Source organism: Cohnella massiliensis (assembly GCF_900169535.1).
In the GTDB taxonomy this organism is placed as follows: Bacteria; Bacillota; Bacilli; order Paenibacillales; family Paenibacillaceae; genus Cohnella; species Cohnella algarum.
In genome coordinates this window covers 690,456-737,063 of sequence record NZ_LT821259.1, presented here as the reverse complement: position 1 = coordinate 737,063, position 46,608 = coordinate 690,456, and the positions used below count along the sequence as shown (strand labels likewise).

Sequence of the window (46,608 nt, the reverse complement as noted above, 5' to 3'; positions counted from 1 at the left end):
GTAAGCGTCAAACTCTCCCCACCTTCGTTCCTTGCAATAACCGTGAGATAATCCTCCTCATAGTCCAATTGGGGGAGGATTTTTTATGGCCAGAGAAGACGTACAGAAGAAATGGGAAGAACGAATTGCCGCTTTCCGTTCCAGTGGAGAAAAAGCAGCAAGATGGTGCAAAGCCAATCAGGTGGATCGTCGCGGGCTCTATACATGGATGAAGAGACTAAGCGGTTCATCCCCTGCTGCTGTCAAGTCAGCCACCTTCGTCAAAGCTCATATTACTCCCGAGCCGGAAGCCACACCTTCGGCTTGCCTTCGCATCCGAATCGGCGCAGCCGTCATCGAGGTTGACGCCGGGTTCAATCCCGCTTTGCTCCGCGACGTGGTGCAGGCTTTGGAGGTCATATGCTGAGCGAATTAACCAGCCGTCAGGTATTTCTGGCTTGTGGCAGCACGGATTTACGTAAATCCATCGACGGATTGGCTGCTCTTGTCCAAGAGGGGCTCGGACTGAATCCATTCTCTCCATGCTTGTTCGTCTTTTGCAACCGCGAGCGGAACAAGTTAAAGATCTTGTATTGGGAGCACAACGGTTTCTGGCTGTTCTACCGCCGGCTCGAGCGCGGCACGTTCCAGTGGCCCAGGGATCACAGCGATCCGGTCACGGTCACGACCCGCGAGCTCCGCTGGCTGCTGGACGGACTTTCGCTCAGCCAGCGGCAGGCTCACCCGAAAGTGACCGCCGCTACGGTCATTTAGCAATCTATTCCTTACTTAATTCGACATATGTTATGGCAGGCGTTGCCCCCATCCGTGCCGAAGTATACCATATGGAAAATCGAGCGGAATCGCCTCAGATCGAAGAGCTTCGGCAACAAAATGCGAAGCTGGAACAACAAAATATCGAGCTATCGGCCAAGCTCAAGTGGTACGAGGAACAGTTCCGTCTGGCGCAGCAAAAGCGCTTCGGCACTTCCAGCGAGAAGACGAATCCGGACCAGATGGAGCTGAATCTGTTCAACGAAGCCGAAGTGCTGGCCACACCAGCCGGACAAGAGCCACCTACAGAGAAGATCACGTACGAGCGCCGCAAACAGACGGGCAAGCGTGAAGACGACTTCTCCGACCTGCCGGTAGAGACCGTCGTGTACAAACTCGAGGAAGGCGAACGGTCCTGTGCTTGCTGCGGCGGCTCGCTGCATGAGATGACGACTGAGATGCGCAGCGAGATCGCGCTGGTGCCCCCGCAGGTCAAGGTCATGCGGCATATTCGTCAAGTCTATGCTTGCCGCCACTGCGAGCGTCATGAGATCCAGACACCCATCGTCACGGCGCCCATGCCGAGGCCCGTCTATCCCGGAAGCTTGGCTTCGCCGTCCAGCATGGCCTACGTCATGACGCAGAAATATGTGGATGGCTTGCCCCTGTACCGGCAAGAGCAGCAGTTCGCGCGTCTTGGCTATACGTTGTCTCGCCAGACGATGGCGAACTGGATGATGTATGGTGCGGAGCAATGGCTGTCTCCGCTGTTTGCTGCCATGAAGGCGTATCTGCTGCGGCAAGAAGTGCTGCATGCCGACGAGACGACGCTTCAGGTGCTGCGCGAAGAAGGCAAGTCCGCGGAAGCGACGTCCTACCTGTGGCTATATCGGACCGGACGTGATGTGCCGCCGGCAATACTCTACGAATACCAACGGACGCGGGGCGGCGAACATCCGCGCAACTTCCTGTCCGGATTCAAAGGCTATTTGCATGTGGATGGGTACCCTGGGTACCACAAGGTGGCAGACGTGAAGCTCGTCGGTTGTTGGGCACATGCCCGGCGCAAGTACGACGAGGCGCTGAAGGCAGGGCCGCCGGAGATGAGGAAGCTGGGAACCGTTGCAGGACAGGGCCTGGCTTACTGTAACCAGCTGTATGCGATTGAACGGGACCTTGCCGAAGTCTCCGCTGAAGAGCGACAGGCGAAGAGGCAGGAGCAAAGCCTGCCGGTGCTTAACGCCTATCATGGATGGCTGAAGGAGCAACGGTCCAAAACCTTGCCGAAGAGCCTGTCCGGTCAAGCGATCGCCTACAGCTTGAATCAGTGGGATAAGCTTACTGCGTTCCTGTCAGATGGGCGGCTGGAGCTCGACAACAATCGGAGCGAGCGGTCGATCAAACCGTTCGTGATCGGGCGCAAAAACTGGCTGTTCGCCAACACGCCTCGCGGCGCGAAGGCTAGCGCGGTAATCTACAGCGTGATCGAATCGGCCAAGGAGAATGGTCTGCACCCGTTCAACTACTTAAAGTACCTCTTCGAGCAGTTGCCGCAAATCTCTGGACCGCTCGATGCCGACGCGCTCGAACCCTTCATGCCATGGTCGCACGAGCTACCGGCTGAGTGCCGATTAAGTAAAAAGTAACTACAGATTAGTCGAACTGAGCTCCCGCCGCTAGGTGGGGGCTATTTGACGCTTACCGGACGCGCTCGACCCCTTCATGCCATGGTCGCACGAGCTCCCGGCTGAGTGCCGATTAAGTAAAAAGTAACTACAGATTAGTCGAACTGAGCTCCCGCCGCTAGGTGGGGGCTATTTGACGCTTACCTTGCGCGCAATCCGCCCGCGCCAGGCTGCATATAGCGCACCAGGTGCGCTTCTTGCGCGCAATCCGCCCGCGCCAGGCTTCATGTAGCGCACTGGGTGCGCTTCTTGCGCGCAATCCGCCCGCGCCAGGCTGCATGTAGCGCACCGGGTGCGCTTCTTGCGCGCAATCCGCCCGCGCCAGGCTGCATGTAGCGCACCAGGTGCGCTTCTTGCGCGCAATCCGCCTGCGCCAGGCTACATGTAGCGCACCGGGGGCGCTTCTTGCGCGCAATCCGCCCGCGCCAGGCTGCCGCTTCTTGCGCGCAATCCGCCTGCGCCAGGCTACATGTAGCGCACCGGGGGCGCTTCTTGCGCGCAATCCGCCCGCGCCAAAGCGCCCCGAGAAGCCTCTTCTCGGGGCATTCCAACGAACCGATCCGATCGAAAGGCTCGAACCGTCCCTTATGTCGGCTACCGCAGCACGATGGACGTGCGGCTGTGTCCTTCTTTCGTCTTTTTGACCTCCAAAATGGCCGGAAACGCCATCTTCAGCTCCTGAACATGCGAAATGACGCCGATCATCCGGCCGGACCGCTGCAGATCGACGAGCGCGGCGATCGCCTTGTGCAGCGATTCCTCGTCGAGCGAGCCGAAGCCCTCGTCGATAAACATCATTTCGATCGAAACGCCGCCCTGATGGGCCTGGATGACGTCGGCCATTCCGAGCGCCAGCGCAAGCGAGGCGTTGAACTTTTCGCCGCCGGACAGCGATTTGACGTCGCGGTTTTGCCCGGTGTACGCGTCGTAAACGTCAAGCCCCAACCCGCTTTGCTTGCCGCGCGCTTCCAGCCGGTCGCTGCGCTGCAGAACGAACTGGCCGTCGGACAAATGGTGCAGCCTGAGATTGGCCGCCACGAGAATCTGCTCCAAATATTCGATCAAAATGTACCGCTCGAACGAAAGCTTGAGCGAATTGTCGCCCTTCAGCATCTGGTACAAATCCAGAATCCGCTCCAGCTCGGATTCCGTCGCGGCGTAACGCCCGTTCGCCGCTTCGATCGCGCCACGCAGCCTCGCCGCCGTTTCCGCGTGCCGCTGCGCGGACTGCTGCTCCGCCAGCACGAGCTCCAGCTCCCGCTGCATCGCACCGAGCACTTCCTGCAGCGCTTCCGCATCCGCGCGCTCCCTGCCCTCAAGCTCCCGCTCCAGCTCTCCCAACTGGGCCGATACCGCCGCCAGCTCCGCCCGGAACGCCTCGGTCGACGCCCGCAGCGACTCGCGATCCTCCCGGCTCATCTTCGCCCTCGCATACTGCTCCGGCGTCGCAAACCCTTCGCGCTGCCGCTCCTCGGCAAACCGCTCCGCCGCCTGGCGGCCTGCGGCCGTCGCCTCCTCGAGCCGCTTCCCAAGCTGCGCGGCGTTCGCCTTCTCCTCGGCCGCCCGGAGCTGCGCCGCGGTCAACCCATCCTGCGCCGCCTTCCACTCCGCCTCGAGCTCGCGCACGCTCTCCCGCTGCTGCCGCAGCCGCGCCTCGAACCGCTCCGGCGAGCGCAGCTCCTCCGGAATCCGCTCCAGCTCGAGCTCCAGCACGGACTGCTTGGCGGTCCGCTCCACCGTAAGCGCCTGCGCGCGCGCCGCCGCGGCGTCCTTCTCCGCTTGGGCGGCCGCCAAGCGGTCGTCCAGCTTCGCCGCGCTCTCGCGCAGCGCCGACAGCTTCGCGCCTTGCTCCTGCAGGCGCTCGATTTCCGCTTTGAGCGCAAGCCCCTCCCGCTCAGTGTCGGCCAACTGGCGGGCGAACCCCGACGGAACGATGCCGAACTCCTCGATGGACGGCATCCGCTCTCCCCAGCCGTCGCGGGCCGCCGCCGCTTGCGCCTTGGCCGTGCCAAGCTCCTGCTCTACGGCGCGAAGCGTTTCCTTCGCCTGCCGAAGCTCTTCGCGGGTCGGCATCGAGGCTGGCGCCGCCGCCTTCGCCGGATGCTCCGGGCTGCCGCATACCGGGCAAGGCTCCCCGTCGTGCAGGTGCGCCGCCAGCAGTCCGGCCTGCCCTTCCAGCCACAGCGTCTCCAGCCGCTTGACCCGCTCGCCGCACTCCGCGGCGGCCCGCTCCCGGTCCGCTTCCGCCTTGCGCGCGGCCTCGATCCGCTCGGCCAGATCCGCAAGCTCCTTCAGCAGCTTGAACTTCTGGCGGGTGCGGTCCCGCTCTTCCAGCTTCCCCGGCAGCGCGTCCAGCCCCGCCTCGAGCGACCGGATCTCGCCCGCGAGCGCCGCCTTCTCCTGCCGCATGTCCGCCAATTGGCGGTCGACCGTTTCGACGGCGGCTTTCACGCGGTTTTCCTCCGCGGCCAGCCGCGCGACCTCCCGGCGGCGGCCCTCCAGCGTCCGGACGGCCGGCTCCAGCGTTTCCAGCCGCTGCAGCGCTTGCTGCGCCTCGGCTCGAACCGTCTCCCGGGCCTGCTCCCGCGCGTGCCGCTCCGAGGCGGCAACGAGCGCCTGCTCCACGCGGGCCAGCTCGGCCGTTTGCCGCTCCAGCGCCGCCTGCCTCGCGGCGATTTCGCGTTCCGCCCGCTCCGCCTGCTCCTCGTACGCGGCGATCCGCCCGGCTTTTTCCGCCTCCGCCAGCTTTCGTTCCCTCTCCTCCATGACCGGCTTGTCGAGGTTCAACTGCGCGAATCGCGCGCGCCTGGCTTCAAGCTCCGCCAGCTTCTCGTTCAGCGCCATCGCCTCGCGCACCCGCTTCTCCTGCTCCGCCCGCTCCGCTTGCAGCTTATCTTTCCGCAGCCGGATGCTTTCCGCCAGCTCCGCATAATGCAGCCGCTCGGCTTCCAGCCCTTCCGTCACCTGGATCGGGCTGTACGCCTCTTGCCGCAAGGCGGCGCCCAGCGCCCCTTCCTCGCGGACCGGGAGCACGTCCCGCACCTGGGCCATCGCGTATTCGAGCCGCTCCTTGGCCGAGCGCAGCTCCTCCTTCAAATCCCGCTGCTTCCGGTAAAACCGCTCCTCGACTTTCTGATAGAGTCCCGTCCGGAAAATCCGCCGCATAATGTCTTCCTTGTTGTCCGTATCCGAAGTCAGCAGCTTGCGGAACTCGCCCTGCGGCAGCATGACGATCTGGCTGAACTGGTCTTTCGTCAAGCCGATGAGCGATTCCAGCCGGGCGTTCACCTCGGATAGCGTAAAGCGGTCCAGCAGCGGGACTTCCGTCCCCGAAGTCGTCTCGAACAGCTCCGCGCGGCCGGGGGTTTCGCTCTTGTTGCCCGCCTTGCGAAACGGCATCTGGCGGAACACGCGGTACGTGCGGCTGCCGATGCCGAACGCGAAATCGACGGACGTGAACGTATTGTCGTCGGCAAAATGGCTGCGCAAAAGCCGGATTTCCGAACGGTCCTCCCCGCTCGCGCACCCGTACAGCGCAAAGCAGACCGCATCGAAAATCGTCGTTTTCCCGGCGCCGGTATTGCCCGAAATGACGAACAGGCGGCGGTCCTCCAGCAGGCTGAAATCGATCGTTTCCGCATCGCGGTACGGACCGAAGGCCGTCAACGTAAGCCGGATCGGCTTCATGCGGATTCCCCCTCTTCCTCGCGGGCGACCTCGAGCAGCGTTTCGGCGAACAGCCGTTTTTTGTCCTCTGCGAGCGGCATCCCTTTCACTTCCCGGTAAAAAGCCGCGAACAGCTCGACCGGATCGGACTTGCTCCGCGCGGGTCCGGCGCCGGCGGCGCTTCCTTCGTCGGCGGAATCGGCGGCCGCCGGCGCCGGCCGCCGGCGCTCGACATGCAGCGCGTTCGGGTAGACGGTTCTTACTTTTTCCATCGGGTACAGGACCGGATTTTCGTTCAGCAGCGTTGCGAATATGTAATCGTCCGAAGGCTCGTGCCGCATCAAGTCCTCGATCGCGGCGCTTACGCTGCGCATGTTGCGGAGCGGCGCGAGCTTTCTTTTTTCCACGGTTACGGCCCCTTGCCCATCCAGCTCGACGATATAAAAGCCTTTGTTGTGCCGTTCCTCGGAGATCGAATATTTGAGCGGCGACCCGGCGTAGCGAATCGTTTCGTTGGCGACGTAGTGCGCTTCGTGCAGGTGGCCGAGGGCCGTATAATGGAAGCTTTTAAAATGCTCCGACCGGACGTACTCCGTCCCCCCGATCGCCAGCGGCCGTTCCGACTCGCTCGTATTCGGCCTCGCCTCCCCGCCGGGCGTGACGAACGCGTGTCCGACGAGCACGTGCCGCGCCTTCGGGTCCATTTTCGCCTCGATCCCGGCCACCACCGCTCGCATCGCGTCGTCGCAGGAGCGCACGCTTTCGTCGCCCCACCGCTGCCGCACGACGGACGGATCGGCAAACGGCACGAGATGAAAATGCACCTCTCCGTCCGCGTCGCGCAGGACGACCGGCTTCTGCTCCGGCCTCAGCTGCCCGGCCAAATGCAGCCCCCTCTCCTCCATAATCCGGGTGCCGAAGTTCAGCCGGTCCGGGCTGTCGTGATTGCCCGCGATCGCGAGCACCGGCGTTTCAAGCTCCAACACCAGCGTCCGCAGCAGCTCGTCCAGCAGCTCGACCGCCTCCGTCGGCGGGACCGCCCGGTCGTACAGGTCGCCCGCAATGACGACCGCGTCCGGCCGCTCGCTTCGCACCGTCTCGACCATCTGCCGCAGCGCGTGCCGCTGGTCCTCCGTCATATAAACGCCCTGCACCAGCTTGCCTAAATGCCAGTCGGCCGTGTGGATGAATTTCATATTGGAATGCGCACCCTCTTTCCCGTTCTATTCTCTTCTTTTAAAAGTTTATAGAAACGGCGGGGTTTGTTCAATGGAAAAGAAAGCGATCGGTTCGATTGCCCGACGCGATGCCTAGAGCGAAGCCGAGTCCCCCTTTCGCCCGGAGTCGCTCCATTCCCGGGGCATGTCGGACGTTTCGATTCTCCGGATGCCCTCCGTTGCCAGCAAGGTGTCGAAAGCTTCCCTTATTTTTTTCGGATCGGCTTTATGGAATTGGATTTTCAGGACATGTACCGTCTCCGAGGCGTTTTTGCCGGATTCCGTTTCGAATGCCATGCTCCGGATGTTCAAGCCCCGGCCTTCCAAAATGTCCGTAATTTTCGCGATCAACCCCGGGACGCCGACGACCTTGATTTTGATCTGGTCGTTCGTCCGTTTGCCGAGCATTCGGTTCTCCACTTTATCGAGCAAATACAAGCTGACGATAACGAGAACGGTCGCCAGAACCGCGCCGTAATAAAAGCCTGCTCCGGCGCATAGCCCAATGGCCGCCACGACCCACAGCGAAGCCGCTGTCGTTAGGCCGGATATGCTCAAGCCCGTTCGGATGATCGCCCCGGCGCCGAGAAAGCCGACTCCCGACACGACCTGTGCCGCCAGCCGGGCCGGGTCCATGCGAACGTTGTACGCATTCGCGAATTCGCCAAACCCGTAAATCGACAAAAGCATGATCGCGGCCGAGCCCACGCAGACCAAAATGTGGGTGCGAAAACCGGCGGCGTGATTTTTCCATTCCCGTTCAATGCCGACGAGCCCGCCAAGCACGAGTGCCGCGAACAATCGAAGCGTCAGGTCGAGATAGGAAAGTTCCCAAATATCCGTTTCGATCAGTCGCAAATCCGCTTCCCCCTTATCGGTTTGTCGTTGAACCCTTCGATACGAAAACATATACCCGGTCAACTTCCGCTTCAATCGGAAACGCCGTATCACGCTCCGGGATTTGCGCCCCTTCGCCGTCGCCGGACCGAAGCTTGCCGTTTGTCGGATCCGGGTTTACAATCGAATCAATTAGCCATTGCGAAGGAGCCGCAAATGAAAATTCCCGTCACCGTCCGGCAAATGGCCGTGCTGGAATGCTTTTCTTCGGAAAGCCGCGTCCGCATCATCGAGCTTTTGAACAGGAAGCCGATGAACGTCAAGGAATTGGCGGAAGCGCTGGGCGTCTCGTCCGCGATCGTTACGAAGCACGTCCAGAAGTTGGAGGAAGCCGGCATCATCCGCACCGAAAGCCTGTCCGGCGCAAGAGGCCGGCAGAAGGTGTGCCATCTCCGGCTCGATTCGATTACCCTGCTGCTGAAAACGCCGGAAGAAGGCAGCTCGAACCGCTACGCCGCGTCGATCCCGGTCGGCCACTATACCGCGTACGAAGCCAAGCCGACGTGCGGGCTGGCTTCAAGGACGAAAATCATCGGCATGCTGGACGACCCCCGCTATTTTTCCGATCCCGAGCATGTCGAGGCCGCGCATCTGTGGCTGGGCAGCGGATTCGTCGAATACCGCGTTCCGAACTATTTGCTGTCCGGCCAGCGGGCTTTGGGCGTCACCGTCACGCTGGAGCTGTGTTCCGAAGCGCCGGGCTATAACGTAAATTGGCCTTCGGACATCTACTTTTACTTGAACGACGTTCCGCTCGGCTTCTGGACGTGCCCGGGCGATTTCGGCGGCGCGCCGGGCGCGCATACGCCCGCCTGGTGGAAGTACGGCACGACGCACGGCCTGTTGAAGTCGATCCGGCTGCGGCACGACGGCTGCTTCATCGACGGCGTCCGCATGTCGCCGGTCACTCTCGGCGAGGTGCCGATCGTCTACGGCGAAGAGCTTCGCTTCCGCATCGCCGCGCCGGAATCGGCAAGGCATGCCGGCGGCCTGAGCCTGTTCGGCAAGGGCTTCGGCAATTATGACCGGGACATCGAAGTGACGGTCGAATACGAGTGATCGTCCGGGACGCAATGAGGCTCAGTCGGCCCCCGCGTCCCGCGCTCTCTTTTCTCCTTCGGGCAATTGAGGCGGATAACGGCCTTCCGGGGCCGTTAATTTTGTTTTTGGCCTGACTTTGAGAAAGGACCGCCTCTTGTAGATAACTGACGCTGCCGACCTTCTTACGTGTTGGTATGTTGGTCTGTATTCTGTCTATTTAGTTAATTAATGTATTATGATATTCGTTTAGTCCTTGCGTTGTCCGTGCTTACATCGCCATCTCAACTACTGTCACTCGTCTGGACATCGCTCTGTTGCCCGCAGTGTAGGGCATTCACCGGTAGTTCACCCGCTAAGATCCTTGGCCACCTTCGGTGTTTTATAGGGACCGTTCGCTATCCTCCCTCGTTATTCCGCCTTCTGCTATTCCTCCCTTCGTTATTCCGCCCTCCGCCATACGCCATTCCCTCTGCCAACCTCCCGCCATTCACGAATACGCTTGACTCGTCGCAGCATTCCCGGAAGCGGACCCGAATCATATGCCCGGGAGATTGGTTCCTGAGTGAAAGGGATACCGGAAACAGGCTCATTTCAACGGAACAAGATCGCATCATTTGGTTAACCATTATGTTAATTTTAAATTATAATGTTTCGAGAAAATAGCTTGACATCACCTTATTTATAGGTTTATAAAATAATTGTAATTGTTAATTCGTTCCCTATTTAATTAATTTTTAAAATAACTAAAATGGAGGTTTTCCCATGTCCGCCGACATCGGCACGCCGCGCCCTGAGCACCCGAGACCGCAATTCGTGAGGGAACGATGGCTTAATTTGAATGGGGAATGGCAGTTCGAATTCGACTTTTCCCGAAGCGGCAAGGAGCGGGGGCTGCAAGCTTCCGACGCAACGCTTAAGCAAAAAATCGTCGTCCCTTTCTGCCCCGAAAGCAAACTTTCCGGCATCGGCCATACCGATTTCATTCCCGCGGTGTGGTATAAGCGCAGCTTTACGCTGCCGGGCGGCTGGGAAGGCGGAGAGGTTCTGCTGCATTTCGGAGCGGTGGACTACGAAGCCGAAGTGTGGATCAACGACGTGCCGGTCGGCAAGCATCGCGGCGGCTACGGCTCCTTTTCCTTCCCGATCGGCCGCGCGCTCGTTCCGGGCGAAAACGTGGTGACCGTCTATGCGGAGGACGACGTCCGTTCGGGCTTGCAGCCTCGGGGAAAACAAAGCGGGACATACCATTCGCGGGGCTGCGACTATACCCGGACGACGGGCATTTGGCAAACCGTTTGGCTTGAACATGTGCCGGAAACGCACCTCGTTTCGTTCTGTCTCGTTCCCGATCCCGAAAACGCCCGGCTCCACATAACGGCAAAAGTGGCCGGACTCTCGGGCGATGTCGCGCTCCGCTGTTCCGCCGAACTCGACGGCAAACCGGCCGGCTCGGAGACCGCGCGGGTCGGCTCCTCTTCCGCGAGCCTGTCGATTCCGCTGACGGAAACGCGCTTGTGGCAGCCGGGAGCCCCCGCTCTCTACGATCTGAAGCTGGAGCTGCTGAAGGACGGCCAGACGGTCGACCGGGCCGACTCGTATTTCGGGCTGCGCTCCGTCCGGCTCGACGGGATGAAATTCCGCATCAACGGAAAATCCGTTTTCCAGCGGCTTGTGCTCGACCAAGGCTTCTACCCCGACGGCATTTATACCGCGCCGAACGACGAGGCGTTGAAACGCGATATCGAGCTGTCGATGGAGCTCGGGTTTAACGGAGCCCGCCTGCATGAAAAAATATTCGAGCCCCGATTCCTGTATTGGGCCGACAAGCTCGGCTATCTCGTGTGGGGAGAGCATGCGAATTGGGGGTTGGATATTTCGACCGGCGAAGGCTTGATCCGGTTTCTTCCCGAATGGCTGGAAAACGTCGAACGCGATTTCAACCATCCGAGCCTGATCGGCTGGTGCCCGTTTAACGAAACCTGGGATTCGTCCCGCGGCACCCGGCAAAACGACGAGGTGCTCCGCATCGTCTACGAAGCGACGAAAGCCGTCGACCCGACGCGACCGGTCATCGACACGAGCGGGAACTATCACGTTGCGACGGATATTTTCGACGTGCACGATTACGATCAAAACCCGGAGTCGTTCCGCGCCCGGCATCAGCCCTTGGCCGAAGGCGGAGAGCCGTGGGTTTCCTTTCCCGAAAGGCAATCGTACGGAGGGCAGCCCTATTTCGTCAGCGAGTACGGCGGCATTTGGTGGAATCCGGGGCAAACCGACAGCAACGGCTGGGGCTACGGGGACCGGCCGCAAAGCGAAGCGGAGTTTCTCGCCCGGTACGCGGGCCTCACGAATGCGTTGCTGGACAACCCGAACATCTTCGGGTTCTGCTATACGCAGCTGTACGATATCGAGCAGGAAGTGAACGGGCTGTATACGTACGACCGGACGCCGAAGTTCGACCCGGCGGCGATCCGCGCCGTCAACGTCCGCAAGGCGGCCATCGAGGATTAGGCAAAAAAACGGCCGAAAGCGGCCGTTTTCCGTCAGGCATATTTCGAGACAGCCGGTATCCGCAGCGCGGTACCGGCCGTTCTCTTTTTTATTGCTTCGACTTCAGCAGCTTGGCCAGCATATGAGCCGCTTCCGCGCGCGTAGCCGTGTCCTGCGGCGCGAAATACGCGCCCGGCCGTCCCGCGATCGCCTTGCCGGAAATGATGCCGGCCCGGCTCATCGCTTGGGCCGCTTCCGAGGCAACCGCGGCGATCGCATCCGCGTCCGCGAAGTCGGCCGCTGCCCCGTTGTCCGGAAGCGTCCAGTTCATGTAACCCGCAAACCGGACAAGCATGGCCGCAAGCTGCTCGCGCGTCACGCCCGCCTTCGGATCGAAGCGCCCGTCGCCGAAGCCGCTCGCGATGCCGTTTTGCGAAGCCCAGGCAACCGCGCCCGCGAAATAGTCGCCGGCCTTCACGTCCGTAAACGAAGCTCCCGCCGTTTGCTCCGTATCCGCTCCCGCCAAACGCGCGAGCAGCATGGCGACGTCCGCGCGGGTCAGCCCGCCGGCCGGATCGAACCGGCCGTTCCCGATGCCGCCGATGATGTCGCGAGCGGCCAAGTACGTCACGGAATCTTTCGCGAAGCTTGCGCCGATGTCGGAGAACTCAAGCCTGTTGTAGCCGACCGCATAACGGGAAAGGTGCTCCGTTTGGAATACGAGGCGTCCGGAAGATGCGTCGTACATGCCGTCGCGCACGATCGAAACCGCGCCGTCTTCCGAAAGGTAAAGCGCGACGATCGCGTTCGGATCTTCGCCTGCACCCGGGGCATACGGCAAGCCTACGCCGATCGTGCCGCCGCCCAGGTTCGACAGCGTCCGGCCTCCGACGGTCAACGTCAAGTCGACGACGGAGCGGTTGCCGATCAGCGTTTCCGCGATTTGCCGTCCTGCCGGCGTCAGTTCGCCGAACGACGAGCCCGACGCGACCGTCCTGATCGTCACGACAAGGTCGTCGTCGCCCGCTTCCGCAGCTGCGGCCGCAAACGCGTCCCGGTCCAGCGAAATCGTGCCGAGGTCCGTTTCGAAGACGACCGTGCCGGCGGAGCTGCCCGTTATCGCCGTCAGCGCCGCGGCGGGCACGGTCAGCTCGATTTGCCGAGCCGTTTCCCCGGCCCGCACCCGGATGACAAGCTCCCCGCCCTCGGCGGATTCCAGCGCTTTAATCGCCGCCTCGACCGTCTCTTCCGAAAGAGCTGCCGTCGCCTTGCCTGCCGCATCGGTCTCGACGTTCACGACCGCCACGACTTTGCCGTCTTCAACGGACGGCGTCTCCGTTCCCGGTTGTTCCGTACCGTTGCCCGTTCCCGTGCCCGGAACCGGAACCGGGGCCGGATTGACGGCGTCGGCCGGCGCTACCGTCACCGTCGCCTCCGCCAAGCCGTAGCCGTCGCCGCTGAACGCGGAGATGACGGCGGTTCCGGCAGCGACCGGCGCGACGTTTCCGTTCGCATCGACCGTAGCCACGCCCGGATCGGACGAGCTCCAGGTTACGGCCGCCGCGTCGCCGCCTTCGACCGTCGCCTTAAGCGTTCCCGCCGCTCCGCCGACTTTAAGCGACAAAGCGCTTTGATCCAGCGTCACCTTGGCTGTTTCCACCTGATACACCGCCACGGTGCCGCCGACTTCGTTGGCGACGAGCAGCAGCGGCCGCCCCGTCGGGCTGTCCGCCGCCGGGATGAACTCCAGTCCCTCGGGGCCCGAGTCGGTCAAATTGTCTTCCATCGCGAACTCGCGGGTGTTGAAATAATTGATGAACACCGGTGCCGCCGGATCGGTGACATCGTAGGTCATGACGCCGCCGATTCGCTCCAGGCCGACGAAGGCGAGCGCCCGCTTGCCGACTTTTCCGACCGTGACGTATTCCGGCTCCGGCCCTTTTTTCTCGCTTCGGCTGTCCAATGATGTATTGCTGTTGCTGGCGTTAAAATAATCCGGCAGCCGCTCGGCCGTAATTTTTTCGAAATCGTTGCCGCTGTCGTACACCTGCTCCATCGTCTCCGCGTCCCATATCGAGAAGGAACGGCCGCCGAACAAATAAATGCCGTCCGTGCCTTCGTCGGTTTTCGCTTCGACATCGTCATAATCCGACTTGCCGGCCAGGAACAATGCCGCCGCCGACTCCGGATCGAGCGCGGCCTTCAAATCGCCGACGTCGCTGGCGTTTTCCTTGCCCGGCCATTCCGTCGCGTCGCCTTCGTTCGCCGTGAACAGATACGTTTTCCCGCCGGTCGTGTATTCGGAAATGCCATCCGGCATGTAGACGCCGTAGAACGGAACGTTTTCCAGCTTGATTTCCCCGTCCTTGACCAGGTCTAGCGCATTGCGGGGATCGTTCAGATCCTTGTAGCCTAGCCCTTTGACATACAGCACTTTGGCGCTCGCGATATCGATCGCGGCGATCGCGTTGTTTTCCTGCAGGCTGACGAACGCCGTTTTTTGATCCTCGGAAAGCTCGATGTACTCGGGCTCGAGATCGAATACCGCGTCTTCCTTGCTGCCTTTGCCCATAATGAAGTTCGTTTCCGGATCGGCGGCTCCGCGAATGTGGACGAGATCGTCGATGACCGACGGATCGTCGAATTTGACGCGAACCGTTTCCTTCGCGACCGTGTCGACGATCGTCACGCTGCCTTCCGGATCGCCCGCCTCCGTGCGGGGCTCCCCTTCGTCCGCCGTCAAAATGTACCTGCCGTCGTCGCTGAACTTCACCATATCCGGCTGAACGCCCGTCTCGTACGATTCGAGCGGCTTGCCGTCGTAGTCGAGCACGAGCACCTTGCCGTTTTTCATGGCGTCCGCTTCCTGTACCGCCACGGCGACCCGTTTCGTCGCGGTATTGATATCGACGCTCGTCAAATCTCCGTAAACGAACCCGTCGACTTCCGCCAGCTTTTCGACCAGCACGCTCGTTTCCTTCTCCGGGTTCGCGCCGCCGTTCAGCTTCACGATATCGAGGGTCGCCGGGTCGGCGGAGCCGTTCACCAAATAAAACTTGCCGTTATCGCGATTGTATTGGACGATTTCGGCCAAGCCGCCGTCTTCGCTCGTCACCCCGACGGAATAGCCGCCCAGCTTCGTCATGCCGAGAAGATCGGGCATCGCCAGCGCGGGCGCTTCCTTCACCGCAAGCGTAAACTCGCGAGCAAGGTGCAGCCGCGGCTCCGAGCTGTCGTAAACGGAGACGGAGACCGACGCCGTTCCGGCTTCAAGCGGCGTGCCGGCAATCGTTCCGGAGGCGGCGTCGATGGCCAGTCCGCCGGGCAGGCCGCTCGCTTCGAACGTATACGGAGCCGCGCCGCCGTAAACGGAGAGGGCCGCCGAATACGGCCGGCCGACCGTCGCGTCCGCGAGCGTTTCCGTCGCAAGCCCGAGCGCCGGAGCCTCGGCTCCCCAAGCGCCGTCCGCGCCGCTGCGCGGGCGGTTTTCCGCAAAGGTCGCGTCCCCTTCCTCCTCGTAGCCGATTTGCTCGAAATCCGCCTTGTTGTTGTCCGTGTCGGCAAACGACTCGCGGCGCACCGACTTCTTCTTGGACGTCCCTTCCGCCTTGCCGGTCGGATAGTCCGTTTCGTAGCCGTCGATCGTCAGGCCGTTGTCGTTGCCGGCCGTTCCGATCATGTCGACGTAGCCTTCCGGCTTATCGGCGAACGGATTGACGACGCCGTCCAGCGACGAAGCCCCGCCGCTCATCAGCACGACCTTCATCCCTTTATTGTAAAAAAACGCATCGGACCACGTCTTATCGCCCTTGCCGCGAATATCGCTGACGAACGAATCGTCGGATTGGCCGTCGACGACAAGATAAGACGAACGGGCGCCGATCGTTCCGGTCAGGTCGAGCTTGATCCAGGTGCCGGACGCCATCGTCGGGTCCGCATAATGAAGCGTCCAACCGTTCAGGTCCACGTCATCGTCCGTAGGGTTATAGAGCTCGATGAAGCCGTTGGAGAAGAAACGATCGCTCGCCCCTTCCGCTCCGCCCCCGTACGCCTGATGGATGACGACGTGCGGCACCGCGACGTCGTAGCTGCCGTCCGCCGCATACGGAACGCCGGAAATCGCCCCGGCGGCACCGCCTTCGGCAGCGGAAGCCGGAAGCGCCGCCATGGCCCCGCCCAGCAGCATTTCCGCGGCGAGGAAGAAAGAGAGTACTTTTTTGCTTGTCCGATTCAAGAGTCCAACACTCCTATGCTGAAATGATGTTTTGTCCAGTATAGACGCGTTGTGTGCGCAAACTTGCAACCTTTCGTTAAGGGAATGTAAATTCGAACGAGAAATATAATGTCGGAATTTTTTAATAATTGCTTACATTCTCATTGACAGTAAAAAACCGGCGCCTTTATAATCGGAGTGTAAAATACATCAACTGATTTATATTTACATTTAATTACTATATTTTTAAATCAGTTGGGAATCAATGAGAGAAAGGAGGTACACGATGCCGACGATCGGAGTCACGGGCATCATTTTGCTTGTCGCCATCGCCTTGCTGCTATTCGGTCCGAAAAAATTGCCGGAGCTGGGCCGGGCCGTCGGGACGACGATCCGCGAATTCCGCAGCGGCAGCAAAGCGCTGCTTGCGGAAACGGACAAGCCCTCGGACCGGGACGAGAGCAAAAGCGGCAATTCCTGAACTCGAGACGGAACAAACTCAACCAAGGAGGGACTTTCATGAATCAGGAATACATCAGCAAACCGGAAAACCCGCAATCGAATTCGCCTGAGTCTCGGGCGCCATCGACAACGGAGAACCTGGCTCCCGAGGCGATCAGCCGCCGCAAAATGCTGCGCGTGCTCGGCCTGGGCGGAGCCATGCTGGCCGGAAGCGCCCTTCTGTCCAACTTCTCGTTCGCCGCTACCGAGGGTCAGGCCGAAGGCAAAGGCAGCGCCTCGCCGGACACGATGCTCCGGGTTTCGAGCGTCGACGAGCTGCTTGCCCTGCCGAACGGCCGGCTCAAGGACGGGACGCTGGCGTTCGTCGGCGGCTACCGGACGGCGGGCGACGGCGGAGCGAAGCTGATGCGCTGGGCGGCGGGCAGCGCGAAGGCCGACAACGGCGGAACGGTTCACCGGCCTCCGGGAGCGGACGGATGCTGGGAAATCGTCCACGACGGGGTCGGGGATTTTCGCTGGTTCGGGATATTCGGGCCGGCTCCGAACGCGGACGACGCGCTCGACGCGCTCGTCAACGATCCCTCCATTCATCGGGTAGAAGCGCATACCGATCTCAACTTCGTTCGCCGGCATACGTTCCGCCGCAGCGGCATCGAGCTGGATTTCGGCGGCCATCTGGTCACGACGGACGGAATCGAGCTCAATTCCCGCGACAACCCGTTCGGGGCGGTGCTGTTCTTCCAGGGCACGGCCGCGGGTCCGTCGCAGACCGTGACGCTCGGCTCCGACATTCCGGAAGGGAGCGACATTCTCGCGGTGAGCGACGCCTCGGCGTTTCAGGTCGAGGACTGGTGGATCGCCAAAGTGAACAACAATCCGGGCGGCGGCGCGCAGCGGGAGCTCGATTACCTGCTCAAGGTAACCGAGATCGTTTCGGCGAACCGCGTTCGCGTCAACTACAAGCTCGGCTGGACGCTTGCGGCCGGACGGACGATTACATATACGAAAATGAATCCGGTCTTCCGGTGCAACGTGCGGAACATGCGGTTTGCGGGCGTCCCCGTGCCGCCGACGACGTCCACGAGCGTGCGGCCCTTCGAGACGTGGGACCAGATCGGCTCCAATCCCGTCGCCTACGAATTCGCGGTCGAGTGCGACGTATCCGGCATCCGCGCGACAAAAGTATTTTGGCCGGTCATCCAGCGCCGCTACAATTCCCATTACATAACCGAACGGTGCGAGCTGATCAACCCCGAAGAACGGGATTGGGGCGGTACGGGCTACCTGACGCAGCAAATCAACGTGCTTTACGCCCACGTCCGGGACTGCAACACGAGCAACGCCAGGCACTTGAACGATTTTACGTGCGCCGCCTACAGCATGGTCGAAAACTGCCACGGCGACGGGGACGACTACGGCCCGTTCGTCACGCACGGCCAATACGAGCACGATCTCGTCTACATCGGCAATTCGGGCCTGATGTCGTTCGCGAACAGCGGCACGACCTGGGGCGACAGCGCCAAGCGGATCACCGTGAAGAAGCACATCGCCTCCCGGATTGTCGCGCACAAGATGCTGACGGATTTGACGCTGGAGGACTGCCACGCCGTCTACAAGGACGGACTCTCGAACTCCGGATCGATCTGGGCGAACGCCGACGGCCTGCAAATGCGGGGCTGCACGGCGGAGAGGATGCTGACGTTGTCCCGAAGCTCGTCCCGCTCCAGACGCCGAAACGTCATCGACGGCTGCTCGTTCGGCATGCTGAGCGGCTACGAGATCGCGCGGCCGGTGCGGAGCGCGGCGGTCGGCAATTTGCCAGTCAACGATGATGTGATGTTTACGGGTTGCGTGTTCAACAATGTCGAAGACGTCAACATCGGCAGCATCAATCGCCTGACGCTTATCAACACCTGGTTCAAGGGGGCGTCCCCGGCGACGGGCAAGGTTCGGGTAGGCAGCAAGGAAATCGTCATGCTCGGCGGCGGGTTTCAGGATTGCGGCTTCGTTCTGACCGGCGCTTGGGACAAGGCGGAAACCGGCGTCTACGCCCAGAGCGTCACGGTCGGCGGGGGGGCGTCGTTCGGCGGAACGAACGGGGAACTGGCCTTCTTCAAAACGGTCGAGCCGGACAACGTCGTTTCGTTCAGCTTCGCCGACTGCAACAGCGAGGCCGCAAGCGGTCAGACGGCCCACTTTCATATCGAAGGAACGGGCCATCGCCTGCGCGCCGTCGGCGCCCGCTTCAAAGGCGGAAAATACGTTGCCGCAAACGGCGGCTTCGGAGGCACGAGCTACTTCTACATGGCGTCCTGCGTCGAGGAGAACGTGGACAGAGCCTCCTTGCCGGACGAAACGAACGAAACGGTGAAGCACTCCTCGAGCAATCTGATTTTTTAGAAATACGCTGACGGCATCCTTGGAAAAATAAGAACTCCCGGGGATCTGCCGGATCGGCAGCCTGCGCGCGGCGGTGAAATGGGCAGCCACGGCTCAATTGGATCGTTTCCATGCATGCAGGAGCGTCAAGATGAGTCATTTTTACTCAACCGCGTACGGCTGGATGCGTTTGGCGGGTCGAGATGAGTCGCCACGACTCAATTGGATCGTTTCCATGCATGCAGAGGCGGCAAGATGAGTCATTTTTACTCAACCGCGTACGGCTGGATGCATTTGGCGGGTCAAGTTGAGTCGCCACGACGCAACCGGATCGTTTCCGTGCATGCAGAAGCGTCAAGATGAGTCATTTTTACTCAACCGCGTACGGCTGGATGCATTTGGCGGGTCGAGATGAGTCGCCACGACTCAATTGGACCCGCGGGAGGCCGAGCCGACTTCCGGAGTAGACTGGGGAGATGCCTCTGAACACAAGTACCGCTGCCAGAGCGGTGCGTTTGAGCCCGGCAAGCTTGCCTAGACGCTTTCGCAGGATGCACGTTACTTTCCTTCTTACGAAAAAGAAGCGGCGGCGGACAACGGACGTTCATGTCCGGATCCGCCGCCGTTTTTGGGTTTAAAACCGGCGCCCCAGGCGTACTTGCCTGGCATGCCTGGGAAAAGCAGATGCCGCCCGCCGTCCTCAGAGGTTCGCGATTTTCAGGCAAACGGGCTTGGCGATCTCGATCTGCGAGCCGACCGGCACGGGGATTCCCTGCTCGTCCAGCCGGAAGGCGACGATCGAGCCCGAATCCTGATTGGCGGCGAAAAGCCAGTCGTTTCCGACGACGGCGAAATTTCGCGGCATCCGGCCCCCGCACGGTACCTGTCCCTGCGCTTCGAGCGTTCCGTCCGCGGCGACGCGAAAGACGGCAATGCTGTCGTGTCCGCGATTGGATGCGTAAACCCGCGTGCCGGAGGCGTTCAAATGGATGTCCGCGCACGTGTTGTCCCCCGCAAAATCGGCCGGCAGCGTCGTCGTCGTTTGCAGCAGCGAAAGAGAGCCGTCGTCCGCCCGATAACGCCATACCGACACCGCCGAGCTCAGCTCCTCGACCGAATATACGAGCGGAAGCTCCGGATGGAACGCCGCATGGCGCGGCCCCGCCCCCGGAGCGACCTCCGCTGCGCCGCGCAGCGTCAGCTTGCCCGTTTGCGCATCGAGGCGATAAACGTACAGTTTATCCGTTCCCAGGTCGGAAACGAGCCAATCGTCCGTTCCCGGAACGGCGAAAATCGAGTGCGGGTGCGGCGCCTCCTGACGATCCGCCCGAACGCCGCTTCCCTCGTGAGCGTGAAAATCGCTCATCTCGCCGATCTCTCCGTCCGCGCCGATCGGAAAGGCGAAAACGCTGCCGCCCGAATAATTGACGCCTAGGAGCCAGCGCCCCGTCCGATCCACCCCGATATGGCATGGGTCGGCTCCTTTCGTCGGTTGGCGGTTGATTTCCGTCATCGTTCGTTCCCGCCAATCGTACCGATAAGCCGCGACCGCTCCTTCCGCCGTCTCGCTGGCGGCAAAGAGCACGTTCAGCTTCGGATGCAGCGCCAAAAACGAAGGATTCGCCAGGCCTCCGGCACCTCCCGCCTCCGTCCAGCTTTCCGTTTCCGCATCCCATTCGAACATTCCGATTCCTTCCGCCTCGGCAGCCGCGTATGTCCCCGCAAAAACGGCAATCCGGCCGCTGCTTTTTTCCGCCAAATCGATCTCCTCCCGCCTTGATCCCGCCAACGGGCGATCGGCAACCCGTTAGCCGCCCGTTCGCTATGAATACAAGTCTAGCGCCCGGAATCTTCCAGTTCAAGAGAAAAAAGCCGAGATAACGTGAACAGGAAGATTTCATTAACGTTTTCATAGATTCGCGGCGGGCCCGGTCGGGTAAAAAAAGACAGAGAGGAACGAACCTTTCCCGTTCCGCTTCGGGAACCGGTCATGGACGGCTTAGCCGTCATTCCCTCCATTGTCGGAGGGGCCGTTCTCGTTTTTCTGTCAGGCTTGTTCGGAAAGGCGCTTCGCAACGCAAACGAAGGGTTCATCGCAAGCTACATCGATAAAAAGGAGGCGTTTCACATGGCAGAACGTCAAAACAGCGGCAACGGACTGATGAAGGGCGCCGTTATCGGCGCGACGATCGGCGCGGCGGCGGCCTTGCTTTTGGCTCCGAAGGCGGGCCGCGAGCTTCGCGGGGATATCCGGGACACGTATATCCGGTCGAAGGACAAAACCAGGCAGCTCGCAAGCGAAGCCGGCGCGAAAACGCAGGAGATCGCGCATCAGGTCGTCCGGCACGCGTCGGACCTCGCCGGCAAAACGCGCGCCGCCCTCCAATCCGCCAAGGATGATGCGCAAACCGCGATGGCGGAAGAGCAAAAACCGAACTGACGCCAAAAGCCGCTTCCCGCCCCCGGCGGGTGGCGGCTTTTGACGTTCCTGCCCCTCCGCCGTCTGCGCGCCATGCAGCCCAACCATGCACCTGCTAGCCCGTCGAACCCTCCGCCCACTTGCCATGTAGTCCATCCAATCCCCTTCTAGCCCACCAAACCCGCCGCCGACTCGACATGTAGTCCATCCAATCCCCTTCTAGCCCACCAAACCCGCCGCCAACTCGCCATGTAGTCCGTCATGTCCCCTTCTCGGCCGCCAAACCCGCCGCCGACTCGACATGTAGTCCATCCAATCCCCTTCCAGCCCGCCAAACCCGCCGCCGACTTGCCATGTAGTCCGTCCTGTCCCCTTCTTTTCCCCCACACCGGCGCTAACCCGATCATTTAACTCCCCGAAACCTGCTGAGCGAAGGGGATATCGCGAAGAGGCGGTCTTTGCCCGGACGACAAGTCCCGCGCCTTCAACGTCCCCGCTCGCGTCCCGCTTCCCGCCGCAAACAAATGCCCCCTCGCGGCGGAGCCTTGCGAATGCAAAGGCTTTCTGCCGCGAGAGGGCGACGGTTTGCGAGTTTGCTGCGATGAATAGAAGCCGAATCACGAAGACGTTGCCGCGCCGTACAGCTCCGCGTCGCGTTCAAGCAGCGCGCGAAGATCGTTCGTCGCCGGGCGCAGGTTCAGCAGCCCCTTGACCGGAATGGACGGCATATCGTCCTTCTGGAATTCCTCGCCCGAAAGGCGATACCCGTATTCGCGCATCAGCTTGTACATCCGGCAAAAATGATCGGCCGCGCCGACCGCATCCTCCTCGGAATCGAACTCGGCCAGACGATTGCCGAATCCGAGCGGATTCGAACGGGATTGGATGCCGAGGTGGTACGATTCTTGCTGTTGACGGACGAGAATGTCGCAGCCGAAGCAATCGAGCTGGTAGATGACAGTCATCGCGTCCACCGCCTTTTTAAGAGAATGTGTTGCGTATTCTCTATTACCCTGTCGGCGGAAATCGAAACAAGCCCCTTGCCGGGATTCGGCGGCTCCCGTCCATCCTCGCCCGCCCTCGTCCGTCCTCACCCGTCCGGCGCTTCTCCGCCGGCGGAAAGCCACTTCTTCAGCTGATCGATCGCGCGCCGCTGAATGCGGGACACGCTCATTTGGGAGACGCCCAATTGCTCGGCCACGAATCGCTGGGAGTAGCCCTGCTCGTATAATAGCAGAAGCACCTTCCGCTCTTCGGGCTTCAGCCGGTCCATCGCCTTGTCCAGCACCAGCTTGCGGTCGACTTCCGCGTAGTCGTCGGACGGCACGCCGATCATCTCGCCCAGCGTCGCGCCGTTTTCGTCGTCGGATACCGGCGTATCCAGCGAAACGTAATGGTACAGCTCCCGTCCGGCCAGCACTTCCAACGTCTCCTCCAGGCTCATGTCCATGCGCTCGGCAATTTCCGGAACGCTCGGCGAGCGCTCCAGCTCCATCGTCAGCTCGTCGATCGCGCGCTGCAGATTGAGCCCTTTTTCCTTGATTCTGCGCGGCACCTGGACATACCACGACTTGTCCCGCAAATAATTTTTCATCTGGCCGACCATGCTCTTCATCGCGTAAGGCTCGAAGGGCATGCCAAAGCCCGGATCGAACTGCTTGAGCAGCCGGAACAGCGACATCCGCCCCACCTGAATGAGATCCTCCTGAAGATCCGGTCGGTTGCGGGATATTTTATGGGCGGCCATGCGGACGAGCGGATCGTACTCGCGCACCAGTTCGTCCGCAAGTTCCCTGGAGTCGGTTTGCTGATAGCGGAATATTTTCTCCATCGCGTCGTCGGGCAGACGCGCGTTTGGAGTTACGCTCATACGGTTTCGGCCCTTGCCGCGTTTCGTTTTTTGGTCAAGGTGACGACCGTTCCGAAATCCTGCCGCACTTCCACCTCATCCATTAAAGCTTGCATGAGATAAAGTCCCAATCCGCCCGACTGGATTTCCTCGATGGACTTCCCGTGGAGGTTGGAAGTGCGCATGTCCCCGGCAGGCTCGAAGCTGGCGCCGTTATCGCGAACGACGATTTGCAAATGCTCCTCTGCGGTATGAAAATCGAGCTGGATCGTACCCTGGCGCTCATCGGAATAGGCGTGCAGCACGACGTTGTTGCAGGCTTCGGACACCGCCACCTTCATATCCTCGATATCTTCGTAGGAAAAATCGAGCTTGGCGGCGATACCGTACAGCGTCAAACGAACCAAATCCACGAACTCGGGCTTGGCCGGTACCGTCAGCGTCACAAGCGCATCGTTCATCATCGCTTCGTTCTCACCATTCCTTTTCATCGTCCGTTATTTTCGTTCGGTGCCTTCGGCCGTTGCCGCGGCGGTCAAGAAAGAGGTCATCCCGGTAATATCGAAAAGCTTGAGAATGTGCGCGGGGACTTCCTCCACCCCGAACGCCGCTCCGCGCGCATGGCGCGCCTTGACGATGCCGATCAGGATTCCGATGCCGGTGCTGTCGATATACTTCAGCTCCCGCAAATTCAACGTCAATCTGCGATCCGCAAGCGGGAGAAGCGGCTCCATCGCCGCCCGCATCCGCGAAGCGACTTCCAGATCCAATTCGCCCGCTAGGAAAACGACGGTTTCCGCCGCGCGGCTTTCCGTCCGGAAACTCAATTTATCGGTTGGCATGCGAATCCCCTCTCTGCAAACAAGATCGGTATTCCTTACCCTTATCCGCATCGTTTGAAACGTTTCGGTCCGAAACGTTACCCGATTTTCCGATACACGCGGAATTCGTCGTTCCACGTCTCGTATTTGTCCTCGTATTTCGTAAACGAAATCGATTCCTTTCCGCCGAGAATGAGGAAGCCTCCGTCCGCCAAACTTTCGTACAGCAATCGGTGGACGCGGTTGCGAAGCTCCGGATTAAAATAAATCATGACGTTTCGGCAAAAAATCGCATGGAATTCGTTAAACGAGCGGTCGGTCACGAGATTGTGCTCGGCGAATACGATCCTTTCGTTCAAACGGCGCTTCAGCGTGAACCCGTCCTCCGGATCGCCGTCGACATACAACGCGAAATCGGCTTTTCCCCCGGACCTTTCGTAATTTTTCCTGTACTGCTCGTAACGGTCGCACGGGACGAGCCGGTCGCGGGCCGTTTTTAACGCCGCATGGTTGATGTCGGTAGCGTAAATGCGCGATTTGCTCAAAATGCCTTCTTCCTCCAGCAAAATCGCCATCGAATACGCCTCCTCGCCGGAGGCGCAGCCGGCGTGCCAAATTCGCGCAAAGGGGAGGCGGCCAAGCGCCGGAGCCAGTTTTTCCCGAATATACGCGAAAAGCCCCGGATCCCGAAACAGTTCCGTCACCGGAATGACCAGATCGGAAAGCAACCGGTCGAACGCCTCCCGATCGTGCAGCACTCTTTCCTGCAGCGCGGAGACCGTATTCAGTCGTTCCAGGCCGATCCGGTGCCAAATGCGCCTGCGCAGCGACGGAAACGCATAATGGCGAAAATCGTAGCCGTACGCGCGAAACAGGCCCTCCAGCAGCAGTTCGATTTCCAGCTTTTCCAATTGTTCGTCATATTCGGGCGCTATCCATGCTTGGTTCATCGGGACAACCACACTTTCAGCAGGGACAATAATTGTTGAATTTGGACCGGCTTCGCCAGGTAATCGGAAGCTCCGGCTTCCAGACACTTGTTCCGGTCATCCTTCATCGCCTTCGCCGTCAGCGCGATGACGGGCAGCCCGCTCCATTTCGGATGCCGGCGAATGCTCGCCATCGCTTCGTACCCGTCCATCTCCGGCATCATCACGTCCATCAGCACGATATCGACGGACGGCCCGGTTTCCAGCAGCTCCAGCGCGGCGCGGCCGTTTTCCGCGGACAACACGTTGAGCCGGTGATGCTCGAGCAGGCTGGTCAGCGAATACAGATTGCGCTCGTCGTCGTCGACAAGCAGCACCGTTTTTCCGACAAATGCGGAATCCCCGGCATGTTTGCGCGCGGCGTCCGCCCGTTCCTCCTGCGGTTCGTCGGGCTGCGGCCCGGAATCTCGGCCGGCCGGCAGCGTTTCGGGTTCGCTCTCCGATCCGGAACGCTCCCGCCCCGCTTCGGGCTCGGACGGCGCCTCCGGCTTCCCGGCGCCCGGTTCCGCCGCCGCGGCGACAAAGGCAATGTTCGAATCGAGCAAGCTGTCCGAAATAGCCGTCTCCTGCCGTTCGGGACAGCGCTCCGGCAAAATCAGCGTAAAGACGCTGCCGCGGCCCGGCTCGCTCTCGAGCCGAATCGATCCGCCGAGCAAAACGGCCAGCTCCTTGCTGATCGTCAACCCCAGGCCGGTGCCGCCGAATTTCCGGCTCGTCGTCCCGTCCGCCTGGCGAAACGCTTCGAAAACAAGCTCGCGTTTGTCTTCCGGAATGCCGACGCCGGAATCCTCGACCGCGAACGCGACGAACGGTCCTCCGGACCGGACCGCTTCCCCCGCCTCCGCCGGTTCGCACCTGCGGATATGAAGGCGGATGAAACCGGACGGGGTGAACTTGAGCGCGTTGGAGAGCAAATTGCGCAAAATTTGCTTCAGCCGATGGCCGTCCGTATACAGCACGGAAGGGACGTCGTCGTCGGTGAGGACGGCAAATTCGAGCCCTTTTTTCGCCGCGATCGATTCGTACGTATGCCTGAGATTCGTCGTAATATCCTCCAGCAGCGTCGGCTCGGGCTGAACGTCCATCTTGCCGGCGTCGACTTTGGCCAAATCGAGAATTTCGTCGATCATTTTCAGCAAATCGTTGCTGGACGAGTGGATCGTCTGGATGAAGTTGAGCTGTTTGTCGGTCAGATTGCCCTCGTTGTTCTCCTCCAAAAACTGCGCCAAAATGATCATGCTGTTTAGCGGCGTCCGCAGCTCGTGCGACATGTTCGCCAAAAACTCGGATTTGTATTGCGACGCCAGCGCAAGCTGGAGCGCCTGGCGCTCCAGTTCCGCGTTCGCCTTCGCGACCTCGCGGCTTTTGCTTTCGGTCTGCCGGTTTTGCTCCTCGAGAGCCAGCGTTTTGACGGTCAGCTCCTGATTCGTATGCTCCAGTTCCTCCTGCTGCCGCTGCAGCCGCTCCTCCGAGCGCTTCAGCCGTGTCGTGTGCCCCTCCAGCTTTTCGTTCGTTTGCCGAAGCTCCTCCTGCTGGGAAATCAGCTCCTCCGACTGGGCCTGAAGCTCCTCGGCCAGCGCCTGGGACTCCCGGAGCAGTTCCTCCACTCGCTGGCGCGAACGAATATTGGCCACGATGTAGGCGAATTTTTCGCAAAGCTTCTCCAGTAAATCCCGCTCGCTCATGGCCGCTGGGCGCAAGTAAGCCAATTCGATGACGCCGATCGGCTGCCGGTTGAACAGGATCGGCTGCAGGAGCAGTTGAACGGGCTCGGCTTCTCCCAATCCCGAGCGAATGCGCACGTACCCGCTCGGCACCGGCTCGACCGCGATCGGCTTGCCCGACATGACGGCTTGTCCGAGCAAGCCTTCTCCCGTGCGGAACGCGAAGTCCTTCGCGACCGGCTCGGCGTCCGGATCGTTCAGCGCGTAAGCTCCCGCCAGCGAATAAAGGCCGCCGCCAGCTTCCTCCCGCAAATAAACGGCGCCGTAAGACGCCCCCAGAACGGGCGCGAACTCATGGATAAACGATTGGGCGACCGACCTGGCATCCGAAAAGTCCTTGAGCAGCTCCGTCGTGCGGGCCAATTGGCCGTCGAGCCAAGCCTGCTGCTCTTTGGCTTCCGCGTACAGCCGCTCCCGGTCTTTCTGAATTTGCAGGTCCATGGCGATGCGCTTGAACAGCTTCGCAAGCTCTCCCAGCTCGTCGTTTCTTTTGATTTCGATTCGCGAGAACCCCCGAAGCCGGCCTTGCCCGAACTTGCGGGCCATCAGGCCAAGCAAATTCAAGCCCCTCGTAATCTGCGGGAAAATCCACAGCATGACGCCAAAGCCCGCGAGGATGCCGGCGACCGTCAAGCCGCCCACCAGCCGGATGGAGTCGTTGTACAGCTCTTCCGTCCGCGCCTGTTCTTCCTCCATCGTCATCTGCTCGAACGTGACGAGCGAATCGAGCGATTTCACGACGTTTTCCTGAAGGAGCCTGCCCTGGCTTTTTTGCAAGGATAACGCTTCCTCGTATTGGCCCTGATCGACAAGCAAAGCGAACCGCTTCAAAAAATCGACGTACCGGCCGCTTTCATGGCTTACCGCGTCCACGAGCTGCCGCTCCTCCGGGCTGAACGACTTGCCGCGAAACGCTTCCAGCTCCGCGGAGTAGGTTTCCGTCTGCCGGTTGAGCTCCTCGACCGCATACACGTCGCTGTCCAGCATGTTGAGCAGAACGTTGTTGACCGAATTGCCGGCGGAGTCGATGCCGCTGCGCAAGTCGATCGCATCGCGGACTTTGATGAATTGATCGTCGTAAAATCGGACCAGCCGGTCGTTCATCCGGCTCAGCCGGTCGTAACCGAACGATGTGATTCCGACGAGCAGGACGAGCAACATGCCGAACCCGACGATGAGCCTCGTTTTGATTTTCACGCTGTCTCGGCCACTCCTTTCACGTCCACGCGCACGAGACAGCGGTCGTCGGGACGCTTGTCCAGCGAACCCAGCACGAGCAGCTCTTCGAGCGCTTCCTCATCCTCGCCGGACCGGGCCAGCCGCTCGATCAGGGCGTTCGTCTTCTCCTCCGCATCCCCGGGAAACAAATCCATCAGTCCGTCGGTATACAAGTAAATCGTATCTCCGGGCTCCAGCCGCACCTTTTCGGAACGGATAGCCAAATCCTCGAAAACGCCTACGGGGGGACAAGTCGCCCCGAGCCGCTCCACTCTCCTGCCTCCGCGGCGAACGACGAGTCCGGGGGGATGCCCCGCATTCACGCATTCGACCGTTCCTTCCCTCAAGTCGATCCACGCGCAAATGCCGGTGCTGTAGTATTGAACGAGCTCGTTCCCGTACCGGAGCTGCATCAGCCGGCGATTCGCTTCCCTGACGATCCGCTCGGGACGGATTTGGGCATGCATCGCTTCCTTCAAAACGGACGCGGTGAACATGCTGATCAGCGACGAGGAAATGCCGTGCCCCATCGCATCCATCACCGCGATCATGACCCGGTGAGAGTCCAGGACGTGCCACGCGTACAAATCGCCCGCCAGTTCCTCCGACGCGCGAAAATACGACCGGATCCGGTACGCTTCCTCGTCGACGCCGGCCGGAAACACCGCTTCCTGCACCTGCCGCGCCAAATTCAGCTCCTCCCGCAGGCGCAAATCCCGCTCCTTGTGCCAATCGAGCTCCCGCTTCAGCCGGAGCGCCGAGCGAATCCGCGCCAGCAGCTCGATTTTATTGATCGGCTTGGTGACGTAATCGTTCGCTCCCGCGTCCAAAGCCTCCGCCAGCTTTCGCGAATCGCCGATCGCCGTCACGATGATGACCGGGATGTCGCGCAGCCGTTCGTCGCTTTGCAGCAGGCGGCAGGCCTCGATGCCGTCGACGGCCGGCATCATCAAATCCAGCAGGATCAAGTCGATCGAACGCGGCGGCGCGCCTCCTTCGTCAGGGCTGCCGCGCAAGATCCGCAGCATCTCCTCGGCCGACTGCGCGGTTTCCACTTCCTCGTATCCGGAACGCTTCAGCATTTCTTCTACGACCATCACATTCATCGGGTTATCGTCGACGACCAATATGCTCATAAGAGTTTTCGGCTCCTCTTTGCTTTTGTCCATTGTAACATGATCATGATACCGACCGTCATATCGACCGCGATATCGCAACGTGCGCGGGGGGCAGTCCGCTTCATCCATGCGCAGCGGCACACGGCAATAAGGAATGGGCGCTGGGCGCTCCATTCCTTGCTCCCGTGTGCCGGCGCCGGCTATGCCGGGTCAACGTTTCGCCATGACGAGCACTTTGCCCCGGTCCAGTTCGGCTTCGACCCGGTCGGCTTCCATGCTGTCGAAGCCCATCGCCTCGATTTTGCTGCGAAGCTCGTCGCCCCGGGACCGGAACAAATTGGCCACGGATTGAAGCACGCCCTCCTCCGAGGCTCCGATCGTGTTCGCGTCCGCGGCGTTCGCCAGCCGGTCCGTCCGCTCCGTCTCGTGCGCCAGCACGTAAATTTCTTCTCCCGCGTACCCTTGGCGCCGCAGCTCGTTGACGGCGTCAAACGCCTCCAGCCCGTTATCCACCAGTTTCGCATAAGCTTTCATGTCGCTTCCTCCTTTGCATCCTGATTGGCTTCATTCTTTTACTACCCGCTTGTCCTTGCCTTGAAACAATTCCGCCGCCTGCTTGATCGTGCCGGCCGCCTTCGCTCCGAGCTGCGCCCATTCCATCCAGCGTTCCCCGCCGTCGGGCCGTCGTTCGATCGCGGCCGCTTGCCTCCGAACGGCGCCCGACAAGCTGGCGGCGATTTGCCTGGCCGCGTCGGTCGTCTCCCGCACCGCCGCTCCGGCGTCGCGGGCCGCGCGGAACAAGCCGTCGGCGGAATGAAGCTTGTTTCGGATGTCGGTGGAAATTTCGTTCGCGTTTTCGGCAAGCCGCTCTACTTTTCCTTGCAGGGCTTCGATCGTTTCGTCCGCTTGTTTCAGCGTCGTTTTCGCGGAATCGAGCGTCTGCCTGGCCGCGAGCAGCGTTTTGATCAATGCCAGACTCAACGCGGCGAAGCTCAAGGCGACCAATGCGGCGCTCAACGCATATACGATTTGCGTATTCATCGCGCTATCCTCCTTTTCTTTTCGGGTGCGTGATGCGTGCGTTACGGGCGTCGGAACGCCTTACGATCGGATTACCCCCCTTTCGAAAAAATGAAAACGGCGGGCCGGGATGTTTCAGCCGCTCGCCATGCCGGGTACATACTCGTTATCGAGGTCCGAAAGGCCTATTGCGGCAGGCCGGACCGAAACGCAAAGGAGGAATTCATCATGCTATATTGGGCTTTCGTCTTTTTGATCATCGCCATTGTCGCCGCCATCTTCGGATTCGGAGGCATCGTCGCCGCAGCGACCGGAATCGCGAAAGTGCTGTTTGTCGTCTTTCTCGTACTGTTCGTTCTATCGCTTATTTTCGGCAGACGCCGCAACGTCTGATCGGTTACCCTACTTTTCCCGGAGGTGCTTCAATTGAACAAGAAGTCGTTGCAAATCGGATATATCAGCACGTACGTGCCGAAAAAATGCGGCCTAGCCACCTATACGCATCATTTGAGGGAAGCGGTCGCCTCCGCGAAGGGGGCGGCTTCCTTCGATCCGGTCGTCGCGATGTGCGAGCCGGAGGAAGCTTCCCTTTACGGGGAACCCTATCATTTCCCGCTCGTCAAGAACGACAAGGAAGCGTATCGCCGCATGGCCGATGCGATCAACCGCAGCCCGGTCCATGTCGTTTCGCTGCAGCACGAATTCGGCATTTTCGGCGGAGACGCCGGCCGCTATGCGATCGAGCTGCTGGAACGGTTGAAAAAGCCGGTCGTCACGACCTTCCATACGGTATTCGAAAAGCCCGCCGAGCCCTATGCGTCGGTTCAAGCGGCCATTGCCGAGCGGAGCGATTACATCCATGTCATGAACCGCCGGGCGATCGGATACCTTCACGACCATTTCGGCATTCCGCTGCAGAAAATTTCGTTCATCCCTCACGGAACCCCGGTTCCGAACGGCAAAGAACGCAGCGCGACCCGCAAAGCTTACGGCTGGGACAACCGCAAGGTGCTGTTTCAGTTCGGTTTGCTCAGCCGCGGCAAAGGGGTGGAGTCGCTTCTTAAAGCCGTCGCGCCGGCGGTCCGGGCGGTGCCGGACCTGCTGTATGTGATCGCGGGGCAAACCCATCCGGAAGTCCGCAAACGCGAAGGCGAGGCGTACCGGGAGGAACTGAAAGCGATGATTCGGGAGCTCGGCCTGACGCATCATGTCCGCATGGTCGACCGGTACTTGCCGGAGGACGAGCTGGCGGCGCTCATTTCCGCCTGCGATCTCTATGCGACCCCGTATCCGGGCATGCAGCAAATTACGAGCGGAACGCTCGCGTACGCCGCCGGGCTCGGACGCCCGATTTTAAGCACGCCGTACGATTATGCCGTCGACCTTGTCCAGGGTTACGAGGGTCTTCTTCTTCCTTACGGGGATACGGATGCCTGGAGCACCAGAATCATCGAGCTGTTCACCTATCCGGAGCTGCTCGCGGAATGCGAGAAATGGATGACGGACATCGGCCGCAGCATGCAGTGGCCTCAGGCGGGGGCGCAATATTTGGAACTGCTCGAAAAAGCGGCGGCAAAAAAATCGTGGAGCATGGCCGATGTCGGCTGAATCCGCGAAAAAACCGGCTTATGCGGCTCCGTCCTTCCGCCACCTGAGCCGCATGACCGACGACACCGGGCTGATCGAGCATGCGTTAGGCCGCATCCCGCGGCGCGCCGAAGGCTATACGACCGACGACAACGCCCGCGCCTTGTGGGTCGTGTCGGAGTGGCTCGCTCCGTCGCGCGCGAAGCTGCTCGCTCCCGGCGACCTCGAAAAGCTGACGCAGCTTGCCGATATTTATTTGGCCTTCTTGGTTTGGTGCCAGCGGGAGGACGGCTGGTTCCACAACAACGTCGCCTACGACCGGACCCCGGAGCCCGAGAACGTATCCTACGATTGTCAGGGACGTTCCATCCTGGGGTGCGCCTGCGCCTGGACGAGCCTGCCCGAGGGCCGGCGCGAAGCCGCGTTCGCGCTTCTGGATCGGGCGCTCCCGACGATCGACCGGATCGATTCCGTTCGCGGGCGCGCGTTCGCCTTGGCCGCTTGCGCGCATTTGCTGGAATCGGAAGCGCAGGGCCGCATTCGGCTGCCCGAAGGCTGGGCGGAGCGGCTGCGGGAGCAGGTGCTGAAGCAAGAGGAAGCGCTCGTCCTTTCGTACATTCGGCATTCGGACGAGCGCTGGCATTGGTTCGAGCCCGCGATGACGTACGGAAACGGCGTGCTTCCTTGGTCGCTTCTGAGAGCTTTTCGGATCACGCATCGTGCGAAAACGCTGGAAATCGGCCTGACCAGCCTGCACGCGCTTCATCGGGCGATGGCTTCGGAGAGCGGCTGGTACCGTCCGATCGGCAACGAAAGCTGGCACTCGCCGGAGGCCAGCAGCCGTTGGGACCAGCAGCCGCTGGAAATGTTCAAGCTTGCGCTGGCGCTGGACGAGGCGGCCTCCGTGCTCGCCCTGAGCGAAACGAGCGCCGCATTGGAGGCGACCGGTTCGGACGCCTGGCTTGCGCCGGATCGGACCGAAGCCTCGTGGACGTTGTACGGGGCGGCGCCGGATGCGCCGGACGGTTCGCCCGCCGCGAGGGGCCGCGGGGCCGCGTTCTCGTTGGGCGAAGCCGATGCGGCGCTGGCGCCGATTCGCGCGGGCGAGGCCGCGGCGGCGGATCGGGCACGCCCGGCGCTGGCGCCGATTCGCCGGCAAAGCGCGATCGAGGCCTACGGCGCCGAGGCGGCCGCCGCCCGATCCGAGAGCGGCGCGCCCCCGTTCGGACGCGCGCAGGACAACCGCAACCGCATCATGGATGCGGTTCGGGCGCTCTCTTCCGCCGCGGCCGCCGGCGAGCGGGCGGCGGATCGACGCGGGACGGCCCCGCCTTCCGCAGGCCTGGACGGACATGCCGAGGCGCTGCGGAAATTGCGCGATCGCTGCCTCGCCTGGTTTTACGGCGACAACGATCTGCACGTGCCGATGATCGACCCGGCGGAAGGGGCGTGCTTCGACGGCCTGCAATTGCACGGCCCCAATATGAACTGCGGCGCGGAGGCGACGATCTCGTACTTGATGACCGAAGCGTTATGCTGCCGCCGCGGGTAAGCGAAATCGTTTGCTCCGTCAGCCTCCGACCCTCTCCAGCGTATGGCGGTTCGGGGGAATCGGCACGCCCAGGTTCCCCCTGAGCGTGTCGCTTTCGTACTCTTCGCGGAAAATGCCGCGCGACCGCAAAATCGGCACGACTTGCTCCACGAAGTCGTTCAGCCCGCTCGGCAAGCTCGAATGAACGATAAAGCCGTCGGCCGCTTCCTCCTCGTGCCACTGCTGGATGAGGTCCGCGATTTTTTCCGGCGTGCCGACGAACTCGCCGCGCGGCGTCGCGCTGCGGAGCGCGACCTGACGCAAGGTCAGATTTTGCTCCCTGGCCGTTCGCTTGATTTTGTCCGTCCCGCTGCGGAAGCTGTTCTGCCCCAAATCCCCGATATCCGGGAACGGCTCGTCAAGCGGAAAGCGCGAGAAGTCGAAATGCTCGAAAAACCGGCCCAAATAATCGAGCGCTTTATCGATCGTCACAAGGCCGGCAAGCTCCTCGTATTTGCGCTCGGCCTCCTCCTCGGTGCGCCCGATGATCGGATGGATGCCCGGCAGAATGACGATGTCGTCCTTCGAGCGGCCAAGCGCGACCGCGCGCCCTTTGACATCGGCGTAGAACGCCTTCGCCTCCTCGATCGTTTCGCTTCCGGTAAATACCGCGTCAGCCTGCTTCGCGGCCAGCGTTTTGCCGCTTTCCGACGAGCCCGCCTGGAAAATCACCGGCCTTCCCTGACGCGACCGCGCGATATTGAGCGGCCCCTGAACGCTGAAATATTCTCCCCGATGGTTCAGCCGGTGCATTTTGGCCGGATCGAAAAACACCCCGGACGCTTTGTCCCGAACGAACGCATCGTCCTCCCACGAATCCCACAAGCCGTTCGCGACGTCGACGAACTCCTCGGCGATCCGGTATCTTTCGTCATGGGACGGATGAGGCCCGCCCCCGCGGCCGCCGTAATTGAGCGCCGAGCCTTCGAGCGGCGACGTCACCACGTTCCAGCCCGCCCTTCCGCCGCTGATGTGGTCGAGCGAACCGAACTGCCTCGCGACCGTAAACGGCTGGCTGTACGAGGTGGACAGCGTCCCGACGAGACCGATGCGGGAGGTCGCCGCCGCCAGCGCCGACAAAATCGTGAGCGGTTCGAAACGGTTGAGAAAATGGGGGATCGATTTTTCGTTGATGTACAGTCCGTCCGCGATAAAAACGAGATCGAACTTCCCCTTCTCCGCCAGAAGCGCCTGCTCCCGGTAAAAAGGAAAGCTGACGCTGGCGTCGGCCGGCACCTCCGGATGCCGCCACGCCGATACGTTGCCGCCCACCCCGTGGATGAGGGCGCCGAGCTTCAGTTGCTTTTTGGCCATTCGCGTGTTCCTCCTTCGCTTGTTCCGATCCATCCGCCCGCCGTCAATGGAAGGCGGTTTCTTTGAGGCGCAGCCGGTAGCATTTGACGAGCGTTTCCCCGTTGTTGAACTCCTTGTCGCGCGCGCGCTCGAAGCCGAGCCGCTCATACAGCTTCACGGCGTCCGCCATGATATCCGAAGTGTGCAAATGCAAGCTGTCGCTGCCCCACTCGCGCGACCGGCGCGCGCATTCGCCGAGGATCGCGGTGGCGACCCCTTTTCCCCGAAAATCCGGAGAAACGCCGAGCAGCCGGACGATCGGCCCGTTTATTCCGAGTTCGGGCAACCCGTACGCCGCCTCCGACGAATCGAACAGCAGCGCGCTGCCCGCGATGCGCCCGTTCCATTCCGCGACGATCCGCGCCCTCGGGCCGTCTCCCTCGACGGACGCCAAAATCGATTCCCGGTAAGCCGGCCACTTGTCGGCAAGCGGGGCTTCGTACTGCCCGTAGGCTCCCAGCAAAACGCCGCGAATCGGTTCCTTGTCGGCTACGACCGCATCGCGAATGCGAAGTTCGTGTTGCGCCATGAGACCCCCTCCTAAAAGTTTCCGTTTGCCAAGCTTAAACTCGGATCGTCCCGTTTGATCCGGTCGATCTGGCCCAAATGCCGCTGCAAATGCTCCGTAAAAGAGCGGATGACCCCGCTCAGCGTCACCGTCTCGCCGCGGAAATTGACGGCCGACTTTTCGCCGTACTCGGCGGGGATGCGGCGCAGCAGAAGCCCGTTGTAAACGAGCAGCGCCTCGAAAAAATCCAAAATGTCCGCCGCCGAGCCTTCGTTGGCAAACGTTCGGCTCACCCAATCGTCCTGGTCGAAGGCGGGGAGCCTCGCGACGGAGCCGGAAACGATTTCCCGGATCCGGAACGACACGACGAGATGATGATCCGCCAAATGGGACAGCACCTCGGTCACGCTCCATTTGTCCGGCGCCGGCTTGCGTCTCAGCTGATCTTCCGAAAGTCCCTCGACCGCTTCGCGCAGCGGCTTGATCGTATTCAAATAACGCTCGATTTCGTTCGGGCTTAAGCTCATCGGAATCCCTCCTGCAAAATAGTCCCGCCGTCGGAACGATCGCCTGCCGCGCCAGTCTCGCCGGTCCCTGCGCCGGGTTCGGCCGAAGCGTTCCCGGCCGCATGGGGACCGGCCAACCGGCGCAGCGCCTCCTCCGCCGCCGCGGCCAGATAGGCCGCGGCGAGCGGCAGCGCCCGCTCGTCCAGATCGAAGGCCGGGTGATGCCATTCGTGCGGGCCGTTCGTGCCGACGAACGCGAACACGCCGGGAATTTCGCGCTGATAGAACGCGAAATCCTCGCCCGCAAGCGACGGGACGGGCTCGATCGCCTCAAGCCCCGCTTTCGCGGCGGCCGCAAGTGCGGTTTCGATCCAGGACGGATCGTTCGTCACCGCCGGCGGACCCTCGAGCCAGCGAACCTCCGCTTTCGTCCCGAGCGCCGCCGCCACCCCTTCGGCAAGCTGCGCGAACCGCTCCCGGACGAGCCTTCGCGCGTCCGGATCGAACGTCCGCAGCGTCCCCTCCAGCACGGCCGTCTCCGGGATGACGTTCCAGCTCGTTCCTCCCTGGATGCGCGTCACGCTGACGACCGCGCTCTGCAGCGGGCCGACGTTGCGGCTGACGATCGTCTGCAGCGCGGCCACAACATGGGAAGCCGCCACGATCGGATCGGCGGACGCTTCCGGAACGGCCGCATGGCTGCCGACGCCCCGCAGCTCGACGACGAAGCCGTCGGCGGCGGCCATCAGCGGCCCCGCCTTGATCCCGATCCGGCCGACCGGCAAATCCGGCTTGTTGTGCAGTCCGAAAATCGCCCGGACGCCGTCCAGGGCCCCGCTGGCCAGCACCAGCCCCGCGCCCTGCGCCTTCTCCTCGGCCGGCTGAAAAACAAACCGGACCGTGCCCGGCAGCTCCCGCTCCTTTTCCTTAAGCAGAAAGGCCGCTCCGAGCAGCGCCGCCGCATGAAAGTCGTGGCCGCAGGCATGCATTTTGCCGTCGTGCTTCGAAGCGAACGGCAGCCCGGTTTCCTCGCGGACCGGCAGCGCGTCAATGTCCGCCCGCAAGGCGACGACCGGCCCGCCGGCGAAGCCTCCCGCTTCGGCAACCAATCCCGTCCGAAGCGGAACGTCCGCGATCCGTACGCCCGCTTCGGACAGCCAGCCGCGAATCGCCGCCGTCGTCCGGAATTCCTCGTGCGACAGCTCGGGGTGCGCATGCAGCTCCCGCCGAATCGCGACCAGCCGCTCCGCAAGCTCCGCCGTCGGCGTTGGATAAACCGCGGATTCGCTCATCGCCGCTCCTCCCTTCCCGCCGGCAGCTCGGCGAACGCCTCTTTCAGCAGTTCGAACGAACGCTTGCGCCGGGCGAAGTCCTTGATCCCCGTCGTCACGATTAGCTCCTCGGCGCCGAGACGCTCCGACAGCTCCAGCAGCCTGGCGCGGACGGCCGACGGCGACCCTTTCGTCACGTCCGCCTCCCGCACCTCGATCGTGAATCGCTCGTTCGTCTGGCGCCCGAACTCTTCGGCGTGCTCCACGGTTCCGACCGTGATCGTCCGGCCGCTTTCCAGCCTGATCTTCACGATTTTGATCTCCTCGGCCAGCGAGGCCGCTTCCCCGTCCGTTTCCGCGACGATGACGGACAGCGCCAACATCGGGCGGGGGACCGTTCCTTTCCCCCCGTCAAACTTCGCCCTGTAAGCCGCAAACGCCGCCTCCGCAACCTCGATGTCCCCGTTGATAAACAACGCGAACACGTAAGGATGTCCCGTCTGCGCCGCCAGCTCCGCGCTCGCGACGCTCGTTCCGAGCACGTACAGCTCGGCGGGACGGTCGACGGCCGGATACGCCTTGAGCCCCGGCAAGGGGTGATCCTCCGGCAGCCGGTCGTGCAAGTACTGCTCCAGCTCGGCCAGCTTGCCTTCGAGCGGCGTCGGCTCCGCTACCCCTTTTTGCAGCGCCTTCGTCGAATTCGGCAGCCCGCCCGGAGCCCGGCCGACGCCGAGCTCGACGCGGCCCGGGGCGAGCGCCGCGAGCACGTTGAAGTTTTCCGCCACCTTGTACGGGCTGTAATGCTGCAGCATGACGCCGCCGGAGCCGATGCGGATTTTCTCGGTTTTCGCCAGCAAATACGCGATCAGCACCTCCGGGGACGATCCGGCGACCTGCGCGCTGTCGTGATGTTCGGACACCCACAGCCGCTCGTAGCCGAGCCGTTCGGCAAGCCGCGCGATTTCCAGCGTGTGCGCGAACGCGTCCGAGGCGTTTTCCCCTTCGAAGAGAGGACTTTGATCCAAAATGCCCAGTTTGATAACCACGTTCCATCATCCTTTCCGGGGACTAAATCGAATAGCTCGCTTCGGGGAGCACCCGTTTCAAAAACTGCTTCGTTCTCTCCTCCTTCGGCCTTGCGAACAGCTCGGCGGGCGTTCCTTCCTCGACGATCGCTCCCCGGTCCATGAAGACGACCCGGCTGGCCACGTCCTGCGCGAAGCTCATTTCATGGGTGACGACGATCATCGTAATGCCCTCCCTGGCGATTTTGCGGATGACGTCCAGCACCTCGCCGACCAGCTCCGGATCGAGCGCGGACGTCGGTTCGTCCAGCAAAATCGCGTCCGGCTCCGGCGCCAGCGCCCGGGCGATGCCGACCCGCTGCTGCTGGCCTCCGGACAGCTGGCTCGGATAAGCGTCCAGCTTGGCGCCGAGGCCGACCTTTTCCAGCAGCCGGACGCTCCGTTCGCGGGCTTCGGCCTTCGGCAGCCTCCGCACGACGACGAGGCCCTCCATCACGTTTTCGAGCGCCGTCTTGTGGCGGAAAAGGTTGTATTGCTGGAACACCATCGTCGTCTTGCGCCGCAGCTCCAGCACTTCCTTCCGCTGCGCCCGGCCGGCGCTAACCCTCGATCCGCTTACCGCCACCTCGCCCGAAGTCGGCTTCTCCAAATAATTGATGCAGCGCAGCAGCGTCGTTTTTCCCGAGCCGCTCGGTCCGACGATGACGACGACTTCTCCTTTTTCCACCTTCAGGTTGATGCCCTTGAGCACCTCCTGCTTGCCGAACGTCTTGCGCACTTCCGTAAGCTCGATCATGCCACGCCTCCCCGGTTATAGGCGCCGATCCGTCTCTCGATGAGACCGGACGCGCGCTCGATCGCGATCGTCAAGCCCCAATAAATGACGGCGGCGGCCAAATAAGCCTCGAAAAACTTCCAATTCGTCGCGGCGACGATTTGCGCCTTCGCGTTGATATCGACGACCGAGACGGTAAAAGCGAGCGTCGAGCCGTGCAGCATCCCGATGACCGAATTGGACAGGTTCGGAAGGCTGGCGGCCAACGCCTGCGGAAACACGATCCGGCGAAGCGCCTGCGGCGTCGTCATCCCGACCGATAGCGCCGCTTCCAGCTGTCCCCGGCTTACCGCCAGCATCCCCGACCGCACCACCTCGGACAAGTAGGCCCCCGCCGTAATCGAAAAAGAAATGTAGGCGAACCCGATCATCGGAATCGACGCCGCGCGAAAGCCAAGCCCGAGCCCCTGCGCCGTTCCGTCGATCAGAATCGGGAGGCCGAAATAAACGATCAGCAAATGCGTCAGCATCGGCGTGCCGCGAACGACCGCGACGTAGGCGGCCGCAAGCCGGCCCAATACGGGCACCTCGTATACTCTCAGCAGGGCGGCGACCGTGCCGATGACGAACCCGCATGCGACCGACACGAACGTGATGAGCAGCGTCGTCGGAATCGCGTCCAGCAGCCGGACGAACGCTTCGGCGATAAATCCTCCGTCAAGCTTCATCGGCATGCGCCTCCTTCCATGAAGCGCGGCCGGCGGATCCCCGGAACAAGCCGCGAACTTTCCTCGTTGCCCGTCCCGAGACCGATGCTGCTTCCCGATCGGGCCGCTCGAATTTCAGCAGCTTCCGCTCGGCCGTCCGGAACAGCCGTTCGAGGATGAGGCTAATGACGAAATAAATGGCCGCAAGCGAAACATAGGCTTCGATAAAATGCTGCGTGGCGGCGACGAGCGACTGCGCCTTCCCCGTCATCTCCATGACGCCGAGCGAAAAGGCGAGCGACGTGTCCTTCAGGTTCGCGATGACCTGGTTGGCGAGCACCGGCACCGATACGGCCAGCGCCTGCGGCAGCACGACGCGGCGAAACGCCTGGAAGCCGGTCATCCCGACCGCGTAGGCCGCCTCGGTCTGCCCCCGGTCGACCGCTTCCACCGCCGCGCGAATCGCTTCGGACAGATAAGCCGCCGAATGGAGCGCATAGGTCAAAATAACGAAGAAAATGACGGGCGTCCGGCTGACGTCGACCTCGACGAGCTTGAGCAGCTCCGGCAAGCCGTAATAAATCAGAAACAGCAAAATCAAAATCGGAGTGCCGCGGAAAAAGGATACATACAATTGCGACAGCTGCTTCAGCAGCGGCACCTTATACAGCCGGGGCAGCGCCACGACGAGGCCGATCGCGAGTCCCAGCGCCATCGACGCCGCGACGATCAGCAGCGTCGTATGCAAGCTGCCTAGCAGCTTGGGGATAAATTCCAGGACATAACGAAGCTCGGGGTCCTTCATCCCGCTATTCCCTCCCTACCGCCGGGCCGGCGGCGATTCGCAGACCCCTTCAGGTTCCGGTTTGCGTGAAATCCTCTCCGAACCATTCCAGGCTCAGCTTCGATATGGCGCCTTCCGACTTCAATTCCCGGATCGCGTCGTCTACCCGGTCGGCAAGCCGCTGCGCTTCGGGGTCGTCCTTGCGGAACACGAACAAAATATCGGCTTCGCTCAGCGTTTCGCCCGCCGTCTTCAGCTGTCCCTCGGGATCGATCAGCTGGAGGGCGAAATCCGCGGCGAGCGTCGCGTAAACGCGGCCTGACACGATTTGCGACACCGTATCGTTCGCGGCTCCGTTCTGGTACACGATTTCGATCGCGTCGCCGTTGTCCTTGTTGTAGTTTTCGAGAATCGTCGCCTGCGCGCTCGTCGCCGTCGTCAGCACCTTCTTACCTTTCAGGTCGTCGAGCGTCCGAATGTCGTCGCCGTTGTCCTTGGCGACGACGATTTTGTTTTTCCACGCCGCATAGGGCTCTTTGTTAAACAAATATTTCTGCTCGCGCTCCGGGTTTTTCTCCATCTGATGGGCCACGATGTCGATTTTTTTCGTTTCCAGGCTGAGCAGCAGGTTCGTGAATTCCATCGTTTGCAGCTCGAACGCATAATCCGGCAGCCGTTCGTCGATCAGCCGGACGAGCTCCACGTCGAATCCGGTCAGCTTGCCGTTCTCGTCGATAAAGCACACGTTGGGAAACTGCGTTCCCGTTCCGACGATGATTTTCTTCGCTTCCTGCGAAGGCTGCGCGCCGGCGCTCCCCGAAGCCGAAGGCGATCCGGCCGAATCGGAAGCCGCGTTCGGGGAGGCGTTCCCCGCGCCGGAGCCGCTTGCCGCATTAGGGCCCGCGCTGCTTGCGCCGCAGCCGGCCAGCAGCGCGGCCGCGGCGCAAATCGCCAGCAGGTTCATGGACAGACGGAACGGCGTTTTTCTCGTTTTTTTCAAGATATACCCCTCCACTCGAAGATAACTTATAATTCCTACTTGTTAAGTTTGAATTATTGGAATCCAATGTATCACCCGGCGCCGACGCCCGTCAATGCGCGGGACAATAGAGAAAATCTATCGATCGATGCAACAATTGAATAACCGGTCAACCGCCAAAATTCAGCTTGCGGCCGATCCGCAGCAGCGCTCGCACGATGTCCTCGTGCTCCCCTTGTGCGGTTACGATGTTCGTCTGCATCGAAATGCCGGCCGTCTCCGGGAAATGGACCGGAAGCAGCCTTCCCTCCGCCACTTCCCCCCGCACGCACATAGACGGCAAAAAGCAGATGCCCGCCTTTTTCATGACCAGTTTTTTGGCCATTTCCGAATTGTCCGTCTGGATGACGACGTTCGGCGGCTGCCTCAGCGACTCGAAGATCCGATGCACCCGCTGCCAGTCGAGCGCCCCGCACTCGAAAAACACGAGCGGCTGACTTCCGATCGCTTCGACGGTCAAATCGTCCTTTTCGACGAACGGGTGGCCTTCGTACACGTGAAGCCGGATCGGGTCCTCGTAAAATTTGACGGAGGCCAGATTCGGATGGGCGACGCTGCGCACGAAGCCGATATCGATTTCCTTGCTCAGCACTTTTCCGACCAGCTCGTCGGTCACGCCGGTCGTGAATTTGAAATGCAAGTCCGGGTATTGCTCCTGGAGAAGCGGCAGCAGTTCGGGAACGACGTAATGGGCGACCGATACCGTGCAGCCGATGCGCAGCTCGCCCGCGAGCTTGCGTTTTTGCTGGACGTGCTGCCGTCCTTTCTGGTACGTTTGCAATATCTGCTGGGCATAAGGAAGGAATCGCTTCCCCTCCTCGGTCAGCACGGCCTGCTTGCCGAGCCGGTCGAACAGCCGGCAATCGAGCTCCCGTTCGAGCGACTGGATGCGCGCCGTCACCGAGGGCTGGGACAGAAACAGCGCTTCGGCGGCTTTGTTGAAGCTTCCGAAATGAATGACGTAGACGAAAGCTTCCATATTTTCAATGTTCATGCCCTCTCCCCCCTGCGCTTGCATTTCAAGCGGCGCTGCGGAATTCCCGGTGAATGACAAAAAAGACCGCTCCCCATATCGAATGAGAAACAGTCTCCGGTTTTCCGGTCGTCTGCTAGATTAAGTTCGCTATATAATTAGTATTCCGATTAATTTAGTTAATATTAAACCAAGGGAAGTTTGTTCGTCAACCGCCGGCGATACTCAACTCAACAGACCTGGATTTTGTGCAACCTGGCGAGGCCTGATCACTCGATAAAAAAAGACCGTCCCCCGCGGCAAAGTCGGGAAACGGCCTTGGACCATCCGATCGTTATGTTATCCTACCTCGATTCCGAGCTGCCGAAGCTCCCGGACAAATTCCTTGCGCAGCTCCGCCTTCTCCGTCTCGTCCAAAAAAGCCGCCTCCACGCCGTTTAAAATCAGCCGCCCGATTTCCGGCATCGTAAAGCCGAACTTGTCGATCAGCACGGCGTATTCCTTCGTCATGTCGGTGTTCGAGACGGTCATGTTGTCGGTATGGACGGTAACGAAGAGGCCTTGGTCGAAATAATCGCGAATCGGATACGACTCCCAGTCTGCCGCGGCCTTCGTCTGAATGTTGCTGAACGGGCACATTTCCAGCGGAACCCTGCGCTCCCGGACGAGCGCAAGCAGCGCCGGATCTTCCTTCGTCCGCACGCCGTGGCCGATGCGGTTCGCCCCGAGCGCTTCGAGCGCGCCCCGCACGCTTTCCGGTCCGGCGGCTTCGCCAGCATGGATCGTAATCGGCATGCCCGCCTGCAGCGCCGGCGCGAACGCATCGCGGTGCGCCTCGGGCGGATGGCCGGCTTCGGGCCCCGCCAGGTCGACCGCCGCGACGCCTTGATCGCGCAGCCGAACAGCGGCCTCGACCACCTCGCGGTTGGCCGCGACGGAATGATTGCGCAGGCAGGCGGCGATCACCCGACCTTTGACGCCGAATGCCGCTTCGCCTCGCGCGAGCCCCCGCACCGCGGCGAGCAGCACTTCGTCGACCGCAAGTCCTTTCTCCCGATGAAGCTGCGGGCCGAGCCGTACCTCGACATAGCGCACGCCGTGTTCCGCCGCTTGCTCCGCCAGCTCGAACGCCGCCCGCTCAAGGGCTTCCGCGGTATGCAGCACTTTCGACGCCCAATGGAACTTGCTCAAGTAGTCGACAAGACTGGCGCATTCGTCGCCTACGGTCATGTACGGGCGCATGCCCTCGCCGCCGGAAGCCGGCAGCTCGATCCCCTGCGCCTGCGCCAGTTCGACGAGCGTGGACGGCTTCAAGCTTCCGTCCAGATGAATGTGCAAATCCGTTTTCGGAAGCCTGCGCAAAAGTTCCGTTTCTTCCGTCCGCATCAGGTCTCACCTCTCCGGAAATGTTTGCCGGACGCAGCCGGCGCGCGGTTGCGATTGCGGTATACGACGAGCACGACGATCGTCAGGATGTAGGGCAGCATTTGAACGAACTGAACCGGGATGTCGAACACCTGCAAACGAATTTGCAAGCTTTGCGCGAGGCCGAACAGCATGCTGCTGCCGAACGCCCCGACCGGATTCCATCCGCCGAAAATCATGGCGGCCAGCGCGATATAGCCGCGCCCGGCGACCATGTCCCGGTTGAAGAAATGCACGTCGCCGATCGAAAGGCAGGCGCCGCCGATTCCCGCCAGAACGCCGCACAGGATGACGCAAATGTATTGCATTTTGTACACGTGCACGCCGAGCGTATCCGCGACTTGCGGATTTTCGCCGATGACGCGCACCCTCAGGCCGAACACCGTCTTGAACAGCACGATCCACGTCACGATGACGACGGCGATCAGCAAATAAAACAGAATGTTCATATTGCCGATGATCGGGCCGATAAACGGAATGTCTTTGATCAAGGGAATCGATAAATTGGTGAATCCCTCTACGTCCGGCGATTTGCCCTTCGAGTCCCAGATCGTCATCAGCAGCACGACCGTCAAACCCTGCGCCAGCAAATTGATGCCGAGACCGCTTATAATATGATCCGTCTTGAACGCGATCGTAAGCACCGCATGCAATAACCCGACCAGCCCGCCGCCGATCATGGCAATAAGCAGGCCTCCGTAGGCGCTGCCCGTAATATAGGAACCGTAAACCCCGGCAAAAGCGCCGGTCAGCATCATGCCCTCGATGCCGATGTTGACGATGCCCGCCCGTTCGCACAACAGGGCGCCGATAGCGGCGAAAGCAATCGGGACGGCAATTCGCAAGCAGCTGGTCAGCAGCGAAATCCAATAGTCCAGATTAACTTCCATGTTGATTCACCCGCTTCTTGCGTAATTTGTATTTGCGAACGAGCCAAGGCGTCGCGACGAAAATGACGACGAATGCCTGAATCATGACGACGAAATCGCCGGGAATGTCCGTATGCCGGTCGAGGCCCGTCGCTCCGGCGCGAAGAGCGCCGAACAGCAAGGCGGAAAACAGAATGGCGATCGGATTGTTTCGGGCCAGGACGGCGACGGCAATTCCGTCGAATCCGTAGCCCGGCGAGATTCCTTGCAAAAAGTAGTGGTGCACGCCGAGCACTTCGACGCCTCCGGCGATCGCCGCGAAAAAGCCGCTGAGCAGCATCGCGAAAATCATGCGCCATCCGATCGAAATGCCGCCCGTGCGAGCCGCGTCCGGATTGAGCCCGACCGCGCGGATTTCATAGCCCGGCACGGTGTACTTCATAAACCAGAAGAGGAACAGCGCGCAACCGATCGCGATAAACAACCCGACCGTGAGCTGGCTGTGCGGAATGAGCGTCGGCAACTGAACGGAAGCGGCCACCTCTTCCGTCCGCGGCACCATGCCTTCCGCCTTGAACGTATAATTGACGAGATACGCGGTAAACAGCGTCGCGATGTAGTTCATCATGATCGTTACGATGACTTCGTGCGCTTTCCACTTCACTTTCATGTATGCGGCGATGCCGGCCCACAGGGCGCCGACGATGCCGCCGGCGGCGAGCGCGATAAAGGCGTGGATGAATCCGGGCACGCCCGTCATATAAACGCCGACAAGCGCCGCCGTCATGCCGCCGAGATAAAGCTGACCTTCGGCGCCGATATTGAAAAGTCCGCCTTTGAACGCGATCGCGACCGCAAGTCCCGTCAAAATAAGCGGCGTCGTTTTGGCGAGGGTCTTGCCCCATGCGTCGGCGTCGCCGAATGCGCCCTGCGCCATCGTGCCGAACGCCTCGATCGGCGAATGGCCGCCGATCAGCAAGACGACGCCGCTGACGACAAAGGCGGCCAAAATGGAAAGAAACGTCGTTGCCCCCGTCTTCAGCCATGCGTTCGAACGTTGTTCCATCAGCTGCTCCTGCCTCCTTGCCGATCATGCGTCCCGCCGGTCATATAAGCTCCGAGCTCGTATTCGTCAAACGCGTCCGCACGGTCGAACGCGACGATCGAGCCTTCGTAAATGACGGCGATTTTATCGCTTAGCTTGCGGATTTCATCCAGTTCGGCCGAGATGAGCAGCACCGCTTTGCCTTGATCGCGCATGGCGATCAATTGTTCGTGGATGTACTCGATGGCTCCGATATCGACCCCGCGCGTCGGCTGGGCCGCGATGATCACGTCCGGATTTTGCGACAGCACGCGGCCGATGACGACCTTCTGCTGGTTGCCGCCGGAAAGCGACTTGACCGGCGCTTCGACGCTCTCGGACTTGATCCTGAACCTGGAGCGAATTTCATTGGCGTAAGTTTTGAGAAAACCGGTTTTGATGACCCGGCTTTTTTGAAAGTCGGCGCGGTTGTGGTAACCGAGCGCGATGTTTTCCTTTATGGAAAAGTCCCCGACGAGCCCGAGCTTGTTGCGGTCCTCCGGAATATGTCCGATGCCCAGCTCGATCATCTCGGAAGGGGATCGCTTTGTCACATCCTGGTCTCGTAGCTTGACCGTGCCGCTGTCGAGCGGGCTTAAGCCCGTCAACGCTTCGATCAGCTCCGTCTGTCCGTTGCCTTCCACCCCGGCAAGCCCGACGATTTCCCCGGCGAGCAGTTCCAGGTTGAAGTTCTTCAGCACCGGAACTTTGCGAACGCTTTTGTTGCCGTCTTTAACGGACAGCAAGGGGACGCGATGTTCATAGGTCGACGGCGGCGCCGCGTCGAACGATACTTTCCGCCCGACCATCATTTCGGCCAATTGATTCGAATTCGTTTCGGACGTGCGCACGGTGCCGATCAGTTTTCCGGTGCGCAAGATGGTCGCGCGATCGGCCAGTTCCATCGTTTCTTTCAATTTGTGCGTAATGATGGTGATCGTCTTGCCTTCGCTCCGAAGCTCCCGAAGCACGCGGAACAAATCGTCTACCTCAAGCGGCGTCAGCACCGCCGTCGGCTCGTCCAGAATCAAAATGTCCGCCTTGCGGTACAAAGCCTTCAAAATCTCGACGCGCTGCTTCGCGCCGACGGGCAAATCCTCGATCTTTGCCTTCGGATCCACCTTGAGTCCATACTTGACCGAAATCG

The 46,608-nt window shown here is 61.2% G+C and carries 39 protein-coding genes (1 of these 39 cut by a window edge); 11 read left to right on the top strand and 28 right to left on the bottom strand.

What is annotated here, in order from left to right; genetic code table 11:
* Positions 1–85 precede the first annotated feature (85 nt).
* The 3 genes from tnpA (at position 86) to tnpC (ending at position 2,399) form a co-directional block, all read left to right on the top strand.
* On the top strand, positions 86–406 hold the full coding sequence (gene tnpA, locus B7E11_RS17155) for an IS66 family insertion sequence element accessory protein TnpA (RefSeq protein ID WP_080836822.1): 321 nt from the start codon (positions 86–88) through the stop codon (positions 404–406).
* Positions 400–753: an IS66 family insertion sequence element accessory protein TnpB gene (gene tnpB / locus B7E11_RS17150; protein ID WP_028598474.1), complete on the top strand. Its 354-nt coding sequence runs from the start codon at positions 400–402 to the stop codon at positions 751–753. Before tnpA ends, tnpB begins: the two co-directional genes overlap by 7 nt.
* Positions 754–824: 71 nt before the next feature.
* Positions 825–2,399, top strand: a complete 1,575-nt coding sequence (gene tnpC, locus B7E11_RS17145) for an IS66 family transposase (RefSeq protein ID WP_420830620.1) — start codon at positions 825–827, stop codon at positions 2,397–2,399.
* Between the two features lie 633 nt (positions 2,400–3,032).
* On the opposite strand, the gene B7E11_RS17140 is transcribed toward tnpC, so the two are convergent.
* The 3 genes from B7E11_RS17140 to B7E11_RS17130 form a co-directional block, all read right to left on the bottom strand.
* Complete coding sequence (locus B7E11_RS17140) at positions 3,033–6,125, bottom strand: AAA family ATPase (protein ID WP_080836820.1); 3,093 nt, start codon at positions 6,123–6,125, stop codon at positions 3,033–3,035.
* The gene (locus tag B7E11_RS17135) at positions 6,122–7,300 is read right to left on the bottom strand and encodes an exonuclease SbcCD subunit D (RefSeq protein WP_080836818.1); all 1,179 of its coding nucleotides are present in this window, start codon (positions 7,298–7,300) and stop codon (positions 6,122–6,124) included. The genes B7E11_RS17140 and B7E11_RS17135 overlap by 4 nt, the downstream gene beginning before the upstream one ends.
* Before the next feature lie 114 nt (positions 7,301–7,414).
* Positions 7,415–8,173, bottom strand: a complete 759-nt coding sequence (locus B7E11_RS17130; RefSeq protein WP_425430077.1) for an MgtC/SapB family protein — start codon at positions 8,171–8,173, stop codon at positions 7,415–7,417.
* Positions 8,174–8,374: 201 nt separating this feature from the next.
* On the opposite strand from B7E11_RS17130, the gene B7E11_RS17125 reads away from it, so the two are divergent.
* Positions 8,375–9,277: an ArsR/SmtB family transcription factor gene (locus tag B7E11_RS17125; RefSeq protein ID WP_080836815.1), complete on the top strand. Its 903-nt coding sequence runs from the start codon at positions 8,375–8,377 to the stop codon at positions 9,275–9,277.
* Positions 9,278–10,021: 744 nt separating this feature from the next.
* The gene (locus B7E11_RS17120; RefSeq protein WP_080836814.1) at positions 10,022–11,773 is read left to right on the top strand and encodes a glycoside hydrolase family 2 protein; all 1,752 of its coding nucleotides are present in this window, start codon (positions 10,022–10,024) and stop codon (positions 11,771–11,773) included.
* A gap of 88 nt (positions 11,774–11,861) precedes the next feature.
* Here the strand turns inward: B7E11_RS17120 and B7E11_RS17115 are convergent, their stop codons facing one another.
* Positions 11,862–15,986, bottom strand: coding sequence for a choice-of-anchor I family protein (locus B7E11_RS17115; RefSeq protein WP_139787233.1), 4,125 nt, complete (start codon positions 15,984–15,986; stop codon positions 11,862–11,864).
* A 265-nt stretch (positions 15,987–16,251) separates the two neighbouring features.
* Between B7E11_RS17115 and tatA the strand changes: the two genes are divergently transcribed.
* Both tatA and B7E11_RS17105 read left to right on the top strand, forming a co-directional pair.
* Complete coding sequence (gene tatA / locus B7E11_RS17110) at positions 16,252–16,446, top strand: twin-arginine translocase TatA/TatE family subunit (protein ID WP_080836812.1); 195 nt, start codon at positions 16,252–16,254, stop codon at positions 16,444–16,446.
* A gap of 38 nt (positions 16,447–16,484) precedes the next feature.
* Positions 16,485–18,827, top strand: coding sequence for a hypothetical protein (locus tag B7E11_RS17105; RefSeq protein WP_213084143.1), 2,343 nt, complete (start codon positions 16,485–16,487; stop codon positions 18,825–18,827).
* A 679-nt stretch (positions 18,828–19,506) separates the two neighbouring features.
* Here the strand turns inward: B7E11_RS17105 and B7E11_RS17100 are convergent.
* The gene (locus tag B7E11_RS17100) at positions 19,507–20,565 is read right to left on the bottom strand and encodes a lactonase family protein (RefSeq protein WP_080836811.1); all 1,059 of its coding nucleotides are present in this window, start codon (positions 20,563–20,565) and stop codon (positions 19,507–19,509) included.
* Between the two features lie 369 nt (positions 20,566–20,934).
* Here B7E11_RS17100 and B7E11_RS17095 point away from each other — a divergent pair, with 369 nt between their 5' ends.
* The gene (locus B7E11_RS17095; protein WP_176220796.1) at positions 20,935–21,246 is read left to right on the top strand and encodes a YtxH domain-containing protein; all 312 of its coding nucleotides are present in this window, start codon (positions 20,935–20,937) and stop codon (positions 21,244–21,246) included.
* Between the two features lie 596 nt (positions 21,247–21,842).
* Here B7E11_RS17095 and B7E11_RS17085 read toward each other — a convergent pair.
* The 9 genes from B7E11_RS17085 to B7E11_RS17045 all read right to left on the bottom strand — a co-directional run bounded on the left by B7E11_RS17085 (position 21,843) and on the right by B7E11_RS17045 (position 29,985).
* Positions 21,843–22,190, bottom strand: a complete 348-nt coding sequence (locus tag B7E11_RS17085) for a hypothetical protein (RefSeq protein WP_080836806.1) — start codon at positions 22,188–22,190, stop codon at positions 21,843–21,845.
* Positions 22,191–22,315: 125 nt separating this feature from the next.
* Positions 22,316–23,095, bottom strand: a complete 780-nt coding sequence (locus B7E11_RS17080; RefSeq protein WP_080836804.1) for a sigma-70 family RNA polymerase sigma factor — start codon at positions 23,093–23,095, stop codon at positions 22,316–22,318.
* On the bottom strand, positions 23,092–23,565 hold the full coding sequence (gene rsbW, locus B7E11_RS17075) for an anti-sigma B factor RsbW (protein WP_245809750.1): 474 nt from the start codon (positions 23,563–23,565) through the stop codon (positions 23,092–23,094). The genes B7E11_RS17080 and rsbW overlap by 4 nt, the downstream gene beginning before the upstream one ends.
* A gap of 6 nt (positions 23,566–23,571) precedes the next feature.
* Entirely contained in the window at positions 23,572–23,916 is a 345-nt protein-coding gene (locus tag B7E11_RS17070; protein ID WP_080836803.1) for an STAS domain-containing protein, read from the bottom strand.
* A gap of 77 nt (positions 23,917–23,993) precedes the next feature.
* Positions 23,994–24,845, bottom strand: a complete 852-nt coding sequence (locus B7E11_RS17065; protein ID WP_080836802.1) for a CheR family methyltransferase — start codon at positions 24,843–24,845, stop codon at positions 23,994–23,996.
* On the bottom strand, positions 24,842–27,805 hold the full coding sequence (locus B7E11_RS17060; RefSeq protein WP_080836800.1) for a response regulator: 2,964 nt from the start codon (positions 27,803–27,805) through the stop codon (positions 24,842–24,844). Before B7E11_RS17060 ends, B7E11_RS17065 begins: the two co-directional genes overlap by 4 nt.
* Positions 27,802–28,962, bottom strand: coding sequence for a PP2C family protein-serine/threonine phosphatase (locus B7E11_RS17055; protein WP_080836798.1), 1,161 nt, complete (start codon positions 28,960–28,962; stop codon positions 27,802–27,804). Before B7E11_RS17055 ends, B7E11_RS17060 begins: the two co-directional genes overlap by 4 nt.
* A gap of 192 nt (positions 28,963–29,154) precedes the next feature.
* Positions 29,155–29,478 (bottom strand): YflT domain-containing protein, encoded by a 324-nt coding sequence (locus B7E11_RS17050; RefSeq protein WP_080836796.1) that lies wholly within the window; start codon positions 29,476–29,478, stop codon positions 29,155–29,157.
* 30 nt (positions 29,479–29,508) lie between these two features.
* Positions 29,509–29,985, bottom strand: coding sequence for a DUF948 domain-containing protein (locus B7E11_RS17045; RefSeq protein WP_080836793.1), 477 nt, complete (start codon positions 29,983–29,985; stop codon positions 29,509–29,511).
* A 207-nt stretch (positions 29,986–30,192) separates the two neighbouring features.
* On the opposite strand from B7E11_RS17045, the gene B7E11_RS17040 reads away from it, so the two are divergent.
* Genes B7E11_RS17040 through B7E11_RS29630 form a run of 3 tightly spaced genes read left to right on the top strand, consistent with a single transcriptional unit; the run spans position 30,193 to position 33,103 of the window.
* The gene (locus B7E11_RS17040) at positions 30,193–30,357 is read left to right on the top strand and encodes a DUF1328 domain-containing protein (protein WP_080840861.1); all 165 of its coding nucleotides are present in this window, start codon (positions 30,193–30,195) and stop codon (positions 30,355–30,357) included.
* Positions 30,358–30,390: 33 nt separating this feature from the next.
* The gene (locus B7E11_RS17035; RefSeq protein ID WP_080836790.1) at positions 30,391–31,572 is read left to right on the top strand and encodes a glycosyltransferase family 4 protein; all 1,182 of its coding nucleotides are present in this window, start codon (positions 30,391–30,393) and stop codon (positions 31,570–31,572) included.
* Complete coding sequence (locus tag B7E11_RS29630; protein WP_080836787.1) at positions 31,562–33,103, top strand: hypothetical protein; 1,542 nt, start codon at positions 31,562–31,564, stop codon at positions 33,101–33,103. Before B7E11_RS17035 ends, B7E11_RS29630 begins: the two co-directional genes overlap by 11 nt.
* Before the next feature lie 18 nt (positions 33,104–33,121).
* On the opposite strand, the gene B7E11_RS17025 is transcribed toward B7E11_RS29630, so the two are convergent.
* From B7E11_RS17025 to B7E11_RS16960, 14 genes are all read right to left on the bottom strand, one after another.
* On the bottom strand, positions 33,122–34,456 hold the full coding sequence (locus B7E11_RS17025; RefSeq protein ID WP_080836784.1) for an LLM class flavin-dependent oxidoreductase: 1,335 nt from the start codon (positions 34,454–34,456) through the stop codon (positions 33,122–33,124).
* 43 nt (positions 34,457–34,499) lie between these two features.
* Positions 34,500–35,024: a GNAT family N-acetyltransferase gene (locus B7E11_RS17020; RefSeq protein ID WP_080836782.1), complete on the bottom strand. Its 525-nt coding sequence runs from the start codon at positions 35,022–35,024 to the stop codon at positions 34,500–34,502.
* A gap of 11 nt (positions 35,025–35,035) precedes the next feature.
* On the bottom strand, positions 35,036–35,530 hold the full coding sequence (locus tag B7E11_RS17015) for a DinB family protein (RefSeq protein ID WP_080836780.1): 495 nt from the start codon (positions 35,528–35,530) through the stop codon (positions 35,036–35,038).
* Positions 35,527–36,801, bottom strand: coding sequence for an amidohydrolase (locus B7E11_RS17010; RefSeq protein ID WP_080836777.1), 1,275 nt, complete (start codon positions 36,799–36,801; stop codon positions 35,527–35,529). Before B7E11_RS17010 ends, B7E11_RS17015 begins: the two co-directional genes overlap by 4 nt.
* Positions 36,798–37,826, bottom strand: coding sequence for an LLM class flavin-dependent oxidoreductase (locus B7E11_RS17005; RefSeq protein WP_080836775.1), 1,029 nt, complete (start codon positions 37,824–37,826; stop codon positions 36,798–36,800). The genes B7E11_RS17010 and B7E11_RS17005 overlap by 4 nt, the downstream gene beginning before the upstream one ends.
* Before the next feature lie 22 nt (positions 37,827–37,848).
* A complete protein-coding gene (locus B7E11_RS17000) occupies positions 37,849–38,601 on the bottom strand; it encodes an amino acid ABC transporter ATP-binding protein (protein WP_080836773.1) in 753 nt (250 codons plus the stop codon).
* On the bottom strand, positions 38,598–39,308 hold the full coding sequence (locus tag B7E11_RS16995; RefSeq protein WP_080836771.1) for an amino acid ABC transporter permease: 711 nt from the start codon (positions 39,306–39,308) through the stop codon (positions 38,598–38,600). Before B7E11_RS16995 ends, B7E11_RS17000 begins: the two co-directional genes overlap by 4 nt.
* Complete coding sequence (locus B7E11_RS16990; protein ID WP_080836770.1) at positions 39,298–40,092, bottom strand: amino acid ABC transporter permease; 795 nt, start codon at positions 40,090–40,092, stop codon at positions 39,298–39,300. The genes B7E11_RS16995 and B7E11_RS16990 overlap by 11 nt, the downstream gene beginning before the upstream one ends.
* A 49-nt stretch (positions 40,093–40,141) precedes the next feature.
* On the bottom strand, positions 40,142–41,035 hold the full coding sequence (locus B7E11_RS16985) for a transporter substrate-binding domain-containing protein (RefSeq protein WP_176220947.1): 894 nt from the start codon (positions 41,033–41,035) through the stop codon (positions 40,142–40,144).
* Between the two features lie 184 nt (positions 41,036–41,219).
* Positions 41,220–42,104, bottom strand: coding sequence for a LysR family transcriptional regulator (locus tag B7E11_RS16980; protein WP_080836768.1), 885 nt, complete (start codon positions 42,102–42,104; stop codon positions 41,220–41,222).
* Between the two features lie 318 nt (positions 42,105–42,422).
* Complete coding sequence (add, locus tag B7E11_RS16975) at positions 42,423–43,469, bottom strand: adenosine deaminase (RefSeq protein ID WP_080836766.1); 1,047 nt, start codon at positions 43,467–43,469, stop codon at positions 42,423–42,425.
* Complete coding sequence (locus tag B7E11_RS16970; protein ID WP_080836764.1) at positions 43,469–44,398, bottom strand: ABC transporter permease; 930 nt, start codon at positions 44,396–44,398, stop codon at positions 43,469–43,471. Before B7E11_RS16970 ends, add begins: the two co-directional genes overlap by 1 nt.
* Entirely contained in the window at positions 44,388–45,443 is a 1,056-nt protein-coding gene (locus B7E11_RS16965; RefSeq protein ID WP_080836762.1) for an ABC transporter permease, read from the bottom strand. The genes B7E11_RS16970 and B7E11_RS16965 overlap by 11 nt, the downstream gene beginning before the upstream one ends.
* Positions 45,443–46,608, bottom strand: the 3' portion of a protein-coding gene (locus B7E11_RS16960) for an ABC transporter ATP-binding protein (protein WP_080836758.1). 364 nt of this gene lie beyond the right edge of the window; only the last 1,166 of its 1,530 coding nucleotides appear in the window; its start codon lies beyond the right edge, outside the window — the gene reads right to left on this strand; its stop codon occupies positions 45,443–45,445. Before B7E11_RS16960 ends, B7E11_RS16965 begins: the two co-directional genes overlap by 1 nt.

Bases quoted from the DNA above. Each gene is read 5' to 3' on its own strand.
- B7E11_RS17105 (WP_213084143.1), top strand. From the start codon at position 16,485: ATGAATCAGGAATACATCAGCAAACCGGAAAACCCGCAATCGAATTCG.
- tatA (WP_080836812.1), top strand. From the start codon at position 16,252: ATGCCGACGATCGGAGTCACGGGCATCATTTTGCTTGTCGCCATCGCC.
- tnpA (WP_080836822.1), top strand. From the start codon at position 86: ATGGCCAGAGAAGACGTACAGAAGAAATGGGAAGAACGAATTGCCGCT.
- B7E11_RS17120 (WP_080836814.1), top strand. From the start codon at position 10,022: ATGTCCGCCGACATCGGCACGCCGCGCCCTGAGCACCCGAGACCGCAA.
- B7E11_RS17125 (WP_080836815.1), top strand. From the start codon at position 8,375: ATGAAAATTCCCGTCACCGTCCGGCAAATGGCCGTGCTGGAATGCTTT.
- B7E11_RS29630 (WP_080836787.1), top strand. From the start codon at position 31,562: ATGTCGGCTGAATCCGCGAAAAAACCGGCTTATGCGGCTCCGTCCTTC.
- B7E11_RS17135 (WP_080836818.1), bottom strand. From the start codon at position 7,300: ATGAAATTCATCCACACGGCCGACTGGCATTTAGGCAAGCTGGTGCAG.
- B7E11_RS17140 (WP_080836820.1), bottom strand. From the start codon at position 6,125: ATGAAGCCGATCCGGCTTACGTTGACGGCCTTCGGTCCGTACCGCGAT.
- B7E11_RS17040 (WP_080840861.1), top strand. From the start codon at position 30,193: ATGCTATATTGGGCTTTCGTCTTTTTGATCATCGCCATTGTCGCCGCC.
- B7E11_RS16970 (WP_080836764.1), bottom strand. From the start codon at position 44,398: ATGGAAGTTAATCTGGACTATTGGATTTCGCTGCTGACCAGCTGCTTG.
- B7E11_RS17010 (WP_080836777.1), bottom strand. From the start codon at position 36,801: ATGAGCGAATCCGCGGTTTATCCAACGCCGACGGCGGAGCTTGCGGAG.
- B7E11_RS17080 (WP_080836804.1), bottom strand. From the start codon at position 23,095: ATGAGCGTAACTCCAAACGCGCGTCTGCCCGACGACGCGATGGAGAAA.
- B7E11_RS17000 (WP_080836773.1), bottom strand. From the start codon at position 38,601: ATGATCGAGCTTACGGAAGTGCGCAAGACGTTCGGCAAGCAGGAGGTG.
- B7E11_RS17050 (WP_080836796.1), bottom strand. From the start codon at position 29,478: ATGAAAGCTTATGCGAAACTGGTGGATAACGGGCTGGAGGCGTTTGAC.
- B7E11_RS17025 (WP_080836784.1), bottom strand. From the start codon at position 34,456: ATGGCCAAAAAGCAACTGAAGCTCGGCGCCCTCATCCACGGGGTGGGC.
- B7E11_RS16985 (WP_176220947.1), bottom strand. From the start codon at position 41,035: ATGAACCTGCTGGCGATTTGCGCCGCGGCCGCGCTGCTGGCCGGCTGC.
- add (WP_080836766.1), bottom strand. From the start codon at position 43,469: ATGCGGACGGAAGAAACGGAACTTTTGCGCAGGCTTCCGAAAACGGAT.
- B7E11_RS17015 (WP_080836780.1), bottom strand. From the start codon at position 35,530: ATGAGCTTAAGCCCGAACGAAATCGAGCGTTATTTGAATACGATCAAG.
- B7E11_RS16990 (WP_080836770.1), bottom strand. From the start codon at position 40,092: ATGAAGGACCCCGAGCTTCGTTATGTCCTGGAATTTATCCCCAAGCTG.
- B7E11_RS16995 (WP_080836771.1), bottom strand. From the start codon at position 39,308: ATGAAGCTTGACGGAGGATTTATCGCCGAAGCGTTCGTCCGGCTGCTG.
- B7E11_RS17070 (WP_080836803.1), bottom strand. From the start codon at position 23,916: ATGCCAACCGATAAATTGAGTTTCCGGACGGAAAGCCGCGCGGCGGAA.
- B7E11_RS17065 (WP_080836802.1), bottom strand. From the start codon at position 24,845: ATGAACCAAGCATGGATAGCGCCCGAATATGACGAACAATTGGAAAAG.
- B7E11_RS16980 (WP_080836768.1), bottom strand. From the start codon at position 42,104: ATGAACATTGAAAATATGGAAGCTTTCGTCTACGTCATTCATTTCGGA.
- B7E11_RS17055 (WP_080836798.1), bottom strand. From the start codon at position 28,962: ATGAGCATATTGGTCGTCGACGATAACCCGATGAATGTGATGGTCGTA.
- tnpC (WP_420830620.1), top strand. From the start codon at position 825: ATGGAAAATCGAGCGGAATCGCCTCAGATCGAAGAGCTTCGGCAACAA.
- rsbW (WP_245809750.1), bottom strand. From the start codon at position 23,565: ATGAAAAGGAATGGTGAGAACGAAGCGATGATGAACGATGCGCTTGTG.
- tnpB (WP_028598474.1), top strand. From the start codon at position 400: ATGCTGAGCGAATTAACCAGCCGTCAGGTATTTCTGGCTTGTGGCAGC.
- B7E11_RS17020 (WP_080836782.1), bottom strand. From the start codon at position 35,024: ATGGCGCAACACGAACTTCGCATTCGCGATGCGGTCGTAGCCGACAAG.
- B7E11_RS17045 (WP_080836793.1), bottom strand. From the start codon at position 29,985: ATGAATACGCAAATCGTATATGCGTTGAGCGCCGCATTGGTCGCCTTG.
- B7E11_RS16965 (WP_080836762.1), bottom strand. From the start codon at position 45,443: ATGGAACAACGTTCGAACGCATGGCTGAAGACGGGGGCAACGACGTTT.
- B7E11_RS17095 (WP_176220796.1), top strand. From the start codon at position 20,935: ATGGCAGAACGTCAAAACAGCGGCAACGGACTGATGAAGGGCGCCGTT.
- B7E11_RS17085 (WP_080836806.1), bottom strand. From the start codon at position 22,190: ATGACTGTCATCTACCAGCTCGATTGCTTCGGCTGCGACATTCTCGTC.